Genomic DNA, 57,671 nt, shown 5'->3' on the forward strand with positions numbered 1-57,671 from the left:
GGCCCGGTCGTTTGCAGGTTTCCTGGCGCGGGTGAACCTGATTCTGCTGGTGCACAACCTCATCCGCAGCCGTCTTCTGCTCAGGATGGCGGGGGTGGAAGGGTAGACTGCAGGTAGCACACGAAGGGATTCGTTGAAGACATCGTCCCGCCGCCCGACGACGGAGGAACACCCCCGGGAGTTCTTGAAGACCAGCTTGTTGGGCCCGCCTGGGTCTTCGTATAAGTCGAGATTGGTGTGTTCCTCCCAGTGCGCAATTGCCTGCAGGATGCGCCTGCGCATGGTGATGTTGTCGGCCTCACTGCCCCAGTCGTTGGCGAAGGTATAGGGTATCCGCCCACCGGGCCAGCGGGTACAGCTCCAGCCGAAGTCGCCCCCGAACCCCTCCGAGCAGCCTACGCCTTGGGGCTTGATGCCCGACTCGGCGGCTCGAGCCGCCATCTGCGCCACCTGGGCCTCGGTTCCCAGGATCATATCGCCCTGGTAAATTGCTAGGCCGTCAATCACCTCGTAGGTGAAGGGCTTGCCGCTGATGGTGATGGTTTTCACCTCGCCCTTGCGGCCTGGGTCATAGCCGGGGTGGGAGCCTGCGGTAAAGGTTGGGGTTTCCTCGGGCGGGTTTGTGGTACAGGCCGCTAGCACCAGAAGCGTACTTGCCAGAGCCAACTTCCAAAGATGTTTCATGGTCTTCCTCCATAGTGGGCTTCGGGTTTCCCGAAGTTGCCCGAAGTGTAGAAGAGCCGGGTTGAACACCCCATGAACGGTTGTTATACGCATTTCGGTAGTATCGTTCACTTCGGCAAGCCTAAACGATACTACCGAAATGCTTTTCTACTCCCTTCGGTCGGCTTGAATCCTTCACCTCTGACTGCGTCCTACGGTGAAGGATTCAAGCGGAAACGGTATTACATAGTTCGACTGTAGCAAAACAATGCCATGCGAACTTCCATTTGTAACCAACAGCCCCCGCTTTGCGGGGGCCTTTTTGCTGGCTTACTCTGGGCATGACCAGACTATCCAATTTGCGCTTAAGAAAAGCAGCTTTTGAATCCTAAAGTGAATGGCGAGACTCCCTTGTGACCGCTCCTATGGCAGCTTGTGGAAGAGCGGCAGGCCTGCCGGGGCCGGGTAGAGGGCCAGGCCTCCTGCACTGCCGATGCTGCTGGTGATGATGCGCTCGGGGATGGTGGGGCTGCCCGAGGTGCTGCTGGTGCCAAGCTGGGCAGGGGAGAGCCGGGCGAACTTACCTGCCGAGTAGGTGATCCATAGCCCGCCACCCTCGTCAAAGGCCATGCCCTCCAGCACGGCCCCCACCGGAATGCTCACCTGGATGCCCGGGGTCAGGGTCTTGTTGCCGCTGCCGCCTTGGTCGCTGGGCGTGAGCCGGTAGAGGATGTTGAGCCCAGGATCTATCACCCACAGGTTGCCGCCGGCGTCGAAGGCCAGCAAGGTGGCGCCCAGGGTGTTGACAGGTGAAGGCGTTTTAGACTCGATGGTCAGGTCGGGGCCGCTGGTGGAGGCACTGAGCCGGCTGGCGTTGAACTTGACCACCCGCGCAGCGCCAGCATTGGCAATCCACAGGTTGCCGCTGGCGTCGAAGGCCAGTCCCTCCGGCGCGTCTAGGCCGGTGATCTCCACCGCTGGCGTGACCGTAACCGTGCCCGAGGCGTTGAGCTGGCTGGCCGCCACCCGCACCACCTTGTTGGCGCAGGGGATGCTCACCCACAGGTTGCCGCTGGCGTCGAAGGCCAGCCGGGCGGGCCCAGGGGAGCAACTAAACCCACCAATGTTGATGCTGCGGTCGCGGGTCTTGCTGCCCGAACTGCCCAGCACACCAGCCGGGTAGCGCACCAGGTTGGGGTCTACGGTGGTGCCCCCGATGCCCCAGAGGTTGCCGTCTGAATCGAAGGTGAGGTCGCGCAGGGCGACGGTACCGGCGCTCACGCTGGGGCTTTGGGTGGCGGTGCTGCCCAGGAGTGAGGCCGCAAAGCCCAGCAGGGGCGTGCTTCCGCTGGGCGGGTTGCCGTTGACCATCCAGAGCTTGTTGCTGCTGGGAATTGGGCTGTAGTTGACGTTAACGGTGGTGGCCTGTCCGTTGCGCACACAGGCCGGGCTGCTGTTTACGCTGGCGCTGTAGGCGGTGCGGATCAGGGGGTCGGTGTTGGCTACCTTATCGGCGCTAATGGTGTAGGTGCCGGCGGCGGTGGCGGTGAAGGTCTGGCTGCCGGTGAGGTTCTGACTGAAGCCCGAGGGGCCGTTCACGCTGACCTTGGCGTTCACCCCGCCTGGCAGTCCGCTTACATTTACCACTAAGTCGCCCGTGCCGTTGGGGTCGCAGCCGGTTCCGGCCCCGCCGCCCGGCCCGCAGGCACTCATGAGCAAAGCCGCCGCGCCCAACAGTCCCATCCAGGTTTTTTTCATACTTTTCCCCCTTTTTAGGTAGTGTGCCATACTCGAGCACGCCCGGAGATTAACGAAACACCCCTTAACGCTCCATGAACGGTGTGAGTACCACCTCCAGAAAGGCTGTTTCTGCATTTTCCAAGCAATATGAGACGAACTGCCAGGCCCGAGGAAGGCGCGTCTTTATGGGCCGAAACCACGGGCCCCCAGCGCCTAAAGTTCGGGGTTTCACCCAGCTCTTGTCAGCGCGGGTAAGTTGTTTGAACCGGGTATGCGTTATGCGTTGCCTGGGTTGGGTGCAACAGGGGAAGATGTAATGCGCGTTTATTATGGCTGTACCACGGCCTGGTACCTGGTACTGGGTTTTTTGTGGTACGTGATGGGGTTCTGCATACTTTCCGCCCTTACCTCCATCGCGTAAGAGAGGAGGGGTATGCGAACGTTAATTGCTTTGTTTTTGGCAGGAGTTCTAGCAGCTTGCGGGAGGGGGCCTCAGGAGCCAGCATTTATCGAGCCCAAAATTTCCCCGCAGACCCGGGTGCTGAGCCCCGAGACCCGCGAGAGCCTCGAGGGCCTGGTCATCAACAACCTGAACGAGTGCCTCGAGTACACCAACCCGAGCCGCCCGCTGTGCCAGGCCACCCTAACCTTCAAGGCGGGCAGCCCGCAGTTGGGGGAGCTCGAGGTCGGTCAGATTCTGGCCAGCGAGCCGGGCCCCAACGCACCATATGGCTTTTTGTTCAAGGTAAAGCAAATTACAGCAGGCAGCGAGCAGGTGGTGGTGGAGGCCGAGGAGGCCAGCCTGGCCGAGGCCATCACCGAGGGCGAGGCCAGCTTCCAGAAGAATCTTGGGGCCCAAGACCTAGTCCAGGCCGAGGGCCTTTCTCCAGGGGTTCGGTTTGCCAACGGCCAGACCCGCTACCAGGCCCAGCCAGGTGTGCAGCCCATGAATGTCCTCGACTTTACCTTCAACGAAATCATCTACGACGAAGACGGCAACCTTTCCACCACACTGGATCAGGTGCGGGCCGAGGGCAATGTATTATTTGACCTGCAAAACGGCTTTTCGGCCGGTGTTACCTGGAAAAAGGTGCTGGGCGTTCCGGTTTATCCAAACGGGGTCTACTTCAAGGCGGCTTATGGCATCAAGCACAACGCCAGTGTAAAGATCTTCTCCACCCTGGGCAAGACCATCAAGAAGGAGTACGAGCTTACCAAATACACCTTCAAGCCCATCACCGTGATGGTGGGGCCGGTGCCGGTGGTGTTTGTCCCCAACCTCTACATCACCATCAGCGCCGAGGGTACGGTCTCGGCCAACCTGGTGCTGGGGGCCAGCGAGGAGCTCAACGCGCAGGCCTGCCTGGAGTACAAGGGGGGTTTCAGAGACTGCTCGAGCCTGGGTAAAAAGTTCGAAGCCGGCATCGCCCAGGCCAACAGCACCCTGAAGGTCACCGGCTCCATGAACGGCAAGGTGGATGTGTTGCTGTACGGCCTGGTGGGGCCCTATGCCAAGCTGGGGGCGTACCTCGAGCTGAGCGCCACCGTGCCCGGCAACCCGGTCTGGAAGCTGGACGCCGGGGTCAAGGGCAGCATCGGCATCCATGCCGACCTCTGGCTCTTCCGACTGGATACCGACCTCGAGATCTTCAACGAAAAACTGGGTACCATTGCCCAGGCCCAGCCGGGCCCGCCCTCGGTGGTTTTTGGAGGTGGGAGTTCGGTTAATTTCGAGGGCGGCCCGTTTATCAACCGGCCCTATTACATCTGCGCCACGGCTTTCGATCCGCAGGATGGCCCGCTGCCGGTACAGATAAGCTCGAGTTCGGATGGTTCCCTGGGCACCGCGCCTACCAGCAGCAAGTGCGTCTCCTACACCTTCTCTACCCTGGGCCCCCGCACCCTCACGGCCAGGGCCACCAACTCCCTGAACCTGAGCGCCACCGTCATCACCACCCTGACCGTGCAGGACATCCCCCCGCTGATCCACATCATCCAGCCGCTGCCCAGCCTCAACCCCACACTGCCGCAGGCTAAGGCCGTACCCGCAGGCCGCTACCTGTTCTTACAGGCCGTCTGGGAAGATAAAACGCTGAGCGTGCCCGACTGTACCCGTGGTGAGTGGCGAAGCCGCAACCGCGATACCAACGCCGATATGGGCGACGAAGTACCCAGCCTCGGCTGCGCCACGCGCATGCGCCTGAGTAATCAGCCCGGCTGGCGGCGCATTACCTTCAAATACACCAACCCCCAGGGGGTCGCGGTGGATAAGTATGTGCTGGTGAATGTGGGAGATCCCGACCCACCCCGCACCAACCAACCGCCGCTGGCCAAAATTACCCGTCCGGTACCGACTTTTGCCAAGGATAAAGTTGCCAACCCCACGCTTGGCAGCACCAATATCGTGCTGGAAGGCAGTGTTTTCGATGCCGATACCGATACCCTGGCCTACGCCTGGTACATTGCCGAGGTGGTGGGGGGGTATCCCGGCCCCAAGAAAGCAGTGCCTGGGGGTTCGGGCAGAGTAAACATCACCACCGACAGTTTTGGGCAGCGCCTCAACGCGACCCTGCCCAGTGTTACCATTCCCAACCTGGCCGCGCTGTTCCCCTCGATCAACACCTGTCCGGGTTACAAGCAGCAGTTCGTGGCCTACCTCGAGGTCTCGGACGGGTTTACTTCCAGCGCCTGGCCGCGACCGGTGATCATGTCTCAGCGCTTCGAGCTTCCGGTGTGCATCAAGTGATACCGGCCTGTTGAATCCAAGCTGGGTTCGGCGAATGCCGGGGTAGATAGGGGAATACCTACCCCGGCCTGGCATCACCCAGCCGCCGGGCTGGCGGCCTCCTCGCTTCTGAAGAGCAGGCCGGTGTTGTAGTCGTACTCGAACAGCTCGGCGTAGCGCCCCCAGTCTATGGCTGTGGCCAGCACCTTTTCGGCGTCCTCGGTGGACATGTAGTCTTCCAGCTCGCGCAAAAAGCGCTCCTCAGGGGCCCGCCCGGTGGGGCGGGTGTGCAGCACCCGGTGGATATGCCCGACCAGAGGAACCTGCTGGAGCAGGCGCTCTGCGAGGATGTGCTTGCGCCTCTCCAGGCCGGCCTTTACGAAGCGCTGGCCTTCAGCAGTGAGCTGGATATCGCCGGCCTGCAGCACGGCCAGGCCCAGCAGTTCGGCGGCGTCCAGCAAGGGGAAGAGGTCGTCTACTTCCAGGTGCATCTCCTCGGCCAGGCGGGGCAGATCCTCCTTGCCGTAGTCGGGGCCTTCGGCCACCCGTTCTAAGAGCCCGGTGAGGGCCCCCACCGGGGCCTGGGGCAGGCGGTGGCCCAGCGTGAGGGGCTCGAGCGTGGCCCGCTCAGGGGCCGGGCGGGTGGTCAGGATGCGGTAGATCTCCTCGACCAGCTCCTGGAAGGCGGGGTCTTCGCGTTCCCGCGGATGCCCCAGGGTGACCGCTATCTCGGCCCGGATCTGCCCGGGGTTGCTCGAGAGCACCAGGATGCGGTCGGCCAGCAGCACCGCCTCCTCGATGTTGTGGGTGACGAGCAGGATGCCTTTGAGGGGGAGACGTCCGCTCTGCCAGAGGTGCAAAAGCTCGAGGCGCAGGGTCTCGGCGGTGAGCACATCCAGGGCGCTCATGGGTTCGTCCATAAAGAGCACCTCGGGCTGTGTGACCAGGGCCCGGGCAAAGCCCACCCGCTGGCGCATGCCGCCGGAGAGCTCCTTGGGGAAGGCTTTCTCGAAGCCGTCCAGCCCCACCAGGTCAATGGCCTCCAGGGCCCTTTGGCGGCGCTGGGGGGCAGGGATGCCCATTGCCTCCAGGCCCAGCTCCACGTTTTGCTGCACGGTGAGCCAGGGGAAGAGGGCAAAGCTCTGGAAGACCATGGCCATGCCCGGCATGGGCCCCTGCACCGGCTGGCCCCGGTAGCGCACCTCGCCCGCCGAGGGCCGCAACAGCCCGCTCAGGCAGCGCAAGAGGGTGCTCTTGCCCGAGCCGCTGCGGCCCAGCAGGGCCACAATCTCGCCCTCCTGGAGCTCGAGGTGGATGTCCTCGAGCACGCCAAAGGGCTTGCCCTCGGGGGTGGTGAAGGTTTTGGTCAGGTTGTGGGCCTCTAGCAAGGTTTTGCGGTTGGTTTGCATGGATACCTCCGGGATTAGTCCAGCCGGTAGCGCTCCTCGGCCAGCCGGTAGAGCCGCCGCCAGATCAGCCGGTTGTAGGCCAGTACCCACAGGCCCATCACCAGCATGCCCAGCCCCACGTGGGGGTTGAACTCGCCGGTGCTCCAGTGGGCGATGTAGGCCCCCAGGCCGGTGGCGACCAGGGTGGTATCGCCCCACTGCACCACCTCGGCCACGATGCTGGCGTTCCAGCTACCGCCGGTGGCGGTGATGCCCCCGGTCACGAAAGCGGGGAAAATGGCCGGCAGGATCAGCCGCCGCCAGCGGTTCCACCCCCGCAGGCCGTAGAGACGGGCGGCCTCTTTGAGGTCGTTGGGGATGGCCGCGCTGCCCGCGATGGCGTTGAACAGGATGTACCACTGCCCCCCCAGCACCATCAGGGGTGAGACCCAGATCTCGGGGTTGAGCCGGAAGTGCGCGATGGCCACCACAAAGAGGGGGAAGAGCAGGTTGGCCGGAAAAGCCGCGCCAAACTGGGCCAGGGGCTGCACCCACTGGGTGAGGCGGGGCCGCAGGCCCACGTAGACCCCGATGGGCAGCCAGATCAGCGTGACCAGGAGCACGAAGAAGGTCACCCGCAGGGCGGTGAAGAAGCCCAGCTTGAGCACCTCGAGCACCTCCGGCCAGGCAACCTTGCCCGCTGGATGTACCGCTTCACGCTATTTGTCATACGCGGAATAGCCGGAATAAAGCGGAATAAGCCGTAATAAATGCGTGTCTGAGGGGAATCCAGCGGGCGTTAACTGGAAAAAACTGAACCTGGTACACGGTGCACGCTAAATGTCACCAAGGCGAATTTCGCTCCACGCTAAATGTCACGACGCTCCACGCTAAATGTCATCTTGAGAGCATTCTGAAAAAAATGAGTGGCGATTGATACGATGTAATAATAAATGAGAACCTCTCATTAGTGTATAAAAGAAGCAATTATGCATAAAAAAGCCCCTACCTCGGGGCCTTTTTGGATTGGGGATTATATCGGCGCTCTAACCAGAGTGCTCTACGCGCCTGGTTGCGGAACTCGTCCAGGTCGAGGCTAGCTGGTTGGCAGAGCCAGTGCTCGATAAGCGCAGTGTACTGCTCAAAGGGGCTGAGGGGGTCATCAAAAATCAGCCCCTGATCGGAAAACCCAGCTTTTCCATCACCGACTCAGTGACATCGCTGGCGTAACCTGGCTTTTCTACCAACAATGCCTCCCACTCGGCGCGCTGAGAGGGCTCTACGATCGCCAGGGTGAAGTTGGTGGTGGCCTGGATGGCGCTTTTGCGGGTTTTAGCAACCAATACATCAATTTGAGCAGTGGTCGGTTTACGGAAGGCATAGACCCTACCTTCAGGTGCCTCGAACGTGTGAAATGCGGCGGGTTTATCGGCCATCTTTTACCTCCCAAGGTTACTCGGAAAGGGCGTCCTGGTTATTGGACTGCAATCCCAGGTACTGGAAGCCTAGAGTGACAGTCATTTCGTCTCCATCTTCCTCGATATTATCGAAGTCTCGCTCGACGAAAATACAGTCCTGGAGGACATCGGTTTTAGGATTCCCGTCGCCCTTGTCATAGGAGACGACAATCTCGAAAGGGTCAATACCGTAGAGCCCCTTCTGTTGAATTTCTGAGTCTTCGAGCATGTGATCGTACTCTTCGCGCAGCACCGTGAGCTGTCCATCCTTGCCACTATAGCGGTTCAGGCGATAACCGCGAGGTTTGAGTCCTTTGCCGTACACCTTTTCTGCTCCGCGCTCATCGCCATAGTTGATGGACTTTACATCCACCAGGGTGCGACCCTTTAGGTTGATGGTGATGTGCTCCCAATCGTAGTACCTACCGTTAATCATACATCACCTCCGTCAGGCCGCCAAAAAGGGATTTTCAAAGCCGATATCCAGGGTAATCTCGCGCAGGTAGCCCAGCGGCACGATGCGCACCTGGACACGTAACGACGGGCTGGCCAGGATGTCCTGTCCCGCTGGAATGACCACCCGACCCCGCACAATTTCTCCGCCTGTCTGCATCAAGCGCAGCGGGGTGTTGGCGCGGGCGACCAGGGCGGCCAGGGATGCGTTCAGATCGGTAGGATCTACCCCTTGCTGGACAAAATCCAACAGGGCCTGCCGCACCTGCGTGGTGGCCTTGTTCATCACCCGGCGATTCGGCACAATCTTGTAATCGCTGGTGGGCGCGGCAGCCATGCGATCCTCTACCACAAACCAACCGTCGCGGCCAATAAGCTTGTAGATCGTGGTGAACCCAGCGTTGTCCAGGGCCAGGCTGTGGGCGTTATTGAACAAGGTGGCCTTACCGTACTGGCCGGAATTGAAAGGGGCCGGTACCACCAGGCCGCTGAGTGAACCTTGCTGTACCCACGCTACCTTGATATGTACCGGATTACGACTGGATCGAGCGGCGATCCGGGAGGCCAGGCTTTGTACCTCCAACCGGCCGCTCAATGTATCTACCACCTCTCCCCAGGCCGCCACGATCTGGACGTGTTTAGAAGAGAAGGATGCCTTTTCGGTCAGGCGAGTGTTGACCCAGAGATCGGCATCTGCCCCAGGAGAGACAGTCTCAGCCACAAAATAGATGTAGCGAAAGGCATTCTGGGCTTCAAGCGCGAGGGCATCCAGGGTGGCCCACATTGCCGCATCAGAAGGCTGAGCGAGTTGGATGTATTCATACAGGAGCGCCGAGTTGAGAGCCGCCCGAATGGCGGCCTGGGCGCTGCTTACAGAGGCTCTGGGCGCCGTCGCGGTAAATATATAGACGTTACCCAGCACATAATCGCCTGCGGCAAAGTTCAGGGTGAGACCCGTGCCGGGGAGCGCATAAGTGGCCGCAGTGGAAATCTCCACACTCACACTATCCCCACCGTCCAGACTATAGACAAAAGCCGATGTACCGATTGCTCCTGCCCTGGTAATAGTAACCACCAGTTCATAGCTATCGAGCGGACTACCAGCGGTAGTGACAGCAGGGTTGGAGGGGTTGCCCGCACCCGGCGTCACCGATCCAGCCACGTCCCCAGCGGCCCGTACCGCGTAGACCTGGCCACCCCCATAAGCGAGTTGGTCGGCCACGGCCCGTGCCAGCGGTCCGCTACCCAAAACGGAAGGCACCTGGCCGAGATCGGCCAGGCCGACCAACTGATTGAGGGGACCAGCCGAGGATACGCCTACCACGACGCGCTGCCCATCGCCAGAGGGGGCTACAACCCCCAGTCCACCATCTTGAATGACGGGATATACACCTGGCAGACTCATGCATCACCTCGTTTCCGGGCGGGCAATGGCCCGTCAGTCGGGCTCTTCAAAAACCGCTCCACAGCCTGCGTAAACTCCGTCTCCTTCAACCGAGCTCCAACAGCCCACCCCTCGCGCACCCGCACCCCCGCCAGGGTCCAGGCGGGAATCCCGTATTGCTCGGCCAGGTGCTCAACGGTGGGGAGATCGGCGGCGGACTGCGTTGTGTTGTTATTCGCCACTTGCGCCTCCTTCGATTTCGCGCTCGATTTCAACCGAGATGGGCACCCACGCAGTATCACGGTATACGCCGATCTCGACCGGGATCTCGAGCCAGATCCCGTTTTGGGCGATAAGGACGCCTTCTTCATCCTGATAGGAAAACCTCACCCCGGCAGCGGGAATGGCAAATGCAACGCCCGAGCCGTCCACCAGGGTGTGATCGAAAAGCCAGGCCAAAAACCCTTGAAGGATTTGGCCCAACTCCCGCTCGGTGCGGGCGTACAACTCCACTCGTATGACGGCCTGTCCAAGCCACAACCAGCGCCGGGTTTTATCCCCCACCTCAATAGATAAGCGCTTTCCGGCCCGCTCCAGGCTGCCCTGGAGGGGGTACAGATAGGCGGCTAAGTCGGAGGGATATCCCTCGCCCCTGCTGCGCTGTTCCTGCCGGATATAGCGCTCAATCAGCCCAGTTTGCACCAGGCCCCTGCTTAGGTGGTTGCGTACCAGCTCAACCACCCAACTCCTCCTCGAGGATGCGGCGAATTTCGACCTCGTCAGCGCGAGAGATGCCCAGGTAGGGTCGCGCTGGCACACTGACCTTCTTGCCCCGTCCAGCCTGACCACCCAACTGATGGATGCGCCCATACACCACATTGGTACCCACCATCACCCTGGTGCCCTCCCGCACATAGGAGATACTATTGCGCAATCGTGCAGACCGAATAAGGATTTTTCGACCCTGCAGCCGCTCTTCTACCCCCTTACGCAATCGCCCAGATTTGGTGAAATCGTTGGCCCTGGGAGCTACGGTGGCGGCGGCCAGGGGCGGCCAGGGGCGGCCATCCGGCCCCGCCTGCTCATCAAATCGTTGGATGGTGGAGGAGACCAGCGCCTCCCCCACACTGGACGCCACCCGATCCAGGCGAACCTGGCTAAACCGCCTTACTATACGGTTTAGCCTTTGCAGATCGCCCTTAATTCGCACTCCCACAACTACTTCACCGCGTCCTTGAGCCTCCTGGCGGGCCGGAACACCGGCACATGCCTGGCCGGGATTACGATCGGATCTGCGGTGCCAGGCCGCACACCCAAACGCTCCTTGCGATCTGCCACCTCAAAGGTGCCAAAACCGTTTACCCGCACAACCAGGCCCTCTTCAAGGGCAGCCTGCACGGAGCCGACGAACGCATCTATTACTGCCTGCGCAGAGCGCTTAGACAGACCGGTTTTACCGGCCACCACCCCAATCAAATCTGTTTTACGCATCAGAAACCCCCCAGCTTTTTGCGCGAGAAGACCCGATCATCGGCAGAGATTTCGGCCCCAACCCCACTGGGGGCGGTGGGGCCATCGGAGCCCGCGCCACTGCCGAAGGTAAGGCTGGTTCTGCCAACCGCCAGGTCGCGCAGCCAACGAATAGCATCTTCGTAGTTGGTGCGGATGGTCTCATCGGCTGTACCAGGCCGGATGCCGCGCCGTGAAAAGAGCTTGTACTTGACGATATCCATCGCCTTGTCTCGCAGCACATCTGGGATTTCGGGCAGCGGCAGAGCGTAGCGTTGAGCCACGTAGGAGTTGACCTCAGCCACCCCCTTGCGGATATCTTCGACAATCCGAGCCTCCCCCGCTGGGGTAATCGCCTTTTCGTTCTCGTCGTCTACGAGATAAATCAGCACATCCTCGGCCAGGTTTGCTCGAATATCAGCGATGGAGAACATAACTCTCTCGATTAGGCTCCAGTACTGCCATAGGCGAGCTGCCAGAAGGCGTAGCCCGCATTTTTGCGGTCATCAAACCCGTACACATACTCCTTGCGCTTGAACACATTCTCGTCGGTGGGCCTATCCAGTGCGGTGAAGCGCGGCTCCTTACGTACCTGGAGGATCAGGGGCTTGACGGCGCGACCGGTCTCGAGCAGAAACCAGTACGCAGAGGCTGTACCGGAAAGCTCGGGCACCACCAGTAGGCGGGCCTTCTGGTAATTGGGGTTTTCGCCCCCGCCCGACAAGGTGCGCAGGGCTACGATGCTCTCGGCAGTGGCCCGCAAATCGGGCCCGACCACCAGCAGCGGAGCACGGTTACCGGTACCCATGAACAACCGCATGGGGCGCCCAGATGCGTTGGGCATCTTCTGCATCTGGGACAGGGCGGCCTCGAAGTTTAGAGCAGTCAGGGCCACGTTGCCGCGGTTGGAAAAGGTGGCTTTGCCTACCCTGTGATCGGGGGCAAAGAAGGTCTTGCCGTCGTAGCCCTGCTGGGTGAAGCCGGCCTTTAGCACATCAAAGACGAGTTGATCGCGATGATAAGCCACTTCCTCGCCAAGCATCTGGAACATGGGTGAGTAGACCCCGAGGTTGTCATCCTCGATGTCATTCTCCTTCACCGCCACCGACAGTTCGAAATCACGGTTTTTGATGGTGTAGCTGGACTCGCTGAGGCTTTTGATGTCCCGCTCGTCCACCCACTCCTTCATTCCAGGTACGTCGGCCAGCCAACCATACGTGTTGGAACTCGTGTTACTGGGAGCCATCATAGCGACCTGGCCCCACTGCAGGTCAACCTGGGCCAGGCTCTCGTAGGCCAAGGCGCGGAAGGCGCGGCGCAGACTGGCAAGATTGGCGTCAGTTATAATCACAAGTACACTCCTTTAGCGGGTGTCCACCCACACCCCATCGGGCTCGAGGTCAATGATGCGACCGGCCCGGCTCTTGGTGTTACCACCGTTGGTGCGACAGACGGTCTGGTCATCGGTAATAAAACAATCAGCCCAGAGGTCAGCCTGGGTAATCGCATCGCCCACATCGTTGTCGAACTTGAAAACCCCCCGACGCACCAGCACGCTGATAGCCCCGTTGGCCCCGCCGATGTTGTCGCCGGTCTCATCGGCCCGACCGATGACCCGCAGGTTGAGTGCAGCACGACCTGGAGCGGCATATCCCGCATCGGACACCACCAACGTGCCCTGAAAAACCCTTGTATTGGCTTTAACCGGTACGGCCACCACAGAACCCTCACGCTCGGGAGTGTCACGAGGAGCAGTTGCAGCAGGCATTAATCCTCACCTCCATACGTCCTGAGTGTTTCTTCGGAAACACCAACAATTTTGGCAACAACCAGGTCGCTGTCGTTGAGTCGGGAGCGGGCCTGGTCGTCCTCGAGCCCCACCTTAGGCAGCTTGGTTGGCACCTGCTTGGGCATAGCCTCCAGAGCGGCGCGAGTGCCCTCGTAGTCCAAGGCCGCCAGCCGCAGGAAATTGGCCTTCTGAGACTCGAGAATGCGGCCATCCTCGAGCGCAGCCTCCACCAGCGACGCGATACGGCTGGTGGCGCGTTCGCGGCGGTCGGCCTCGAGTTGCCCGCGCAGGTGCTTGATCTCTTCCAGCACCCCCTCACTCGCGGCCAGGCGGATGATCCGCCCCCGCAGCTCGGGGGTGAGGGTGAAGTCTGCCAGCTCGAGCGCCTGCCCCAGCAGTTCGCCCAGCCCGGCCTTGGCCAACAGAGCCTCCAGAGCAGCCTTGACCTGCTCCGCGGTGGCATCGTGGGCCAATCCCAACAGTTGTTTGAGCCAGTCCATTGTATCCTCCAGGCCGATCCGACGTTGCCACTGCGTGCCGGGCCGGTTGGTTAGTGCGTGGGAGTGGTATCCCACAATGTGCCCATCCTCGGTGTGTAGCAAGACTGGGGAGATATACCCATACGCACCCGACGCAACATCCGCTGCCCCCTCCGCTGTCCACTCCTCGACCAGGCCATATACATATCCGTCCTCGACCACCACATCGCGCACAAAAGCGGCGGCAGGCGCCTTGTCTCGCTTACCCTCTTCGACGTGCAGCGTGGCGTGGTGCCAGTCGAGCACCCAGGGACGGCCCTGGGCGGCAAGCTGCTCCCTTACCGCGGCCAGGCTGGCCTCATCGAAGAGAAACCGCCGTCCATTGCCAAAAAACTCACCGAAGGGGTGGAGTGGAATCCGAAGCGGCAGCCCGCCGGACACCAAGGACATCGGCGAAGTGCTGCCGGAATAGGTCAGGGTGTGCAAATTGAACCTCCTCAGGAAAGGTGTCGAACAGGTCTAGCGGCAAACCGGTCTTCAGACGCCAGTAGGCGCGGTTCTCCAGTCGGATGGTGTTGGGTGAAAGCCATGTATTAGAGCCGTTCGTCTGCAGAGACAGCGGGGGCGCCAGCCTGAGTGCCGCCACCCTTACGAAAGGTGCCGTCGGCGTTAAACCGACTCACCACCCAGTCAATGACCATACCTAGCAGTACGTCGGGGATGAACGCGGGCCAGAAGCCCAGGATGCCTGTCACCACTTCCTTGATGCGGGCAATGGCGGCCTCCCTTTTTTGCGCCCCCGGCAGCCCATCCATGATGTCCTCGATCAGCAAGACGATCAGGCCCACCGTGGCGTAGACCAACTTGGAAATTGCCAAGATTGAAGCAAACCTGTTCAACACCCACCCACCTCCTCATACAAAGACGCCAAACCAAAACCCCCAGGGAAACCCTGGGGGTGACTTGGCTAGGTTAGGACTAATATAACATGCCGCTGTGGGCCGTGACACCTATAAGCCCACCGCTCAGGCTGCAACACAAAATCGGGGCCACGCGGGGGTGTTGGGAGTATCTGATCTAAAGATTACAATCTGTCCTGAGGCCAGACCCCCAACGTAGTACTGAACAACGTATTCCACGCGAACAGTCCCAAAAGTGGCCCGATAGCGACCACTTTTGCGGGTATCCAAACGCCCCATCCACTCAGACAAAGCCCTCGAATCGAACCTGCCCATACACGCAGTGCCGAGCAAACCAAACGCAAAACCCAACGCCTCCAACGCCTCAGGAACATCAGGCTGTCGTACGAAACCCACAGAAATTTGATTAATCCAGCGCCGGCCCTCAGCCGTCTCGGCAAAAACGCCTACTGTGGTTACGCGACTATTACGCACAACATCCACAGAATAGCCATTCGGCAGGTTCTCTTTAACATATTCCAGGTCCGCACGCCGAAAAAGGGCCTCAAGGGTGGTCGCGGGCTGGGCAAACACAACCGCAAAAAACACAATCAGAACAGACAAAACCCGTTCCATCGCTAACCCCCCAAACGTTCTACAGCTCCCTGCACCCAGACCACGCGACCAATAATCTCTTCCACGTCCTCGGCGGGAATGAGGGGTGGGGCCGAGTTGGTATACAAGGGATTTATGGACATCAACCGCCGACCAAAACGTTCTTCCTTGAGAGCCTTACAGACGTAACTACCATCGGTTAACCGCGCTATCACCACTTGCTAGCTCACCCCCTTGTCCTTTCGGTTGGCCACCACGATGTCGCCATCGCATATAGGGCGCTTCCCGCCACACATGGAATCGCCCATAACCTCATAGGCTTCCAATAAACGCCCCTTCGCTACAGTAGAGGGCACATAGACACTCTTGGTGTTAGGGGCCACGAGCTGACCTGGGCCCGCACCAACAACCCCAACCACAGGGACTATAAACCCGCCCTCAATCACCGGCAGATGATCGGCTCCGGGGGCATCAGGCTCCAATCTAAAAATAAAGTCCTGGATAGGCCTGTTTAAGACTGCTGCCAAAGCAAGCAACGTGTCAATAGATGGTTTTACCCAGGTACCTTTGGGGGATACCCTGCCACGAACAAGGTGATATAGCGTACCCCTGGAGATCCCGGAGACCCGTGAGAACTCCTCTAAGGTTTCGATACCCCGAGCCTGCATGCTTTGGTATATCCAGTCGTTGAACGGCCCTTTTAGATCGGCAGGCTTCCGCTTTGTTAGGGCGGTTTGCAAATCCTTGACACTTGTAGGCTATACATGTAGCATTGTAGTAATGCTCCACATGTTGCCAAGAGGTATCTGAACGTGAAGGACAAAATCGAGCTTCTAATGCACGAAAACGGAGATACCCCACGGACGTTGGCCCGCAAGGCCAACCTAGCCGAGGGTACGATAGAGCACATCCTGACCGGGCGCAGGGGAAAACGGACATCGTTTTATGTCATCGAGAAAATTGCGGCTGCGTACGGCGTTAGCCTGGATTTTTTTTCTTCCGAAACGCTACGTACGGAGCCAACAGCCTAGTGGAGGCCTATGCCTAAAGCTGATTTTGTCAACCTGACCGAGGCCGCTGAGCGGCTGGGCAAAAGCATCCGAACCATCGCGTTGTACATCAAAAACCCAGCGGTGGAGTCGCAAATAGTCCAGGTGCCCCGGAAACGTGGGGGCTATATACGCAAGCGCCTGGTCAACCTCGAAAGCCTAATAAGGGCCATTATGCAAGACCGGGGCGGTCAGACCCACTCTGCAATCTTAGACCCAAGTACAACATTGCAGAGTGGGGTTCTCATAAACCCACCCTGCAATGTTGAACCTGAGTATAAAAATCGGCTTTGCAGAGTGGATCGAGAATCGAGTGGCACGCAACAAAACACTACAGCCCCCGCCCACAACCCCACTTCGCAGCTTTGCAGAGTGGGTGAAACACTGCAAATGCTGCAAACGACTCCACTAGAAGCCGATAATCCCCGTGTAACATCTGAGCCCACTCTGCAACCCATAGATGCGCTCTCCAAACCCAAAAACACACTCATAAACAACCCCAATTTCTCACCGAACAGCCTGGCAGGCCGAACACGTCATGAAGGCACTGTGGATGGCGAGTAAAGGGATGAAGTCCTGGCAGAAGGTGTTAGGGGGGCACAACCCGCACCGGGCAAGCTACCTGCCGGTGTTCGTGCCGGAGCTGCCCGCTGCGCACATTGCCGCGCACGAACTGCGCCTCTGGCGGCGCGACCTCGAGTCGTTCCTGGCCGAGCTATCCCCCGTCGAACGCGAGACCCTGAACGCTCACCTGAACACCCCCCGCTGGAACATGCTGTTCAGGTGGCGTGCAGCACGGATGCGCTTTGAGCGCGCGAACGTATCCGAACAAATCTGTCTCCTTGCGCACAGGCTTCGCCGCACATGCAAGGAGGTCAGAAATGCTGAACCACGAACTGTTTGATTCGGCGGTGCACGCTGAGGCCCGCTGTATGCCGGTATACAGAGGCATCTGCCAGCGGGGCCGCCCCATGACCCGTGACGGGCATGTCCTGCGGAATTGGTTCCGTCACCGTGGAGCGTGGGTATGGTGGGCCAAGGTGGGCGACCGTGCCCTGTATATGATCCAACCAGTGGATTGAGTCACGCTAAATGTCACCACTGGGGCACAACGGGGCATCGGCCCGTCAAGCCCAGTAAAATCCGCTATACTGAAAGTAACCTAGCCCCCGCCTATACGGCGGGGGCACTGGTTTGGGGCGGAATGAATGATCTGGAACGCTCACTACTGGAAGACCTGCTGGACGAGCTGGCTATGGCGGCCCCGCACGAGCGAGAGGAGAGCATCCGCAAGATGCGCGAAAAGATGCTGGCCATAAAACTGTTGGAGCGCGTACCCAAAAGCCGGACACCCTGGTGGTGGGCGGGCGACTTCTGGCGAACCGCTCTGATCGTTGCTGGCGTAATCGCCGCGCTGATGGGGGTCAAGATTCCCGCGATACCCAGTCCGTGAGGTGTTATGCCAAGACTTGGAAACCAACGTACTAAAATACTGCGCGGAGAGGTGTTATACGCGCTGTACCTGTTTGCCACTGGCCTGGACGATAAACCGCTTTATCCCGATGCTCCGTGGCGGTTGCCCGAGCGCTCGCTCAAGCTCACGCTCGAAGGCCTTCATCAACTGCCAGGGAATGATGAACTAGAGTCCATCCTACGATACCTAAGCGCGCCAGGGAAGGAATATTTACAGATAGCCTGGCGCAACGACGGGCGCGGCGGCTTTGAATATGCAGAAATTACGGCAAAGGGCATTGATTTATGCAATGGCGACCTACTTGACCCCGGCGTGGTATTCCCCAGGAGGCGCTCGTGAGTCTCGACGAATTGCGACAAATGCGAGAGGAGATTACCGCACTGCGGCTATCAGCACAAGCCAACCAGAACAGAGTCCTGGCTCGGCTAGAAGACCTGGAAAAACTCCTGGTCAAACGCACTGCTAAACCGGGTTGGGGACTGTACGGCCTACTGGCCACCGCCACAGTTTTGGGCTGGATTGTACCCAGGTAGGGGGCTCGGTGGCGATCTATGTGCAATCTACCCGCTGTAAGGTCTGCCAGTCGCCGCTGCGCGATGAGATAGATCAGATGCTGCTGGGCGATATCCGCAGGCCTGACGGCTCGCCGTACCGCATAGAGGACATTGTGAGCTGGGCGGCTGCGCGTGGGGAGCAGCTCAGTGCGGGCGGCCTCTCACGCCACCGCACCACCCACCTGCTGCCTGCGCTGGGCGCGGCCCTGGAGGCCCAGCAGGTTATGGAGGTCATCGGCAGATCCACCGGCAAGCAGCTCAGCCTGCAAACGGCCTTCACAAACGTGCTGATCCACAAACTGCTGCGGTTCCTCGAGACCTTCGACCCCGAGGAGATTGATGCCAGGGCGGTGGGGAAGATACTCGAGACTGGTGTCAAGGCAGTGCAGGCCAGCCTGCAGCTCGAGAAGGCCGAGCGAATCTTCAACAAGGGCCAAGCCGCTATAGTGGCCGACAAGATCGAGCACAAACTAGCCGCTAAAAACCTCGATCCCGAGGTTCTGGCCACCATCCGCCAAGAAATTTACGGCCTGAGTAAATAGTATGCTGCTACCGTATCAAAAGCGCTGGGTGGAAGATCGGAGCCGGTTTAAAATCTGGTTGGCTGCACGCCAGGTTGGCAAATCCTTTGCCTCTACCCTGGAGACCGTGAACGACAGCCTCGAGCGCAAAACCCTGTGGATTCATTTGTCTAGTGGCCAGCGCCAGAGCCTGGAACTGGCCGAGAAGGTTAAGCTCCACCTGGATGCCTATAAAATAGCGGCACAGGCACTGGAAGACTACTTTTTTGATGGCGAGACGCGGGTGACGCAGCTTGAGTATCGGCTCCCCAACGGCTCTCGGCACCTGTTCCTGCCTGCCAACCCCGCAACGGCCAGGGGTTACTCGGGCAACCTCAACCTAGATGAGTTTGCCTTTCACAAAGATCCCAGGGGTATTTGGACGGCAGTTTTCCCTATCATTACACGCAACCCCAACTACAAGGTACGGATTACCAGTACCCCAAACGGACGCGGCAACCAGTTTGCCGAGTTGTGGCTCAACGCCGAGGGTTGGAGCCAGCACAAAACTACGATCTACGACGCAGTAGCCGACGGGCTTGACATCGATCCCGAGGAGCTGAGAATTGCCCTCAACGACCCCCTGGCCTGGCAGCAGGAGTATCTGCTGGAGTTTTTGGATGAGGGCTCCGCGTTCCTACCCTACGACCTGATTCTGGCCGCCGAGGTAGAGGATACGCTATCCGACCAATGGGATCCCGAAAATGCCTATCTGGGCATGGACATCGCTCGCCGCCGCGACCTCACGGTTATCTGGATAGACGAGGTGGTGGGAGACGTGGCCTGGTGTCGCAAAATCATCGAGCTGCACAACACGCCCTTCCACGCCCAGCTCCAGGTGCTGGCCTCTCTACTGCCTCGTGTGCGTCGGGCGTGCATAGATGCGACCGGTATGGGCGAGATGTTGGCTGAAGAGGCTCGCCGCCGGTTTGGTTGGAAGGTCGAGCCCGTACATTTCAACCTCGAGACCAAGGCGGATCTAGCCCAGACGCTGCGCCTAGGTTTCGAGGACAGGAAAGAGCGAATCCCGTACAACGATCAGACCCTGCGCCAGAGCCTGCACGCCATCAAGCGCATCGTCACCAGCGCCGGGAATGTACGCTACGACGCCGAACGAAACGAGGCGGGCCACGCCGACCACTTCTGGGCCAAAGCGCTGGCGGTGCATGCTCGAGGGCGGCGGCGGGGGCCAATCGAATATCACACCATTCAGCGCAGTCGCTTCAGCAACCCTCAGGGCAAGCCGGAAGGTACGCTTTGAAACCCCCCCACGTCCTACCAGAGCCAAAAATAGTTGGGGCTTGGGGCAACCTAGGCCCGGAGACCAGCTCAGCCCCTTCAACCCCGCAAAAGAGTGCAGGGGCTGGTCGGTGGTGACACGTAGCGTGCAACGCCTTCCCAACCCCCAGCAACGGGTTATACTGTTTCTAACCTAGCCCCCGCTCACTGAGCGGGGGCCCTGCTTTGGAGGCCCATGCCCATCCTGGATCAGTTTGGAAATCCCATATCTAGCAAGCCCCCCAACAACGCCCGACCCAGCCCGGTGGTGGGCCTCGAGCAGCGCTACCAGAACTATCCCAGCCGGGGTCTAACGCCCGAGAAACTAGCCCAGATCATTTACGAGGCCGATGACGGCTATCTCGACCAGCAAGCTGAACTATTCAGTGAGATGGAAGAGCGCGACGGCAAGCTGTTCCAGGTTATGCAGGATCGGAAGCTATCGTCCATTGGGATCGAGTGGCGTATCGAGCCCGCCGATAACAGCGCTCAGGCTCGACGCCTGGCAGACGCGTTTCGGGAATGGTGGGATAACTCGAGCCGGGTGGGGTGGATGCTGGATCTGCAAGATGCCCTGGGCCAAGGCGTAAGCCTGGTAGGCATGGCCTGGCAGCGAGACGGCTCCATGTGGATTCCAGGACAACTCGAGCATATAGAGGCCCGCTTCCTGGTCTGGGACTTCGAGCACAAGCGATTCAAAATTCGCTCACTCGAGCACCCCCAGGGCTACATCCCGCCCTATGGTCAGGTCATCGAGCACCGCTACAAGGCCCGCAGCGGTAGCCCCACTCGAGCCGGGTTGATGCGCACCAATGCCTGGTGGTACCTCTTCAAACACTATGCCGTTAAAGACTGGGTGGTGTATGCGGAGGTTTTTGGACAGCCCTATCGGCTGGGCAAGTACGACCCTGCTACCGGCAAGGACGAGATGGCCGCGCTCGAGCGGGCCGTGCGAGCACTGGGCACCGACGCTGCAGGCATCATCAGCAAGGATACCGCGATCGAGATTATCCAGGTGGCCCGCGCCACCGGCGGCCCCGATGTATATCGTGGTATCTATGACATCGCCAACCGCGAAATGACCCTGGCCACCCTGGGGCAAACCCTAACCAGTGGCGAAGGTGAGCACGGCACGCAGGCCCTGGGGCGCGAGCACCGCCGTACCCGCACCGACCTGCTCGAGGTGGATGTACAGTCCCTCGCGGACACCATCCGCCGCGATCTGGCGACGCCCTTTACCGCATTTAACGCAGAACCCGAAAATCTTAAGTTGGCCCCCAGGATTATTGGCATCATCGAAGAGGGCGAAGATCTCGCAGAGAAGGCCAAAACCCTGGATGTCCTGCAACAGATGGGCTACCCCATCTCCCAGCGCTGGATTGCGGAGAAATTCGGCGTGCCAGAGCCCGCCGAGGGCGAACGAACACTCATCAGACTGGGGGGGGCAAACCCACAACAACCAGAGCCTCGGCGAGCCCCTCAGCAGGCCCGCACACCCCTAGCTGCCCTCGAGCGAGAACTGCGCCCCGGCATGATGAATGGGCAGCAGTACATCTTCGAGCTGATTGGCCGGGCCACCGAGGCAGGCCGTGAGGCCTTCGCGCCCACGTTGGCCCGTCTACTCGAGGCCATTCAGTCTGCACACAGTCCGGACCATTTACGTGAGCGGCTGGTGGAGCTGTTCCCGGAACTCGACACGTCGGGGCTGCGCCGCCTGGTCGAGGCGGGCTGGCTGCTGGGCGAGATGGCGGGCATGTTGGCCCAGCGGGAGGACATTTGATGGAGGTCTGCATGCCTCAAGGCCACGCACTGGTGTTAATGCTGGCCTTTGGGCTCCCCTGCTGGCTCTTGGGCACCCTGATGGGCAACCCCCTACCCCCGGAGAAACCATGAGCGTCCCTCCGTACAACCGTATACCCGAAGTGCCCCAGATCGTCATTCGGGGGGAAGCATGGAGATTTAACGGACGTCTGACAGATCGCCAGGGCGCAATCCTGACCTGGGCTGGGTACTCTATGGGCCTGGAGATCTGGCCCGCATTTAGTGGGCCTGGAGCCGACAATCCGTTCTACACCGCCGAGTCCAGCGAGGTGACACTTGAACCCAACGGGACGTTTGAGATCAATATTGCTGGCACAAAAACAGCCGCCAGTGCATCCAACCGAGCAGTGCACTACACGCAGTGCAAGATTTCAGTGAGTTCCACCACCCTAACCCACCTGTGGTTGCGCAACGATCGCAGCGTGCCCGGTGCTGCGAACACGGGCCTGACTGGTGCCCAGGCCAGCCGGTATGCGCGGCAAACGAGCACGGCTAACCTCACTGGCACCCAGACGGTTACCCTGGGTGTGCGCAGCTCGACGACTACTGCGACCCAGACCGCTACACTGGAGAGTTGGCGGATCACGGTGCACCCTTCCAATCCGTAATATGCCCTGGACCGTAGATGCCGACCCCATCAGCCCCGACCGGGCCGTCACGTGGTTCAGGGCCCGGCTGCCGCTTACGGATCCCGCCTACCGAGCCATATCGGATACCGCCCGACAGCGGGCCTTTTTTATCGCAGGCTTGGCCCAGCTCGACTTGGTGCAGGGCGTGATGGACGCGCTGGATGCGGGCCTGGCCGAAGGCGAGACCTTCGAGCAGTTCAAGGCTCGCCTCAGTGACCGGCTCCAGCGATCCTGGGGCGGCCAGAGCGCACACCGGCTGCAAAACATTTTTGACACCAACCTGCAATTGGCCTACGGCGCAGGACGCTGGAAGGCCGCCGACGAACTGCGGGCAGAGCGCCCCTACTGGGGGCTGGCGGTGGTGCTAGATGGGCGAACCTCGAAGATCTGCCTCAACCTGCGGGGGGTCGTCCGCGCTGCCGAAGATCCGTTCTGGGACTCCCATATTCCTCCGCTACACTTCCGCTGTCGTACCGCACTGGTGACATTTAGCGTGCAACAAGCCGAGAACCGTGTAACCCAGACGCTCCCCGACCAGCCCCCCCTCGAGGGCTTTGGTCGCCCCCCAGGACGTGAGGCCTGGAGCCCACGGCCGGAGGACTACCACCCGGCGCTGTGGGCTGCTTACGAACGAAATAGTAGAGACGCGGCGCCTGGAGTGCGCGAGGAGAGAATTCGCAGGGGCGTGCAGTATCAAGAAGGGGTTTCGAGGCTGTCCAAATCCGAAACCGAAGAGGTGTTGCGTGGTTTGAACCAGGCCGGCCTGACCGAATACCTGAAAACGAGACCGCTAACGGAACTGTCGTTTAAGCCCCTACCGCAACCCAGGAAGGGTTTTTTGGCAGGCCAGTACGATGAGATTGAACAACGTCTGACAGTACATAGCAGCCGCCCATCCGACACGTACAGGCAGGACTTCAGGCCGATTAAACTAGCCGCGTTTTCCGAGACCGCAATAGACGCCATACAAGCCATCAAATATTCGATGGTGCATGAGGTAGGACACCACATTCTGGGGGATCTGCGTCTGCGCTCAGGCTGGCTTGGCAGGATCGAGCAAGCGTTCGCCAAGGGCGGCCGGATTAGCCAACGTGCGGCCTACGACTGGGAGGAATATTTTTGTGAGTGCTTTGTTGCGTTTACGTTCAATCCCGGTGCATTAAGGGTATTTGATCCCGACGGACATGCTATGATCAGGGCAGCTAGAGAGGAGCTAAAGCTCTTATGATCGCCAGCAAACCCAACATCGAGCACCTGCGTCGCCTGAAGGCCGAAGCCCGTCAACTGCGGGCAGCGGGACGCCTAGACCTCGAAGCAGCGCGGCGTATTGCCCAGGCATCCAAGCGGGCGGCCGGCGACATGGCTTTCGATAATTGGTTCGAGCCCCTGGCGACGACCTTCCCAACGGCCTATCTGGACGCGATTGTTCCCGAACTGTAACAGCCCCCATTCCAACAATCGGGGGCACAAACATTTTCTCCCTTCTCAAGCCCCCTCTTTCCCAGTAAACTAACGATAACCTAGCCAGCCCTGATTCGCGGGGCTGGCTTCACTTTTGAGGCCAACATGAGCAAAATTGCCCAAACCGCCCTACAAGCCGTCCGGCGCGAGCTGCCCGGTTTTGTTGCCACACCCGGCTGGTGCGTCGCTTTTGTGTTTGAAGTGATAGCGCGGGTCTACGCAACCAATCGCTGGATCCTGTACAGCCGAGTGCTGGATGACACCAAGGCTGATGCAGACAAGTCGCGATGGGCACACGACATTGAGCTGGGGGTGGATCGGCTTGGGTGGGACATCGCCAGGGCAGACTACGATCCGGCCAGCCCAAGCCAGCAGGCTGCGTTGCTAGGGATCATCAAGCCGGGCGATTTGCTGTTCAGTAGCGCCCACCACGACGAACCGCCCAGGAGTGCCCGGGTGGCCCGGGATCGTGAAGGTCACATCGGCATCTATGCCGGAGAAATCGGTGGAATTCCGACGGTTGTCGAGAACACTCGAGCCGACCGAGGCCAGTGGTTTGGTCGCCGCTCGGCCCTGCGGCTGACCCCCCTATCGCGCTGGGACACGGTGACTACTGTGGCCCGGATTCCCTCCAACTGGAGGCCCAGGTAAACAACCCACAGCTAAAGCAGTGGGCTTTCAGGGACAGGATTATGCAGACTAGCACGCACCGCTTCCCCCAAGTATGGCTGGTTTACAGCAGCCCAGCAGGGTTGTCCCTGCTGCGAAATGGTTTGCGTCACGGGCAAATAGCCGTCGCTCCCGATAGGCGGTACGCCGGTGGAGTGCCTTGCAGCCTCAGCAAAAACCACAAATCCACTATAGCAAATCGGCCAACCACCCGGCTTTGTGCGCCAAAACCAGGCGCACGCGGGGCTATCCCAAGAGCTTGCTCCACCACGGCTGAAGACCGTGGGTTTCTCGCCCCGCGCCCCGAGGTTTTATGAGCACCGACATTTCACCGACCCTCGAGCGGGTCGTGCAGCTTCTAGGCCAACGCCTGGCGCAGGAGCTGGTCAACCATGCCATCACCCAGGCCAACCTCGAGGCTACCCTCGAGCGCGAGCGGGTGCTAGAAAAGCGACTGCACGAGCCCGAGGCCAAACGCGGGGAGGGAAGTAGGAATTGAACCGGTTGATGCAGCTGCAGGTGCTGGTGGATTTGGCAGACCGCCTGTCCGGGCCTGCCAACGGTGTCTTGCGCTCGCTGACCGGGATCGAGCGGGCAGCCAACCTAGCTGATACGGCCATTGAACGGTTGCAGGCGGGGGCTTCCATAGCGGCGGTGGGGCTGGCACTGGCTGCCCCGCTGGGGTTGGCAACCGCCAAAGCCATCGAATTTGAGTCGGCCTTTGCGGATGTACGCAAGGTAGTCGAGTTCACCCCCGAGATGGGCCCCAGGGTATTGCAAGACCAGCTTGTACAACTCTCTCGCCAGATCCCGCGCTCGGCCGCCGAGCTAACCCAGATCGCCGCTGCAGGCGGGCAGGCCGGTATCGCACTTGACGAGTTGGCCGGGTTTACCGCCGATACCGCCAAAACGGCGGTAGCCTTTGATATCGCCGCCGCAGACGCGGGGGATACCCTAGCGCAGCTGCGCAACATATTCAGGTTGGCACAGCCCGAAGTGATGCGGTTGGCCGACGCGGTTAACCATCTGTCCAACAACATGGCCTCCAAGGCCCCAGACATCCTGGAAGTTTTGCGCCGGGTGGGCGGTGCAGGCCAGCTGGTCGGACTGACTGGTCAACAAATGGCCGCATTGGGCTCAGCTATGCTCGCTACCGGCACGGCACCACAGGTGGTGTCCACCGGCCTGAGCGCACTCATTAACCGCCTAGCCAATGCGACGGAGGGCAGTAAGGATTTCACCAAGGGCCTGGAGTCTATTGGGTATACCGCCGAGGGCATTGAAAAAGCCATTCGTACCAACGCCCAGGGGACCATTTTAGATTTCCTCCGCACAGTCAACAACTCCAAAGACCCGCTCAAGGTGTTGAGCCAGATGTTCGGTATGGAGTATGCCGACGACATCGCACGGCTGACCAAGGGTTTGCCGCTGGTCGAGCAAGGCTTTCGCCTGGTGGGCGATAGCCAGGTCTATGCCGGGAGTGTGGGGGCCGAGTTCGCCAATCGCTCGGCCACCACCGCCAACCAGCTGCAACTGCTCCGCAACGACCTGGATGCCATCGGGATAACTGTGGGGCAGGTCTTCTTGCCCCCGCTTCGCGCAGTCGTGGCACACCTGCGCACCGGAGCCGACGCGGTGCTTCACTTCGCCCAGCAGTTCCCCGTCACAACCCGGGCGATTGGATTTAGCATAACCCTGCTGGCGCTGCTGATCGTGGCCGCAGGCGGGGCTGTGACGATAATAGGAGCACTGGGGTTTGCCGCCAGCCAGGCCTCGGTCGGGCTATTATCCCTTCGCCAGGCCGTCGAAGCAGCAATCCTCCGGGCCTACGACTTGGCCGGAGCGCTGGATAGGGCCATAGTTCGTATTCGGCTGTTAGGAGGCCCCATCCCGGCAGCCAGGGTCGGCATTCTGGCGCTGGCCGGGGCCTTTCGCGCCCTAACGGTGGCCATGCTTACCAACCCAGTCATTTTGGCGATCACATCTGTACTGGCGCTGGCCGCCGCCTTCGCCTACGCGTGGTCGCGCATAGCTGCCTTCCGTGACCAGGTGCGCCTGGCGCTGGTTCCGCTGGCGGCGGGATGGGACGAGTTTAGAAATGCGGTGGCTGGGTTGGCGCGTCAGTTTGGCCCAATTGGAGAGTTTATCGCTGCTGCGTTGGGCCGCGGCCACGGAGCACTGGACGCTCTGGGCTACGCCTTTGGGTTCGTGCTCGGCTTTTTGCTAACCTTTACAATCAAGGTCTTTGCCCGCATCGGATCAGGCATTTTGCAGGCCCTTACAGGCACCGTGAACGTGGTGCGCGGCCTGCTGGACGTGGTAGTTGGGCTGTTTACCGGCAATTTTGAGCAGGCTCGAGCGGGCGTGGAGCGCATTATGCAAGGGGTGATACGGGCGGTCTCCGCGCCCCTCGCGCTGTTGGGGCAGTCTGCGGTGCAGTGGGGGGAAAAAATTATGCGTGGCCTGGCCCAGGGCATCGAAGCGGGGCTGGTCTGGGTAGGCCGCAAGATTTCCGCGGGTGCCGAGACCATCAAAGGCTGGTTTACTGGTCTATTTCGCATCGAGAGCCCCTCCAAAGTCTTTGCAGGCTATGGGTTGATGTTGTCGTTGGGCCTGGCCCAGGGCATCGAGGCGGGCATGCCCCAGGTGGCTGACGCAATCGCCGGGCTGGACATGCGGCCACAGCTCGAGCTGGCCCAGTCAGCCCCCCTAGCCCCCCAGCCCCAGACACGGCAGCAGGCCCAGCGGTCAGCCCCGCAAATTAGCATCAACATCGAGGCGATTAACGTCGGCCCTGGGCAATCCTCTCGGCAAGTGGCTGAGCAGTTCCAGCCAGCCATCAAGGAGGCCGTCTTGCTGGCTATCGAGGAGCTGGCGATAGAGGAGGGCTATGGCCAAGATTCCTGATCCGTGGCAGCACCCGGAGATCTGGGAGACGCTAATCTTGCTGGGGCCACAGGGTCGCGTGACAATCCCCAATGCCACTGTGGATGTGCGCGGTGGCGACCCGGAGGAAGATTACGCCCCCATCCCTGGAGAGGACGGCGGTGAGCGCTCGTTTTTGGGTTACCGCGATGCGGAGATAGAGGTCGAGGCCGTGGCCGATACCAAAGCCGAGTTTGACAACCTCTGGGCGGCGCTGGCTCTTTACCGCGACCGCCGAGACCAGGCCCCCAGGGTTCTACAAGCTGCCCACCCGAACTTACAACTTCACGGCGTGCGAAATGTATACATCATTGGGGTGGAAAGCCAGGACTTTAGCCGCGACACGGGATTTGTGCTGCGAATTACTCTACGTGAGTGGCAGGCCAAGGATCGGCGCAGGACGAAAAAAACCTCTAAGGTCGGCGATGGGCTGGCTCCAGGCAGCCCGGCGGGCACAGGGCCGGTGGTACAGGCGGCCAGACCAGCCAGACCAGTGCCCAGCGGGCCGCGCAGAATCGGCCCAGCAGCGCCACGGGGATAGCCTCGATTGAGCGAGGGATCTCCAACGGGTCGGCGTCTGCCAACAGGGTTTTGGGACGGTAGACCATGCCAGTGCTCCTCGCCAACAACGCGAAGGTCTCTGAGGGCCACATCAACCTGCCCCTCACGGGGCGGCTGACAGCCACCCTGCGGCTGGCTGCCGATAATGCATCAGCTAGCCGAGGCGAGGCGGTTGTACTGCGCTTCGAGTCTGGCGAGACCTTCGCTACTACCTGTTTGGATGTGGGCCGGGACGGAGGCTTTTGGCGGCTGTATGTGGTTGGAGGCGCGGGCAAGCTGGATATGCGGCTGCGGCCCAAATTTTACGAGGGCGTCCCAGCCCGCACGATACTCCTCGACATGCTCCAGGAGGTTGGCGAGGCGCCAGGCAGCCTAGACGCCCCCGAGACTTTTGCCCGGTACACCCGCTACGGCTACCCCGCATGGCAGGAGCTGCGTCGCGTCCTCCTGCTCCTGCCCGAGCGCAACTGGCGCATCATGCCTGATGGCGGGGTGTGGGTTGGCCGGGAGACCTGGCCCATGTTCGCGGAGGAGCTCCGTGCGTCACGATACGATTTTGTGCAGCGCAGGCACTGGTTCCCGCTAACCCCCGCGCTCCAACCAGGAGTACGGTTGCATGGCGTAGCCGGTGGTTACGAAGCCCAGTTCGGCCCGGTTGAGCGGCTTACACACCACATCGGCCCAGTGCTTCGTACCGAGGTGATTTGTGGAAAGTAAACGCCTCAAATGCGCTCTACGCAAGCTGGTCGAGGATGGACGCATAGATACGCTGGCGCTCTATCCCAGCCGTGTGCTGCGGGATCACGGGGATATGCGTCTGGATCTGGAACCAGACAGGCCGGATTTGCCCAACCTGGTGCGGGTGCCCCTGCGCACCATGCTGCCGGGCGTAGTGGTGCGGGTGCGCCGCGATGCGCGGGTGCTGCTCGGATTCGAGAATGGCGACCCCAGTCGCCCCGTGGCGACCTTATTCGACGGAGGCGCGCTGGAAGCCCTAACCATCCATGCGCAGACCTCCATCACACTCCAGACCCCAGACCTCGATCTCGGGGCCGAGGGCGGAACGGGCGTGCTTCGGCTGGGCCAAGCCATCACCTGGGTCTTCGCTGCACCCGTTACTCCCGGAGTCCCGGTGCAGGCCACCGCGCAGGCGGGCGGCTCCAGCATCGTAAAGGCGGTGGGCTAGTGGTGGATCTGGGCACCGACTACAGCCTGATTGAGCGCCGCCGAAAAAGTGGGTTGGACAACCTGATTGGGGCTATTATACGGCAGCTGCAAACCCCTCTAGGCGGCCTATTTTACGACCCCGGCTACGGCTTTGATGTGCGCGAAACAGTGCAGGCCCCGTGGAATGCCCAGACCAAATATGAGCTGGAAACGTTTGTGCAGGCCGCAGTAGAGCGTGATCCACGGGTGCTCGAGGCCGAGGTGGAAGCAGAGCAGCGAGACCTCGAGCGGATTCACATAACCATTCGAGGCCAGACCGCTGTTGGGCCCTTCGCGCTAGTGATTGCTGTAACAGGCCTATCTGTCGAGGTGCTCCGTGCCAACACTTGATCAAATCCTGCAACCACGCTCCCAGCCGCAAATTCTAGCCGCGTTGCTGGATATACTGCAAAGCAAAGGGTATGTCCCAGACGACTGGATCGCTGGCTCAGAACAACGCACCCTAATCGAGCTATTCGCGGAGGGGTTGGCCGAACTCGAGGCGCTGCGGGTGGCGATCACCCGTGGTGGGTATCTCGAGCTTGCGGAGGGCGCCTTTCTCGACTTACTGGGCCTAAATGTATACGACCTCCTGCGTAAGGAGGCCACCTTCGAGCGGCAACGGTTCACACTGAGTTGCGAAGCGGGATTCGGCCCCTACAACGTGCAGGCCAACCAGCTGTGGGCTGGAACCGGGAATCTACGATTCAACAATCAAGGGGGTGGTACGCTCAATTCAGGTGGTACGCTATCGCTTGAATTTAAGGCCGAGGGCACTGGAACCGCATATCGCATCGCGATGGGCACAGCCACCACATTATTTACACCACTACCCGGTGTAACCATTACCAACGACCAAGTGCTCGAAGCCGCCATCAACCGTGAGACCGATGCGCAATTCCGTGAGCGCTGCCGCCTACGCTGGTCAGAGCTGGGATTCGGCAGCACCGCCGCTGCCTACCAATCATGGGCACTAGCGGCCGATCCTGGTATTACAAAAGTCCGTGTGCTAGACAATAACCCGCGCGGACAAGGCACTGTGGATGTAGTGCTTTGGGGAGAGGGCGGCCTGGGTGGCGCTGCAGTGGCCGCAGCCAACCAGATCATTCAACAGCGCAAGCCGCTGACATCCAACGTGCAGGTCTACGCCGCTACCGAGGTCAACGTCCCGATCTCCGCCACCATCCGCGTGCGCAGTGGATATTTGGCAGTAGCTCAGGTCGAAGCCATAAACAGGCTATCGGCGCTTCAGGCCGCACTACCCATCGCTGCAACCATTTACAGATCTGCGATTGTCGAGGCGCTGTTTGGGGGGCACACCGTGGATGTGGCCCTGAGCGCCCCAGCAGCCGATGTGGGGCTCACCGGCGTGCAGGTTGCCCGGTTCGTTTTTAACCCAATTTGGCTCGAGGTCTAAGAAGATGCCTGCCGAGATTGCTCTATACGAAATCCACCTACTGGAGAACTGGTTGCGAGATCGTTCGCCACCGTGGTTCCAAGGGCCGGAGGTAGGGCGGCAAATCGAGGGGTACGGCAGACTGCTGGATGAGCACGCGGAACTAATCGCGACCGCGATTCGTGCGCGATATGCAGAGCTCGCCCCCGAGGATGCCTTGAACCTGCTCGGAGCCGAACGCGGCTTGACCCGCTATCCAGGGGAGAGCCTCGAGGCCTGGCGCGACCGGGTGCTGGGCGCGTGGGTGTTCTGGCGCTGGAGCGGCACGGAATACGGGCTGGGGGTGGCCCTCGCTCAGCTTGGATACAGCTCGGCCATTGTGCCGGTCTGGACCTACGACCCCCTGCGCTGGAGCGAGTTTGACGTATTCATCTATCCAGCGAACCGCAGCTACGACGGCTCACCAGCTGAGCGGGGTCGCATCCTGGGCGTGATCGGACAGGTCAAGGCCGCCCACACGCGGTTGGCCCAACTCACCTACGTCTCGTTCGGCCCGCTGACCTGGGATCCGCCTGGTCTCACCTGGGATGCCCCCCAGACCTGGGGCGATACCCCCGTACAACTATTCCCGTAGGAGGACTATGCCAAAAACCCTAACCCCCATTAATGTGTTCCCCACCACCATCCCCAACTTCCCCCTGGCGGGCAACAACGAACCGGTGGCCATCGGACCTCTTGAGTCGGCCATCCAGGCGGTGCTCAACCGCACCGAAAATCTGCACCAGAGCCGTCTGGTGGTGGAAGGAGCAGGAATCAAGCGCATCCAACGCGTGGCGACCACTACCGCGCTGCAAAACCTGGCCGGCATGGCCGACCAGGACGTGGTGGCGGTGGACGGCTTTGGGCTGTACCAGCTCTTCAACCCCAGCGGCCTTCCCGCCGACGGCCTGTGGATTCTGAGCGCTACCGGCGGCGGCCGCTGGGTGCACACCAGCTATCTGATGCGCGGCATCAACAACGCCTGGGCCATGCTGGATTCAGGCGGGAGGCTGGCGCAGGACGTGCGCGACGGGAGTATCTTTACGCAGCACCTGGCCAACCTGGCAGTCACCGGCGCCAAAATCGCCAACAACACCATTTCGGGGGGCAAACTGGCGGCGGGCGCCGCCGTGGCCAACATCGGCTACAACCCAGTTAATCGTGCCGGGGATACCATGACGGGCAACCTGGTCAATACCCAGCGGCTGTTTGTGCACCGACAGCTTGGAGCTGGCGGGCCGGGGATATCGCTGGCTATCGGCGACGACGATACAGGCTTCGACTGGGCTTCCGATGGTGCCATCGACGTTCGAGCAAATGGCCAAAGTGTTTTTGGATGGAACCCCGGCGAGGTTACTTTTTATGCTGACAAACGACTCAGGTTCGACCCCGGAGCGCGTATCCAGCTGCGTGGATACTACAGTACAAGTGCAGCGGATATCGGCACTACCAGCGCATTTTTGGGCGACGCATTTAACGCGAATTACGGCTTTATCCGCTGGTACGTGTCGTCGGGCTACCCGAACAGCGTTGTGCCAGGCAGCTTTGAGTTTCCAGGCGCCGCTCTGGGCTCGAGCCACGCGAGCCATATACATGCTCAAAACGGCAGACTGTATTTCTTCACAACAGCGGGCGTAGGTAGCTCCAATCACCTATATTCCGTGGCTGCGATCGAAGCCAACGCCCAGCTACAGATTGCGGACCATAATGTGGTAACCCGCGCCCGGCTGGCCCCCGACGCGGACAATGTAGTCACTTGGCGCCTGGGCGATAGCGGTTTGCGCTGGCACTCCGTCTGGGCCGCCAACGGCACTATCCAGACCTCCGACGCTAGGCTCAAGACCGACGTGGAGGAGTCTCCGCTGGGGCTCGAGTTCCTCCGGCGGTTACGTCCAGTACGCTACCGCTGGATTGAAGGCGGCAAAGAGATTGCCCACACCCCCCCGACCGAGACTCAGATTGCCCGCACCGATGAGGAGGGCAACGAGTATACCGAGACCGTAATGGTGCAGGACGCTGCGCCAACGTACACGTCGGTTCCAGGCCGGCGGCTGCACTACGGTCTGATTGCCCAGGAGGTAAAGGCCGTCCTGGACGATCTGCAAGTAGGCGACTTTGGGGGCTGGGTGCTGGACGATGTATCCAAACCCGACTCCAACCAGAGTCTGCGCTACGACCAGTTTGTGGCCCCGATTATCCGGGCAATCCAGGAGCTGGCCGAGCGGCTGGAGAGGCTCGAGCGGCGAAAAAAAGCCTCATAAATGGCTTACTATTCACACCAATACTTCATGATATACTCATCCAATCAAACCCAAATACGGGCTTTACAGCCCAACATTAAGGTCTGCACTGGTGACATTTAGCGTGGCGTGTTGGTGACATTTAGCGTGGCGCGAGACACCCAACCCCCTGCAGGACGAGTACACCCAGGGCGGGGAGGTGGTGGGGCACGGTACTGCGGCGGCGGTGCTGGCCGCGCACGCGACCTACGGCATCGCCCCAGGGGCCGGCGTCCTGCCCATCAAAAGCTGCGACAAAGATGGGAAGTGCCGGCTCGAGGCGGTCATCCGCGGTATCTGCCACGCGGTGGCTTATGCGGAGAAGAACCCCCAGGAGCGGCTGGTGCTCAACCTGAGCCTGGGCAGCGACACCCCCAGCGAGATCGTCTACATCATCCTCAAGGATGCCCTGATGAAGCGCGGCGTGAACGGGGTTTCGGTGGTGGCCGCAGCCGGCAACGACTGGGCCATCCGCAGCAGCAAGCGCGGGGTGCTGCACCACTTCCCGGCCTCCTTTGGTGGGAACCGGGGGCTCTCCCTGCGGCGGGAGGCGGGCCGCTCCATGACCGTGCTCAAGGGGCTTTTCAGCGCGGGGGCGGTGGGGGATTACTCCGGCACCTTGCGGGTGAGCGGGTTTAGCGGCCAGGGCGATTTTGTGGATTTGGTTGCACCGGGTGAGCGGGTCTTGAGCCTGCGCCCTGCCGGCAGCCTGGGCGAGTATACCGGCACCTCGTTCGCGGCCCCTGTGGTGAGCGGGGCGGTGGCGGTAATTCGGCAGGCCACGGGCCTGGTGCCCCTCACCCCGGAGGCGCTCGAGCTCACCTTCCTGGCCAACTACACCGACCCAGATGCGCTTGGTGAATCCGAAGAGGCTAGGGGCCGGGGCTTGCTGGACATGACCCGCGGCCCCTAGATGAGCACGCTCACCGACTGGTTGGTATGCACCCGCCGGATGGCCTGGGCCAGCAGGGGTGCGGTGGGCAGGATGGTATAGCCCAGGGCCGGATTAAGCGCGATGGTATCGGTAAAAACCACCTCGCGGATGGCGGGGTGGGCCAGGTTTTCGCGGGCGCTGCCCACCAGCACGGCGTGCGAGGCCATCACAATCACCTCCGGGGCCGCTCCCGCGGCAAGCAGGGCCTCCACCCCGCGCCGGATGGTGCCGCCGGTGGAGATGATGTCGTCAATAATCAGGGGGCGCTTGCCCGCCACGTCCCCGATCACATAGCTCACCTGGGTCTCGCGGGGGCCGATACGCCTTTTGGCCAGGATGGCCAGCGGGAGGTTCAGGCGCTCAGAAAGGCGACGGGCTTGTTCGGCCCGCCCTGAGTCGGGCGAGACCACCACGGCGTTTTCGGTGAGCTGCTGGTTTTCTAGGTATTCGGCAAAAAGCCGCACCGCCGAGAGTTCGTCCACCGGCTGATAAAAGAAGCCCTGAATCTGCGGGGCGTGCAGGTCTACGGTAATCACCCGGTGGATGCCCACATGTTCCAAAAGGCCTGCCACCAACCGCGCGGTGATGGGCTCGCGGCCCTGGGTCTGTTTGTCCTGGCGGGCATAGCCAAAATAGGGAATCACCGCATTGATGCGCCCTGCACTGCTGCGGCGCACGGCGTCGGCCAGCACCAGGAGTTCCATCAGGTGGTCGTTGACCGGGGGGGCAGTGGACTGCAGCAGATACACATCGTCGCCGCGGATGCTCTCCAGCAGGCGCACCTGCACCTCACCGTCGGGAAAGCGTTCAACCGTGGCTTCACCTAGCTTGATGCCCAGGGCCTTGGCCACCGCTTCGGCCAGGGGGCGATTGGCATTGCCGCAAAAGAGTTTGACGTGTCCGCCGTTGGTATGTTCCAGATCCTGCACAACCTCTGACCCCAGCCGCTGCTCAGTTACGGATGCGCCCCCCATGCTTCCTCCTCCTCGAGTACCCGCAACACTGCCAACCCAACGAGTTCATGTTGATGTCTCAGTATAACCGTGTACGGTTCCAGGAATCAGGGTGGCCTCAAATTGGGTCTTAATCCAAAGCAAGCCGAGTCCATCAAGTGCTCAACACTTTGCCAATCAACTGGGCTAGGCGCTCGGAAGCACTTTCTAAAAAGGTTTCAAAAGCGATGGGGGCTTCGCTGCCGGCCTGGTCGGTAATGGCCCGCAGCAAGGCCATGGGCATTCCCATGCGTTTGGCCGTCCACAAAGCGGCGGCCCCCTCCATCTCGACGGCATCGGCGGCAAACACCCGGCGTACCTCCTCGGCCTCGCTGCGGTGGGCGAGAAAGCGGTCGGCGCTGGCAATGCGACCCAGGTAAATGGGCAGACCCAGAGCCAGTGCGGTGCGCAGAACCTTGGAGGTGAGCCCGGCGTCAGCGGGGATAAAGCGTTCACCGGTGGCTAGCTCGCCCGGAGCGCGACCAAAAGCCGTGATGTCCACGTCGTACTGTACAGCATCCTGGGCCAACATCAGATCGAGCGTTTTGAGGTCGGGGTTCAAAGCCCCAGCCACCCCCACCCAGAAGGCCTGCGCCGGGTTGAAGCGCACCTTGGCATAGGCTACCGCCGCTGCTGCAGCGGCTTTGCCGACCCCGGTCTCGATGAGGACCACCGGGTAGCGTCCCAGCTCCCCCTGGTGAATGGTCCAGGGGCCATCTACGGCCTCTTGCAAGCTGAGCTGTTTGCGCAGAGCCTGGGCTTCGGCTCCTTCCGCAGCGAATAGGGCGACCGTCGGCATATGGAGCTAGCCTAGCATTGGCGCGAGTGAACATCCAGCGGGGAAACGCCCGAATCACGGGTGGCGTAAACGGAAATACACCCAATGGATAAAACGTTCTACTCGGCAATCTCGAGGGTTTCCTGGATGTGCAGGCCCGTGTTCAGCACCCGCTCGGCCCAGGCCTTGGCGCTTTGAGGGTCGTGGTCGCGGTAGTTGCCGCACTCGAGCTCGCTCACCCCCGGCACCGGCTGGGCGTGGTTGACCACATCCTCCAGCGTGGCCCGGAAAGCCTCCAGCACCTTCTGGGGCCCCGGCTCGCCCAACACCACCAGGTAGAACCCGGTGCGGCAGCCCATGGGCGAGATATCCACCACCCCTTCTAGGTGGCTGCGGATATAGGTGGCCAGGAGGTGCTCGAGGGTGTGGATGGCCCCGGTGCTGAGGGCCTCCTGGTTGGGCTGGGCGAAGCGCAGGTCGTACTTCTCGATCAGGTCGCCTTTGGGGGTTGCTTTCACCCCCGCCAAACGCACGTAGGGGGCCTGGACTTTTTTGTGGTCGAGGCGAAAGGATTCGGGGATCACAAGGGGTTTAGACATACCCCTAGTTTACCGCCTCGCAGCTTCAGCCTTTGAGCTTCTTCCACAGCTCTGGGGTTAGCAGCAAGAAGACCGGGATTAGCTCGATGCGCCCGGCCCACATCTGAACAATCAGGATCAGCTTGGAGAGGGGCTCGAGGCCGGCGTAGCTGCCCATGGGCCCCACCTCGCCCAGCCCCGGCCCGATGTTGCCCACCGCCTGGGCGCTGGCGGTAAAACCCACCACAAAGTTGTTCTCGAGCAAGGAGATCAGCACTGCTCCTGCAGCCACTAAAGCCACATAGAGGGTGATGAAAGCGGCCACCGAGCGCATCACGTCTTCCCCCAGGCTTTTGTTGCCCAGTCGTAGGGTCATGACTGCCTGGGGGTGCAGCGAGCGGATCAGTTCCCGCCGCACGATCGCCCCCACCACCAGCAAGCGAATCACCTTGATGCCGCCCGCCCCCGAGCCCGCACAGCCCCCCACGAACATCGCCGCCACCAGAATGGCCTGGGCCGCCGGAACCCACAGCGCAAAGTCGGCGCTGGCGTAGCCGGTGGTGGTGATGATGGAGGTGACGTTAAAGAAGGCATGGCGGATGGCGTCGCTCCAGCTATAGTTCATGTCCTGGGTGTGGTGGGTTATTAGAAAGATGGCCAGCACCGTGCTGAAAACCAGCACGATGAGGGTATAGACCCGCAACTCCACATCCCTCAGCAGCGGGCGGGGGTCGCGGGTGAAGAAAAGCCGGTACTGCAACACGAACCCCGCACCCCCCAAGAACATAAACAGCGTTCCGAACCACTGGGCCAGCGGGCTGTAGGCCTCGAAGCTGCGCGGGTTGGGGCTAAACCCGGCGGCGGGCAGGGTGGTGAGGGCGTTGCAGAGGGCTTCAAAGGCCGGTACCCCGGCGATCCAGTAGCACAGAGCAGCCGCCAGGGTAAGGGTGGCGTACACCTTGAGAATGCTCAGCGCGGCGGTGCGCAAACGGGGGGTAAAGGGTTCTTTCTGGATGCCGGTGCTCTCGGTGATGAAAAGCTGACGGCCCGCCACGGCCAGATGGGCCAGCAACGCCACCACCAGCACCAGGATCCCCACGCCCCCGAACCACTGCATCAGGCTGCGCCAGAAAAACAGGCTGTAGCCGAACTGCTCAAAGTCGGCCAGCACCGTCGCGCCGGTGGTGGTGAAACCGGACATGGCCTCGAACACCGCATCGAGGTAGTTCATGCCGCCCGCCACCCAGAAGGGAATCGCACCCAGCAGGGGCACCAGCAGCCAGATCAGGGCGATGGAGAGCAGGGCCTCGGCGCGCCCTGGCTCGTGCCTGGGGTCGCCCAGACTACGGAACCACCAGCCCAGCGAAAGCCCCACCCCAGCGCCCAAAAGAAACCCCCAGGGCGACTCGCCCAGCGCTAGCGAGATAACCTCGAGCCCCAGCATGACCGCGCCCAGGGCCAGGTAGACCACGCCCAGAAAATAGTAGGCAAAGCGCAGATTGGTTATTAGCCAGGGTTTCGGTTTTCTTTTCATGGGAATTATGTTTGGTTTCTGGCTTGCGCCCTCAGCCTACGCCACAGTTCGGGTGTAAACAGCGAAAGAACCGCAATCAGTTCGATGCGACCCGCCCACATCTGGAAGATCATTACGCCCTTGGAGATGGGGTGCAGGTCGCCATAATGAGCCATCGGCCCCACTGAGCCCAACCCCGGCCCTACATTGCCGATGGCAGCTGCTGAAGCGGTAAAGGCCACCACGAAGTCTTCTTCCAATATCCCCATTATCAGCGCCCCCGAGGCAAACAATCCTACGTACAACGTAATGAAAGCCGAGACGGCCCTGAGCACATCTTCACCCACGTTTTTGTTGCCCACCCGCAGCGGCAGCACCGCCTGGGGGTGCAGGGCCCGTTGCAACTCCCGCCGCACCAGCGCGCCAATTACCAGCCAGCGGATGATCTTGATGCTGCCCCCCACACTCCCAGCGCTTCCCCCTATAAACATCAACATCACCAGCAGGGTTTGGGCTGGCACCACCCACATTGCGAAATCTGCCGAGGCGAAGCCAGTGCCGGTGATGATGGAGGCGGTCTGAAAGAAGGCGTGGCGAAAGGCGGGCTCGAGGTTATAGTCGTGGCGCAGATACAAGATGGATGCCATCAAAAGCCCGACCGTCAATACAATCAAGGCGTAGGCGCGAAACTCCGGGTCGCGTAGGGGCGCGGCATATTCACGGTCAAAAATGGCCCGGTATTGCAGCAAAAGATTCACTCCCGTCAGGAACATGACCCATGCCGCAATCCACTGGGTCAGGGGGCTGTAGGCTGCGAAGCTCTGCGGGTTGGGGCTGAAGCCTCCGGCGGAGACACTGGAAAAGGTGTTGGCGACAGCCTCGAATACCGGTACGCCGGTAAGCAAATAGGCGGTTAGGGTCAGCAGCGTAAGGAGCAAATACACCCGCAGGATGTTGGTAGCGGTCTGGCGTAGCTTGGGGGTGAGCTGTTGTTTTTGTACCCCTGTTACCTCGGCAAAAAACATCTGCCGTCCGGCCAGGGCCAGGTGCGGCAGCACCACGATGAACAAAAGCAAAATGCCCATTCCGCCAAACCACTGGCTCATCGAGCGCCAGAAAAAGAGCCCGTAGCTGAACTGGTCGAAGTCGGCCAGAATGGTGGCTCCGGTGGTACTGAAACCCGAGGTGGCCTCGAACAGCGCATCAAGATAGCCAAGACCCCCCGAAATCCAGAACGGGATGGCTCCCAGGATGGGAACCAGAATCCAAAGCACTGCCACGGTCAACAGGGCTTCGGCTCGGCGGGGTTCGGCCTGGGGGCTCCCCAGTTGACGTAGCACCAGTCCCAGGCCCAGTCCGATGGCTGCGCCCACGAAAAAACCCAGGGCATCTTCCCCCAAAAGCGAGTCGGCCAGCCCCAGCACCCCCATCACCCCGCCCAGGGCGAAGTAAACGGTTCCGGTCATGTAGGTGGCGACCGGGATGGGATTGGCCCGGGCGGCCTTAGCGAACCTGGGCCAGGACTTCATCGGCCACCTGCCGGTCGGTGAGCACTAGGAGTTTGTCGCCAGCCGTAACGGCCAACATGGGGGAGCGTAGATAGACCTTGGTACCGCGCTCGAGGGCCACCGCAATGGCCCCTTGGGGGAGCTGGAGCTTGTCGAAGGGGGTCTCGCGGAAGTCGGACGGAAGCTCGAATTCCAATAGCTCGACCTGGTCTTCGATCAGGGCCAGGTGGTCTACGTTGTCGGGAGCGATCCAGTCCACCACTTCGCGCACCGCAGCTGCGCGGGGGGTGAGGGGAATGTCAATGCCCACATGTTCGAAAAGGCGGCGGTTTTCCCCCCGGTTGACCCGGGTGATGACCTTGGCCACGCCCACCTGCTTGGCCAGGAGCGAGACCAATAGGTTCTTTTCGTCGTTCTCGGTCACCGCTACCATCACGTCCACATGGTCGAGGCCCTCCGACTCCAACAGCTCCAGGTCGGTGCCGTCGCCCTCGAGCACCAGCGCCCCCGGCAGGTGTTCGGCCAGCCAGGCGCAGCGGTCGGGGTTGTGGTCAATGATGGTGACCTCGAGGCGGTGTTTGAGCAGTTCCCTGGTGACCATGTACCCCACATTGCCGCCCCCTACCACCATCACCCGGCGCACCCGCTCACGGGGGGCAAAGCAGGCCTGGATGGCGTCGAAACCCTGGGGGGTGGTCATGAAGAAAATGCGGTCTTCGGGCTCGAGGGCCAGCTGGCTAAAGTTCGGGTCGGTGGCGGCGTAGAACTTTCCTTCCCGCAAGATGCCAGCCATAAAACTGCCGTTGGGCCAGTCCAGCAGGGCCAGTTCCTTGCCTGCATAGGGGCCGCCCTCCCGTACCTGGTATTCCACAAAGCGCAGCCGTCCTCCTGCCAACACCTCGGTATCCACGGCTCCCGGAACTCGGATCACTTCCACAATTTCTTTTGCTAGGGAGCGTTGGGGCCAGAACACCTGGTCAATGCGGGTGCCCAGAATCTCCACCGTGCGGGGATCGGTGAGGATGTCCACGTAGGACTGCTTGCCCACAAAACACAGGGTTTCTTTGGCCCCCAGCCCCTTGGCCAACATACAGGCGATCAAGTTGACCTCGTCCCAGTTGGTCGTAGCCAGGAAGGTGTCGCAAAGGTCTACTTTGGCCTCACGCAGGGTTTCGGGGTCGGTGACACTGCCGATCACGACCTGTACATCCAGCCCCCCCAGGCGTTCTTTGGCCTCGGGGTTGGTATCCACTACCACAAGGTCATGTTGGGTGTGTAGGGCTTTGGCAATCTGCGAGCCAATCTCGCCGCCGCCCGCAACTACGATATACATGGTAAGCTCCGCTTTGCGTTGCGCAGGGAACCGATCGTGCTCCTCAGCAGTTCCTTGGGTGTACGACGGCTCTGTCCCGAAGGAGATGAGGCTATGCCTTGGTTCACCACCTGGCTCAACCAGGGTGAAGAGTGCTCCAATGTCGGAGGCTGAGTGCATAAACAACTTTCGCTCTGCACCGCATGGACAGAGCGTTTAGGTCTTGCACTTAACCCAGTTCCCAAGCCCAGACTGACTTGTAAAGGTTCCATGGCCAAAAACCTGGTTCAGCTTACACCTGAATTGTTTCTATGACTACATTACCCATCACCGGTACATTGGGTTTCCAGGGCACCGGGCCGACCATCTCGCCATGCAGGTCGTAGGCTTCGGCTTGGATCACCTTGACCTTGATGAGGTCGCCAATTTTGACGGTTCCATCGGTCTCGGCATAGACCAGCCCATCAATGCCCGGAGCATCGTACTGGGAGCGGCCTACTACTTGGCCGGGCAGTTCGCCGTAGTCGTCCACGATGACTTCCAGAATTCGCCCGATCTTAGCGCGGTTTTTCTCGAGGCTCACCCGCTGCTGCAACTCCATAAAGCGGGCCTTGCGTTCTTCCTTAACCTCCTCAGGCACCGCCCCCGGCAGCACGTTGGCATCGGCTTCGGGCACTTCAGAGTAGGTGAAGCAGCCCACCCGGTCGAGCCGGGCCTCGGCAATGAAGTCCAGCAGCAGCTCAAAGTCTTGCTCGGTCTCGCCGGGGAAGCCTACGATGAAGCTCGAGCGAATCGCCAGGTCGGGCGCGATGGAGCGCCATTCCTGGATGGTCTTCAGATGGCTTTCAGCCCCCCCAGGGCGGCGCATGGCCCGTAGAATCTTGGGGCTGGCGTGCTGGAGCGGCACATCCAGGTAGGGCAGCAGCTTGCCCTCGGCCATCAGCGGGATAAGCTGGCGCACGTGCGGGTAGGGATACACATAATGCAGCCGCAACCAAGCGCCCAACTGCGCCAATTCGTCCACCAAGTCCACTAGGTGCGCCCGAACCATTTTGCCCGCATAATCCGACTCGCGGTGGCGGATATCCACGCCGTAGGCCGAGGTGTCCTGCGAGATCACCAGCAGTTCTTTGGTTCCGGTGCCCACCAGCCGGGTGGCTTCAAAGAGGATCTCGGCGGCGTCTCGGCTCTTTTGCAGGCCACGCAGCTTGGGGATGATGCAGAAGCTGCACTTGTGGTTGCAGCCTTCTGCAATCTTAAGGTAGGCGTAGTGGCGGGGGGTGAGTTTGACCTGCGGAGGAATGAGGGCGGTGAAGGGGTTCTTGTCGGCTGGGACAACCTGATGCACTGCCCTGAGCACCTTGTCCACCTCGCCGGGGCCGGTGACTTCCAGCACCTGTGGGTGGGCCTGCTGGATGACCTCGGGGCGGGCACCCAAGCAGCCGGTCACGATGACCTTGCCATTCTCCGACAGGGCCTCGCCGATGGCGGTAAGCGACTCCTCGACTGCAGGGGTGATAAAACCACAGGTGTTGACCACCACCACATCGGCATCCTGATAGGTGGGGGAGGTTTCGTACCCCTCGGCCCGCAACCTCGAAAGAATCTGCTCCGAATCTACCAGGGCTTTGGGACAGCCCAGACTTACAAACCCGACCTTGCCTGCCATTTGCTCTCCTGTACGCCCAGTGGCGCGACAACAGCCCTGAGTATAGCAGGAATCGGGGTGTTGGGCGCTGCGCCTACAAAGGTTCTGCACAGGCGGGTGCTAAAATTCAGGAGGTTTCTAGCAGACTGCATTTGGGGTTAATGGAAACCGGAGGTAATCATGGCAGGACTTATGGATTTGCTGGGCGCAGCCCTCAACGAAAACACCGTCAAGCAGATTGCCGGCCAGTTGGGGGCTTCGGATACCCAGGTGCAGAGTGCCATCGGGATGGCCCTACCTGCGCTTTTGCAGGGCTTGCAGCGCAACGCCGCCGACCCACAGGGAGCCGAATCGTTGGCGAATGCTTTGCAGCGCGATCACGATGGTGGAATATTGGACGATCTGATGGGGTTTTTGGGCAATGCCCAGCAAGGGCCAGGGGCGGGCATCCTGCGGCATGTGTTGGGAGACCAGCGTACTGTGGTACAGCAAGGTATCGGGCAAGCTACCGGCATCAACCCCAACCAGATTGGGGGTTTGTTGGAAATGCTGGCCCCGATGGTGATGGGAGCTTTGGGCAAGACCACCCGCCAACAGGGTACTGGGGTGGGGGGGTTGTTTGATCTCTTGGGGCAAGCCACCGGCCAGATGCAACAGCAACAGCCCCAGGCTTTCAACCTGGTCAACATGCTGCTCGATCAGAATCGCGACGGCAATGTGGTGGACGATGTGGTGCGGATGCTGGGCAACTTTCTCAAGCGGTAGGTAAGGCTGTTGGGCAGAAGCTAAAAAAAATCCTGTAATACTGGATTCAAAAAGATAGTCATCAAAAAAACCTTGAGAGGCTATCCTTTTGAATCCTACAGTTGCTGAGCGTTCGATCGAGCTCACGCCGAGGTCTTGTCGAAGCAGAGCACACCCCTCGCTGCGCTCGGCGAAACCAGCGTATCCCTTCCAAGGGGCGGTATCGCCCTCCGCTACGCGGATAACTTCCAAGGGGCGGTATCGCCCTCCGCTACGCGGATAAAATTGATCGGGGTAGTTCGTCACTGTTCGGGACGAACTAACCGAATCTGGTATAAAACATTAGCAACCCCTACTTATCTTGAGTCAACCACGCGCAAAGTGCGCGATGGATGAATCATTGTCCGTAGCGCAGCGCCACCACCTGCCCAACACTGCCCATGCGGCCTCGGTCTTGCCCGTTTACGATAACCCGCACCGCCCCGGCATTGCCAGCACGCACCACGACCGGTAGGGGGTAGCTGAGCTGGGTTCCGCTGGACACGGTGCCCTCGTAGAGTTGGCGGCCCGTACGTGCGTCGGTGACACGAATCCAACTGGTTCCCTCGAGCCTTAGCACAAGACCAGCGGTAGGTGTGGGGGTGGTGGGATTGGTGGGGGGCGTGGTTCCAGGGGCGGGTGGTTGAGGGAAGCTAGGTGCAGGTGCGGGGGGAACGGGCGTTAGGGCAAAGCTGAGGTTGCGGTCGCTTTGCAGGGTGAGTACCTGTTCGTATTTTTGATAACCGGATGCCTCGATGCGGAGGGTACGTTCTCCGGCTTCGACCCTGGCCTCCAGGGGGGCTTGGCCCAATAAGAAACCGTCCAGGTAGACCCGGGCTCCGGGGGGCTGGGTGGCGATGCGCAGGCTGATCTGCTGAGGAGGTGGGGGCGTCACCGGCGTCGGCGTGGTCTGTACCGGAGTTGGTGTGGAGGGGGGGTTCAGTGCCCGCAGTCCGAGCCAGCCCAAGACCCCCAACAACAAGACCAGCGGAATAAGCCACAGCCACCCTATGCTCGAGGGGGAGGAGGTCTGGGGGCTGGGGGTGGTTGGGGTAGAACCGACAGGCCCTACAGGCTCGGGGGTGCCGATGGGGTAGAGGGCCAGGAGCGGGGCCGGGTCGAGACCCAGCAGTTGGGCATAGCGCTTGAGGTAGCCTCGAGCCAGCGCGGGTTCGGGAAGTTCGTCGAAGCGGCAGTCCTCCAGAGCCTCCAGAATGACCCGCCGCACCTTGAGAACCTCGGCCACCTGGGCTATTTCCAGCCCCTTGGCCTCACGGGATTCTTTCAGCCGCTTCCCCAGCTCACACATTACGCCTTATTCTATGCCACAGATTCAGCCTGCGTATATGTAGAACCGAGGGATTGTGAATCGCAGCAAGCTATGGCTTGACTAGGGCCAGGGCAATCTGCGCAGCCAGACGAGCGTTTTCTTCCAGCAGGCGCAGATTGACCTCATCGGTCTGGCCCCCGCTCAAGTCGGAGATTCGCCGCAGCAGGAAGGGGGTCAGAGCCTTGCCGCCCACCCCGGCCCGCGCGGCTTCCTGGGTGGCCTGTTCGACCCAGCGCTGCACCTGGTCAAAGGCCAGCCCTTGGGAAATGGGGTTGAGTACCAGCGAGGCGCCGGGCAGTCCCAGGTCTCTGGCGGCCCGGAAGGCCCGGGCGGCTTCCTGGGCCGATTCGACGCGGGCCGGCAAGAGGTAGGGGCTGGCCGGGCTGTGAAAGGCGGGCAGGTGGTTGGTTTTATAGCCCAACAGGGCCACCCCCAGCGACTCCAGCCGCTCCAGGGTGGCCGCGAGGTCGAGGATGCTTTTGGGGCCCGCCGATACCACCACGATGGGGGTGCGGGAGAGCTCGAGTAAATCCGCCGATTCGTCGTAGGGGTGGGGGTGCACGCCGCCAATGCCGCCGGTGGCGAACACCTCGATGCCGGCCTTGTGGGCCAGGAAGGTGGTGGAGGCCACGGTGGTGCCGGCGCTTCGGCCTTGGGCCAGCAGGGCCCCCAGGTTCCACAGGCTGGCCTTGTCGGCGGTGTCGTCGGCGGCAACGGCCTCGAGCTCATCTGGAGTAAGCCCTACCACCACTTCGCCCCTCAGGATGGCAATGGTGGCGGGTACGGCCCCCGCCTGGCGCACGGTATCCTCGAGCTTGCGGGCAAGCTCCAGGTTCAGGGGGCGGGGCAGGCCGTGGGTGATAACGGTGGACTCGAGGGCCACCACCGCTTGGCGGGTTTGTAGAGCCTCTTTTACTTCGGGGTGCAGACGCATAAACCGATTCTGCTTGCATCGGCGGCAAAAGGCAATGGGAGAGACCCCCGAGCCCAAAGCTAGCTTTGTGGGAATACCCGGTTCCGCCCCGCCCGCTTGGCGCTGTATAACTGCTCGTCGGCGGCGGCCAGGAGCTTTTCGTGGTTGGGGAGGGTGGGGTCGCAGCTTACCCCGATGCTCACCGTGACCCGGAGATGGGGGTGAATGGCGCTCCAGTCGTGGCTTTCCACACGCTGGCGTATGCGCTCACAGGCGATCAGGGCGCCAACCAGGTCGGTCTGCGGGAAGACTAGGGCAAACTCTTCGCCCCCGTAGCGGGAGGCGAAGTCTACCCCACGGCAACTGGACTCGAGAATCTGCCCTACCAGCCGCAGCACATCGTCGCCAACTTGATGGGAGAAAGCGTCGTTGATCTGCTTGAAGTGGTCAATGTCTACCAGGGCCACGCTGAGGGGGAATTTGTAACGTTTGGAGGAAGCAAACTCGCGCTCGAGGTTTTCTTCCAGGTAGCGGCGGTTGTAGAGCCGGGTGAGGGGGTCTTGGCGGGCCAGCCGCTCGAGCTCGCGCGACTGCTGGCGGAGCTTGTCCAGCAACCGCGACTTTTCGGCGTTGGCCTCCTTGAGGCTTTCTATGGCCAGAGCCAGCTCGCGGTTGGCGCGGGCCAGCTCGGTGTTGCGTAAACGCTCGATTTCGGCTTCCTGACGGGCTTTTTCTACCTGGAACCCGGCCAGCAGGGCCGCCGTTCTTTGGGCTTGCTGCTCCTTGTGCAGCTTGTGCTCAATTTCGATGGCCTGTTTGAGGTGGTGCAAGGCGAGGGCGGGTTTGTGGGTCTGCTCGTAGACCCTAGAGAGTGCTTGGTGGAACTCGAGCAAAGGCTTTTGTGGCCCCAGTTCTTCGGCCAGTTTGAGCCCTTGTTGCAGGGTGAGGGTGGCGGCGTCTGGCTGTTCCAGGCGGGCCAGTACCGAGCCAATCTGCAGCAATACACTCAGTTCCCCCAAGCGGTTTCCGAACTCATGGTAGAGCGCGTTTGCAGTTTGGAACAGCTCCAGGGCTTGTTCTAGGTTGCCCAGCGCAGCATGGGAGAGGCCCAGGTTTTCCAGGCAGGTGGCCCGCACCTGGGGGCTACCCAGCCGCTCGGCAAGCTCGAGGGCCCTCTGGTGGTACTCCAGGGCTTCCTGGGTGCGCCCCAGCCGCTGATACACCACCCCCAGGTTGGAGAGGGTGTTGGCTTCGCCGTGGAGGTCGCCCAGGGCCTGTTTGATGCCCAGGCTTTCGCGGTAGAGCTGCACCGCGCCGGGATGGTCGCCCATCTCGAGGTAGACCAGCCCCAGGTTGTTGAGGGTGCCCGACTCGCTCAGGCGGTCTCCTGCCTCGCGTTTGAGGGCCAGACTGCGCAGGAAGTATTTGGTGGCCTCCTGGTAGTTGCCCAGGGTGTACTGGATGATGCCAACCCCATTGAGGGCGTTGGATTCCAGCAAACGGTGTTCGTATTTGCGGCTTTGTTCCAGCACCTCCAGGAAATACTCGAGGGCCTTGGGAAAATTCCCTTGAAAGTAGTAGAAGTTGCCCAGCGCGTTGAGGGTATCTATCTCGCCCTTAATCTCGCCCTCTTTGCGTAAGATGACCAGGGCTTCTTCTAAGCATCCCTGGGCCGCCGGCAGGTTGCCTTGGCGAAAGTGGTAGTCGCCCAGGTTTTTGAGGGCCAGGCCGCGCCCTGCCGGATAGGCGGGGTTTTGCGACAGGATGAGCATCTCTTCGACGGCCTCTTTGGCCCGGCGCAGGTCGCTCGTTCGGAGGAACTGGTAAAGCTGATCCAGCAGCCCCAGTTTCTCCACAGGGGTCTGGGTCTGGTTGAGTTGGGCCTCGAGGGTCTGGAGGGTCTGGTTCATGGGCAAAATAAGGTTTACCGGATTCTAAAAAGGCAGCCTCTCAGAGCGTGTTCGATGACGGTTTGGCTGAATCCGGTATGCGTGGCCTTGCGACAAAGAATATATTGCAATTCCGCCACCGACGCTATAGGTCTTGCGGAACGAGACATCTAGTACCACCAATGCCGTTGAGCGGCTGCGTAGGAATGGTTCTTGAGACGCCCAACCACCCGCTCTACTGCCCCTGCCCCAGCGAGTACCCCGGCTTTCCGTCAAAGTTGTAGAGATGTTCGGTCTTGATGAAGTCCATGCCCGCAGCGGCAACTTTGCCTAGCAACTCCACAACGTCGTGGTGGTTGGGGGTGCTGTTGTGGGCCATGAAACGCCCGCGCCAGTGGTCGGTGCGGAAGGTTTCGGGGAAGCCCCCCGGCCATACCTTTACGCCCCGGTTGGTGATGAGGGTCAGTTTGAGCTTCTCGGTAGAGAGGGGCTCGAGAAGCCTGGCCAGCTCCTCGGGCTTGGTGCCGCGCCAGTTGAAGAACACGTCAATCCCAACCAATTCTTTTTTAGCCGGCTTGGGGTTGCGAACCATCAGCGGTACCATGGGCTCTTTGCTGGCCTCGCCAAACTTGGCCGGGCGCAGGCGCTCAGGCTGCTGGCCCAGCCGCTCGATCACGGCCTGGGCAAACTCGGCGGTGCCCACCTTTTTCTCGCTGACCCGCTCGTCGTAGATATCGGCGGTGTGGATACCGTCTTCCAGGGTTTTGAGCCAGGCATTTTTGATGCGGGCGGCGGCCTCGGGCTGCCCGATGTGCACCAGCATCAGGATAGCCCCCTGCAACAGGCCGGAGGGGTTGGCGATGCCCTTGCCGGCGATATCGGGTGCGCTCCCATGCACCGCCTCGAACATGGCGCAGTCGTCGCCCACATTGGCGGAGCCGGCCAGCCCCACCGAGCCGGCCACCTCGGCGGCGATGTCCGATAGGATGTCGCCGTACAGGTTGGGCGCCAGAATTACGTCGAAGCGCTCGGGCATCTCGGCCAGGCGGGCTGCGCCAATGTCCACAATCATGTGCTCCTTTTGCAGCTCGGGGTACTCCTGTCCAATCTCGTCGAAGACCCGGTGGAATAGCCCATCGGTGAGCTTCATGATGTTGTCCTTGGTAATGCAGGTGACCTTCTTGCGCCCATTGCGCCGGGCAAACTCGTAGGCATACCGTACGATGCGCTCGGTGCCGGGGCGGGAGATGAGCTTCAAGCACTGCACCACCTCGTCGGTCTGCTGGTGTTCGATGCCGGCGTAGAGGTCTTCCTCGTTTTCTCGCACAATCACTAGGTCGATGGATTTGTGCTTGGTGGTAACGAAAGGCTCGTAGCTTTGTACGGGTCGTACGTTGGCGTAAAGCCCCAGGGTTTTGCGTACCGTCACATTCAGGCTCTTGTAGCCCCCGCCCTGAGGGGTGGTGATGGGGGCTTTGAGAAACACTTTGGTGCGCCGCAGGCTTTCCCAGGCGCTATCCTCGATACCGCTGGTATGTCCGCGCCGGTAGACGCTCTCGCCAATCTCGATGATCTCCGGGGCGAGCTGGGCCCCGCCCACCTCGAGGATTTGCAGCACTGCCTGCATGATCTCAGGGCCGATACCATCGCCATAGGCAACCGTGATGGGGGTTTTGCTCATCTTTTCTCCTTGCGCTCATATGCGCCTAAAACCAATCTAGGTCAACTGACTCCAAGAAAAATCGGGTTGTGTTATGGTCAAATTCTGCTAGACTGCTGTTTATCCTGGGAATTAGCAGCTCAAAAGAGTCTTTGGTCTAGAATCTATGGCCAGGGGGCTGTTGCTGTTTTCTGTCGCCCGTTTTATGGCCTCTGCGACCCAGTGGCTGAAGCACAGTAAACTGCTCATCAATGAACCTTCCTTCCTATCCACTGGTTGGCATCATCATGGGTTCTAAGTCGGACTGGGAAACCCTGCAGCATGCCGCGCAAACCCTGGAGCAGCTTCAGGTGCCCTACGAGGTGCGGGTGGTCTCGGCACACCGTACCCCAGACCTGCTATTCGAATATGCCGAGCAGGCTGAAGCCAGGGGCCTCGAGGTCATCATCGCTGGGGCCGGGGGTGCGGCGCACCTGCCCGGCATGACCGCGGCCAAAACCAGCCTGCCGGTGCTGGGGGTGCCGGTGGAGTCCAGGAGCCTCAAGGGGTTGGACTCCCTGCTGTCCATCGTGCAGATGCCCGCCGGAGTGCCGGTGGGTACCCTGGCAATTGGTCGTGCTGGAGCTGTTAATGCTGCACTGCTGGCAGTAAGCATGTTGGGTAATAAGTATCCTCAGTGTAAGCGGGCTTTAAAGCAGTACCGTGAAATGCAAACCGATTCGGTTCTGCGACAACCGGATCCCCGCCAGGGGGGATAAGTTGCGCCAGGGGTAGATTGGCAAAACCAGCGGAATCGGCAAGGCGTATCTGACGCAATTCTCCACTCATCTTTGGGGATCGGATCTCGCATTTCAACTATGGAGACACTATAGTGGCAGGTAGTTGGCTTTTGGGCACAGCTAGGACGGGTGATGTCTTAGACTAATTAAGGTGAGTGTGGGCAATCGGGCCTACCGGTGGGTGTTGCTGGCGGCTTTGCCGCTGGTGCTGTTAGTAGGTGTGTCCCGGCTGGCCCATCCCTGGGATTTGTTACTGGTGGTCTTGCTTTTTTGTGGCCTGGTAGGGCTTTTATACTGGCGGCTTGTCGCGGTTGAGCGGAAATACCAGCTTTCTGAACGGCAGTTTGAGGCAGTTTTCGAAGATATGGATTTGCTGGTTCTAAAGCTGGACCAGGAGGGTCGTATTATTTTCTGCAACAAATATTTGCTTCAACTCACTGGATGGACATGGCCCCAAGTGGCTGGGCGTAACTGGTTCGACCTGTTCATTCCACTCGAAGAGGGGGTCAAAGAGCGCTTTAAAAAGGCTATCGCCCAAACTGAGGTCGCACCCCAGTACAAAAACAGTATCCTGACCCGACAAGGCGAGCTGCGGCAGATTCTGTGGAACAACACCTTGCTGCGCAATGAACATGGGCAGGTGGTAGGGACGACTTCCATCGGGCAGGACATTACCGCCTACGACCGGGCTGAAAAGGAACGTTTGCAAAGTGAGAAAACCCTCCGGCAGATTGCCGAGACCGTGCAGGATGTAGTGCTGTTGGCCGATGCCAACGCCATCATTCAGTATGTGACCCCTTCGATACACCCGGTGGCAGGCCTGAAGTCAGAGGATTTGATAGGTCGCTCGGCTTACAGTGTGCTGGATTCCGAGCAAGCGCTTATTTTTGAACAGATGGCGCGGGATGCTACCCCTGCCAAGCACTTTGTGCAGGCTGGGTTTGCCTATAACCATCCCGACGGACGAAAACGGGTTCTGGAAGCCTCCATCAACTTCCTCTTTACTCCGGATGCCGGGTTTCAGGGGGCGGTGGTGGGTATCCGAGATGTAACCACCCGCCACCAGGCCGAGCAGGCCGTGCGCCGCAGCGAACAGCGCTTGCGCGAGCTGACCAACTCCATGCGTGATGTGGTGTTGCTGCTGGATTTGCAGGGCCAGATCGAATACGTTACGCCTTCGGTAAAAGAAGCGCTGGGGTTCGATGCCAACGAACTTTTGGGCCGCAGCGTCTTCGACTTCTTTGACCCCGAAGACCGGCAGTGGGTTTTGGAGGCGGTACGGGCCGCACGGGAGGGGAGACGGCCTCTGCGACTGGAGTACCAGCACCGCCATAAGGATGGCTCGAGGGTCTGGCTCGAGACCCAGCTCGACTTTATCTACGACCCTGAGGGAAACCCCCAACGCATGGTGTTGGGTGCCCGCCAGATTCAAGACCGCCGCGAGGCCGAGGAGCAATTGCGCAAGAGCGAACAGATGTTGCGGCAGGTAACTGATGCCATCCAGGATATCGTCTTGCTGACCGACGAAAACGCCATAATTCGCTATATCACCCCATCGGTGCAGAAGGTGGTGGGTATTTCCCCTGAAGCATTGTTGGGACGCTCGGCCTACGGCATTCTGGATGCCAATCAGTCCCAGCGGTTTCAAGCCCTCTCGGCTGCCGCAACGCCAGGGCAGCGCCATGCCCAGTCCAGCTTCACTTTCGCACGGCCTGATGGTCATGAACGCTATATGGAAGCCTCGATCAACTTTTTGTTTGATGCCCAAGGCCGTCACCGGGGCGCGGTGACGGGCATTCGAGATGTGACCGAACGCCATCAAGCAGAGCAAGCGGTGCGCCAAAGCGAACAGATGCTGCGGCAAATTACTGACGCAATGCACGACGTGGTGGCCTTGACCGATCCATCGGGACGTTTGCGCTATGTCACCCCTTCGGTAGAGCGCTTGTTGGGGTACCAGCCAGAGCAGATGCTGGGCCAGTCGGTGTTTGATTATCTAGCCCCTGAAGACCGGGCCAAGGCTATGATCCTGGCCGAGCGCGGCAGGGTGGATGGAGACTCCTATCGTCTCGAGGCCCGTTACAAACATGCGCAGGGTCACTATCTCTGGATTGACACCATTGTCAACTTTATCTTCGATGGGCAAGGGAATCCCATCGGTAGCGTGGTGAGCGGACGGGATGTATCGGAGCGACGCCAGGCCGAAGAGGCACTGCGGGAACGTGAATACCGCTTGCGCCAGATCACCAACACTGTCCAGGATGTGGTGCTGTTGCTCGACCCGAAAGCAGTCGTTCAATACATCACTCCTTCCGTTCAACAGGTATTGGGGTTTGGTGCTGAAGAGTTGACGGGAAAGGGTATTTCAGCCCTGGTTCACCCAGCGGATTGGGGCCGCTTGCGCAAACAGGGCTTGCGGGCAATCCAGCAACGGCGGGCCTATAAGGTGGAGTATGAGTGCCGCCATAAAGAGGGACATTTGGTCTGGATCGAAGGGTTGGTCAATTTCGTTTGGGATGAATCGGAGGTGCTACAAGGAATCGTCATTGGTATGCGCGATATCAGTGAGCGCAAGCGGCAACAAGCCTACGTCGAATACATGGCCTACCACGACGAGCTAACCAAACTTCCCAACCGCAGAGCCTTGCGACGTGTAGCTGAAGAAGCCCTGGTCAAAGCAGCCCAGCTTGAAACCCCAGTAAGCTTGCTTTATCTTGATCTCGACAACTTCAAAAGCGTCAACGACACCCTTGGACATGATGTAGGCGACGAGCTGCTGGTAGAAGTTTCGCAGGTATTGAGTAAACAACTCCGATCCGACGATGTGTTGGCCCGTCTAGGTGGCGATGAGTTTGCCTGTATTCTGGCCAATACCGATGTGGAACAGGCGCAGCAAGTGGCCTTTCGAATGTCCAAGGCCATCCGCACGACCCTGGGCTCGAGCCACGCGTCGCTGAGCTTGCCCAGCCTGGGGGTGAGTGTGGGCATTGCTAGTTTTCCCAAGGACGGTCGCACTTTTGTCGAACTACTGAAGGTAGCGGATATTGCCATGTACCAGGCCAAGGACTCTGGCAGCCGTGTGGTCATCTACGACTCTTCCAAAAGCCCCTACACCGAGGAGCGGATTCAATTCGAAGCAGCCCTGCGCAAAGCCACCAAAGAGCAACAACTGCAAATGCTCTATCAGCCCATCTGGCATCTCAAGGAACGCCGTGTAGAAGGAGCCGAAGCGCTTTTGTGCTGGCCCTATCAGGGAAAAGTATTGAGTGCCTCGGAGTTTGTACCCCTGGCCGAAGAGATTCATCTGGTCGAGCAGATGGATTGTATCGCACTTCGCCAGGGATTGCTGCAACTAAGGCAGTGGCATCAACAGCAGCAGCCGTATCGCTTGTCGCTCAACCTCTCGACCCAGTCGCTCGTGCAGCCCGAGGTGGTACGGGAGCTTTTGCAGCAACTGGCGGATACCGAAGTAGACCCCCGGTGGCTCACCCTGGAAATTACCGAGAGCGTTCTGCTGCGTGACCCAGACGAGGCCCGAAGGGTGCTCAGTGTATTCAAAGCCCTAGGGGTGCGCGTAGCGATTGACGATTTTGGCAGTGGTTATGCTTCTCTGGGTTATCTGCGCCAACTTCCCCTGGATCGTCTCAAGATAGACCGCAGCTTTATTAGCTACCTGGGTAGCAGTGTACGAGACGAAAAGCTGGTGCGGGCTGCAATAGACCTGGGGCACAGCCTCGAGGCCGAGGTGGTAGCCGAGGGGGTTGAGACGTTGCAGCAGCTCGAGTGGCTTCGCGAAAACGGTTGCGACCTGGTGCAGGGCTATCTGGTGGGCCACCCAGTACCCATTGTGGACTGGCCGCCACCGCAACCCATTGAGCGCCTGTTTACCCTGTCGAGCTCGGAAAGCTAGAGCGGTTTTGAGCAAGAGTTCCACCATCCAGACGACCACAGACGCTTTTCAGGCTTGTTTTGTGTCTGGCAGCCAAAGTTTAGGCCGGATGTGTCGAAGCCAACCCCCACACCCGATAAAACCGGAGGTGCTGAGGGCAACAAGTGTGGAGTGTCGCTCGGCACCGCAGGGGGAGACACGAAATCCGAACAAACAGGCTTTTATGGCTTCATACGCATTCCGGCAGTATTGTTCACTTTTGAAAGCCTAAACGATACTGCCGAAATGCTTTTCTACTCCCTTCGGTCGGCTTGAATCCTTCACCTTTGACTACGCATGGCGGTGAAGGATTCAAGCGGAAACGGTATCATGCCTTGCTTTTGGCAGATGACGCCACGGTTGGTTGGCCCTTTTTTCAACCTCGAGTAGGCTATAGGTGTGCAGATAGGGGTTCTGGGCGGTGGACAACTGGGGCGTATGCTGGCCTTAGCGGGGTATCCGCTGGGGCTTGGGTTCAGGTTTTTTGACACGGTGGCAGAGGCCCCGGCAGGCCAACTGGCCGAGCTGGTGGTGGGCGATTATGCCGACGAAGAGGCGCTGGCCCGGTTTGCCGAGGGGCTCTCGCTCCTGACCTACGAGTTTGAGAACGTACCGGTGGCGGCGGCGGCTCGGCTGGCCCAGCACCGGTCGGTGTATCCCCCGCCAAGGGCGCTGGAGGTGGCCCAGGATCGGGTGGCCGAAAAGACCTTTTTCCAGGGGCTGGGCATCGCCACCCCCCTGTTTTACCCGGTGCTGACCCGTAACGATCTGCTGGACGGCCTCGAGCGCACCGGGTGGCCGGCCCTGCTCAAAACCCGGCGGCTGGGCTACGACGGCAAGGGGCAGAAGCTCCTGCGTTCGCCCGCTGACCTCGAGCCGGCCTGGCAGGAGCTGGGTGGGCAGCCTCTGATTCTGGAGGCCTTCGTGCCTTTCGAGCGGGAGCTTTCCATCCTGGCGGTGCGCGGTAGGGGCGGCCAGTTGGCCTTCTACCCACTGGTGCAGAACCACCACGCCGGGGGTATCCTGCGCAAAAGCCGGGCCCCCGCCCCGGCCACCCCGGCCCGCTTGCAGCACGAGGCCGAGCGCATCGCCACACGGGTGATGGAGGCGCTGGACTACGTGGGGGTGCTGGCCATTGAGTTATTCGAAGTGGAGGGCACCCTCTGGGCCAACGAGATGGCCCCGAGGGTACACAACTCGGGCCACTGGACCCTCGAGGGGGCCGAGACCAGCCAGTTCGAGAACCACCTGCGGGCCATTCTGGGTCTACCGCTGGGCTCCACCGCTCCCCGTGGCCAGGTAGTCATGCTGAATCTGATTGGTCTGAAGCCCGACTTTGCGCGGGTGCTGGAAATTCCGGGGGCCCACCTGCACTGGTACGGCAAGGAGGTGCGCCCCGGGCGCAAGGTGGGGCATATCACCCTGCGGGCCGATAGTCTCCAGGCGCTCGAGGCCCACCTGGGCCGGCTCGAGGCGGTGCTGGCGGAAACTAAAGATTGAAATACTTGGCGGCTGGGTGGTGCACCACAATGGCGCTGGTGGACTGCTCGGGGTGAAGCTGGTACTCCTCGCTCAGCTCCACGCCAATCTCCTGCCATTGTAGAAGCTCTTGCAGATACTTCTGGTCTTCCAGGCGGGGGCAGGCCGGATAGCCGAAGCTGTAGCGGCTGCCCTGGTAGCCCTGGCGAAAGAGTTCTTCCAGGCTGGTGGCGTCGTCCTGGGCGATGTCGAGCTGCTGGCGGATGCGCTTGTGCCAGTACTCGGCCAAGGCCTCGGCCATCTCCACCGAGAAGCCGTGCAGGTAGAGATAGTCCTGATAAGCATCGGACTTGAACAGCTCCTGGGCCACCTGCGAGACCTTGCGGCCCATGGTGACCACCTGGGCGGCCAGCACGTCGCGCGCGCCGTTGGCCCAGGCCGCTGGCGGGAACCAGTCTTGCTCGCCCCCGATGGGCTTGGCATAGCGGGGGCGGAAGAAGTCGGCGATGCACAGATGGCGCGAGCCGGCCCCTATCTGGCGGGGGAAGTTGAAACGAAACAGCTCGGCCCCGGAGTCGGGGTCGAAAACAATTAGCTCGTTTTTGTCCGAGGCCACCGGCCAGTAGCCGTAGACCACGGCGGGCTCGAGCCAGTCCTCGCCCATGGCCTGCAAGACCATATCCTCAAACATCGGCTCGGGGAGGCGCTCCAGATAAGCCTCGTACTCGGGCTGGCTCATCTCGCCCTTGCGGAAGCCCCACTGCCCGCGGAACAGGGCGTTTTTGTTGACGTAGCGGGAGATAACCCCAATCTCCAGTTCGCTCCTCTCCACCACCCGGCGGCCCCAGAAGGGCGGCCTGGGGATGCGGGGGGCGGGGGGGGTGTTGGAAGGGATGTACACTGAACCGGCCATCAGCTTCTCCTGCAAGATTTCGTAGGCAGTTTTGTATTTGTGGCCGCTCACCTCGCGGCTGGTGAGGCGGGGTGGGGCATGCCCGGTCAGCTCCTCCATGAGCTGCAGGCCATCGAAGGCATCGGAAGCATAATAAACCGGGCCGGTGGCGTAGGTCTGGCGCAGGTCGTTTTCCACGTAGTGCCGGTTGAGCGCGGCCCCGCCCAGCACCACCGGCAGGCGGACGCCTCGAGCCGCCATGTACTCGAGGTTCTCCTTCATCACCACGGTGCTCTTGACCAGGAGCCCGCTCATACCCACCACGTCGGGCCGGTGCTCCTCTACCGCAGCCAGAATCTCCTCGATGGGCTTTTTGATGCCCAGGTTAATCACCTTGTAGCCGTTGTTGGAGAGGATGATGTCCACCAGGTTCTTGCCGATGTCGTGCACATCGCCCTTGACCGTGGCGATCACCATGGTGCCCTTGTGGACGCCCTCGAGCTTTTCCATCCGGGGCTCGAGGTAGCGCACCGCGGCCTTCATGGTCTCGGCGGCCTGCAGCACGAAGGGTAGTTGCATCTTGCCCGCACCGAACAGATCGCCCACCACCTTCATGCCTTCCAGCAGAATCTGGTTGATGATCTCCACCGGGCTGTACTTTGCCAGGGCCTGTTTCAGGTCGGCCTCGAGGCCCACCTTGCGCCCCTCGATGATGCGCTTCTTGAGGCGCTCTTCGAGCCCGAGGCCGGCCAGGGGGTCGCGGGCCTGGGTCTTGTCCACCTTGTTTTTGGCGAAGTAGTCCACGTAGGCAAAAAGCGGGTCGTGGATTACCTCACCGGCGGTCCCGAACTGCCGCCGGTCGTAGATCAGATCCAGGGCCAGTTGGTACTGCTCCTGGGGAATCTGGTTGATGGGCAGGATTTTACCAGCGTTCAGGATGGCCGCGGTCAGGCCGGCCTGGATGCACTCGTCCAGAAACACCGAGTTCAAGACCACCCGGGCCTGTGGTGAGAGGCCGAACGATACGTTGGAGATGCCCAGAATAAAGCCCACCTCGGGAAGCTGCTGGCGGAGCTGGCGGATGCCCTCGATGGTCCAGAGGGCCAGCTTGCGGGTGTCCTCGTCGCCCTGGGTGATGGGGAAGGTGAGCAGGTCAAACAGAATGGACTCGCCCGCGATGCCGTGCACCTGGGTCAGCCGTTCGTAGATGCGCAAGGCGATCTCCACCTTGCGCTCCACGGTTTTGGCCATGCCGGCTTCCTTGTCCTCGTCAATGGTCAGGGCCACCAGGGCCGTGCCGTGTCGCTTGGCCAGGGATGCCACCCGGTCGAACTTCTCCAGGCCGTCCTCCAGGTTGATGGAGTTTAGAATGGCCCGCCCACCCAGGTGCTTAAGGGCTTCCTCCATCACCTCGGGCTGGGTGGTGTCCACCATGATGGGAATCGGCACACTGGTGGCAAAGCGCTTCAGCACCTCGCGCATATCGCGCACCTCGTCACGCCCGGTCCAGGCCACCGAGACATCCAGCACGTGGGCTCCTTCGGCCACCTGTTCGTTGGCCAGCGCCTCCATGCCGTCAAAGTCGCCTGCAAACAATAGCTCGCGGAATTTCTTGCTGCCCGTGGCGTTGGTGCGCTCCCCCACGATCAGGATGCCGGTATCCTGCCGCAGCGGTACGCTCTGGTAGAGGCTGGCCACCTGGCCCAAGGGGGAAGGGGTCTGGGCTTGCTGGCTGCTGCGCAGCGAGGGGGTG

General features: G+C 60.7%; 57 protein-coding genes (1 of these 57 running past the window's edge). 28 read left to right on the forward strand and 29 right to left on the reverse strand.

The annotated features are described in order from the left end of the window. The coding region (locus WKI89_RS11565; RefSeq protein WP_337869791.1) for a M12 family metallopeptidase at positions 1-684 on the reverse strand (684 nt) is incomplete at its 3' end. A gap of 402 nt (positions 685-1,086) precedes the next feature. Then, complete coding sequence (locus WKI89_RS11570; protein ID WP_337869792.1) at positions 1,087-2,421, reverse strand: hypothetical protein; 1,335 nt, start codon at positions 2,419-2,421, stop codon at positions 1,087-1,089. 415 nt (positions 2,422-2,836) lie between these two features. Here WKI89_RS11570 and WKI89_RS11575 point away from each other — a divergent pair, with 415 nt between their 5' ends. After that, positions 2,837-5,149, forward strand: a complete 2,313-nt coding sequence (locus WKI89_RS11575) for a hypothetical protein (RefSeq protein ID WP_337869793.1) — start codon at positions 2,837-2,839, stop codon at positions 5,147-5,149. A gap of 74 nt (positions 5,150-5,223) precedes the next feature. Here WKI89_RS11575 and WKI89_RS11580 read toward each other — a convergent pair whose 3' ends face one another. The 15 genes from WKI89_RS11580 to WKI89_RS11650 form a co-directional block, all read right to left on the reverse strand. Then, positions 5,224-6,537, reverse strand: coding sequence for a nitrate/sulfonate/bicarbonate ABC transporter ATP-binding protein (locus WKI89_RS11580; protein ID WP_337869795.1), 1,314 nt, complete (start codon positions 6,535-6,537; stop codon positions 5,224-5,226). A gap of 14 nt (positions 6,538-6,551) precedes the next feature. Next, complete coding sequence (locus WKI89_RS11585) at positions 6,552-7,193, reverse strand: ABC transporter permease subunit (protein ID WP_337869797.1); 642 nt, start codon at positions 7,191-7,193, stop codon at positions 6,552-6,554. Between the two features lie 492 nt (positions 7,194-7,685). Next, positions 7,686-7,952, reverse strand: a complete 267-nt coding sequence (locus WKI89_RS11590; protein ID WP_337869799.1) for a hypothetical protein — start codon at positions 7,950-7,952, stop codon at positions 7,686-7,688. Positions 7,953-7,968: 16 nt separating this feature from the next. Next, on the reverse strand, positions 7,969-8,409 hold the full coding sequence (locus WKI89_RS11595; protein WP_337869801.1) for a hypothetical protein: 441 nt from the start codon (positions 8,407-8,409) through the stop codon (positions 7,969-7,971). A gap of 12 nt (positions 8,410-8,421) precedes the next feature. Further along, on the reverse strand, positions 8,422-9,831 hold the full coding sequence (locus WKI89_RS11600) for a DUF2586 family protein (RefSeq protein WP_337869802.1): 1,410 nt from the start codon (positions 9,829-9,831) through the stop codon (positions 8,422-8,424). Then, a complete protein-coding gene (locus WKI89_RS11605; RefSeq protein WP_337869804.1) occupies positions 9,828-10,052 on the reverse strand; it encodes a hypothetical protein in 225 nt (74 codons plus the stop codon). The genes WKI89_RS11600 and WKI89_RS11605 overlap by 4 nt, the downstream gene beginning before the upstream one ends. Further along, positions 10,042-10,551, reverse strand: coding sequence for a hypothetical protein (locus tag WKI89_RS11610; RefSeq protein ID WP_337869806.1), 510 nt, complete (start codon positions 10,549-10,551; stop codon positions 10,042-10,044). Before WKI89_RS11610 ends, WKI89_RS11605 begins: the two co-directional genes overlap by 11 nt. Then, positions 10,544-11,026, reverse strand: a complete 483-nt coding sequence (locus WKI89_RS11615) for a phage virion morphogenesis protein (protein WP_337869807.1) — start codon at positions 11,024-11,026, stop codon at positions 10,544-10,546. Before WKI89_RS11615 ends, WKI89_RS11610 begins: the two co-directional genes overlap by 8 nt. Before the next feature lie 2 nt (positions 11,027-11,028). Then, complete coding sequence (locus WKI89_RS11620; protein WP_337869809.1) at positions 11,029-11,301, reverse strand: HU family DNA-binding protein; 273 nt, start codon at positions 11,299-11,301, stop codon at positions 11,029-11,031. Further along, complete coding sequence (locus WKI89_RS11625) at positions 11,301-11,753, reverse strand: DUF1320 domain-containing protein (protein WP_337869811.1); 453 nt, start codon at positions 11,751-11,753, stop codon at positions 11,301-11,303. The genes WKI89_RS11620 and WKI89_RS11625 overlap by 1 nt, the downstream gene beginning before the upstream one ends. Before the next feature lie 11 nt (positions 11,754-11,764). After that, complete coding sequence (locus WKI89_RS11630; RefSeq protein WP_337869813.1) at positions 11,765-12,670, reverse strand: Mu-like prophage major head subunit gpT family protein; 906 nt, start codon at positions 12,668-12,670, stop codon at positions 11,765-11,767. A 12-nt stretch (positions 12,671-12,682) separates the two neighbouring features. Further along, positions 12,683-13,039 (reverse strand): hypothetical protein, encoded by a 357-nt coding sequence (locus WKI89_RS11635; protein ID WP_337869814.1) that lies wholly within the window; start codon positions 13,037-13,039, stop codon positions 12,683-12,685. Between the two features lie 47 nt (positions 13,040-13,086). After that, a complete protein-coding gene (locus WKI89_RS11640; RefSeq protein WP_337869815.1) occupies positions 13,087-14,073 on the reverse strand; it encodes a phage protease in 987 nt (328 codons plus the stop codon). A gap of 107 nt (positions 14,074-14,180) precedes the next feature. Further along, positions 14,181-14,465, reverse strand: a complete 285-nt coding sequence (locus WKI89_RS11645; protein ID WP_337869817.1) for a hypothetical protein — start codon at positions 14,463-14,465, stop codon at positions 14,181-14,183. A gap of 147 nt (positions 14,466-14,612) precedes the next feature. After that, positions 14,613-15,122 (reverse strand): hypothetical protein, encoded by a 510-nt coding sequence (locus WKI89_RS11650; protein WP_337869818.1) that lies wholly within the window; start codon positions 15,120-15,122, stop codon positions 14,613-14,615. Positions 15,123-15,913: 791 nt separating this feature from the next. Between WKI89_RS11650 and WKI89_RS11655 the strand changes: the two genes are divergently transcribed. The 23 genes from WKI89_RS11655 (at position 15,914) to WKI89_RS11765 (ending at position 33,915) form a co-directional block, all read left to right on the forward strand. After that, positions 15,914-16,132, forward strand: coding sequence for a helix-turn-helix transcriptional regulator (locus WKI89_RS11655; protein ID WP_337869820.1), 219 nt, complete (start codon positions 15,914-15,916; stop codon positions 16,130-16,132). Positions 16,133-16,718: 586 nt separating this feature from the next. Continuing rightward, positions 16,719-17,054, forward strand: a complete 336-nt coding sequence (locus WKI89_RS11660) for a hypothetical protein (RefSeq protein WP_337869822.1) — start codon at positions 16,719-16,721, stop codon at positions 17,052-17,054. After that, positions 17,032-17,232 (forward strand): hypothetical protein, encoded by a 201-nt coding sequence (locus tag WKI89_RS11665; RefSeq protein ID WP_337869824.1) that lies wholly within the window; start codon positions 17,032-17,034, stop codon positions 17,230-17,232. Before WKI89_RS11660 ends, WKI89_RS11665 begins: the two co-directional genes overlap by 23 nt. 122 nt (positions 17,233-17,354) lie before the next feature. After that, a complete protein-coding gene (locus WKI89_RS11670; protein WP_337869826.1) occupies positions 17,355-17,603 on the forward strand; it encodes a hypothetical protein in 249 nt (82 codons plus the stop codon). Positions 17,604-17,609: 6 nt separating this feature from the next. Then, positions 17,610-17,963, forward strand: coding sequence for a hypothetical protein (locus WKI89_RS11675; protein WP_337869828.1), 354 nt, complete (start codon positions 17,610-17,612; stop codon positions 17,961-17,963). Further along, the gene (locus tag WKI89_RS11680; protein ID WP_337869830.1) at positions 17,960-18,157 is read left to right on the forward strand and encodes a hypothetical protein; all 198 of its coding nucleotides are present in this window, start codon (positions 17,960-17,962) and stop codon (positions 18,155-18,157) included. Before WKI89_RS11675 ends, WKI89_RS11680 begins: the two co-directional genes overlap by 4 nt. 8 nt (positions 18,158-18,165) lie before the next feature. Then, positions 18,166-18,720, forward strand: a complete 555-nt coding sequence (locus WKI89_RS11685) for a phage protein Gp27 family protein (RefSeq protein WP_337869831.1) — start codon at positions 18,166-18,168, stop codon at positions 18,718-18,720. Between the two features lies 1 nt (position 18,721). Beyond that, positions 18,722-19,999 carry a terminase family protein gene (locus tag WKI89_RS11690; RefSeq protein WP_337869833.1) on the forward strand — a complete coding sequence of 426 codons (1,278 nt, stop codon included), beginning with the start codon at positions 18,722-18,724 and terminating at the stop codon, positions 19,997-19,999. A gap of 213 nt (positions 20,000-20,212) precedes the next feature. After that, positions 20,213-21,796 carry a DUF935 family protein gene (locus WKI89_RS11695; protein WP_337869835.1) on the forward strand — a complete coding sequence of 528 codons (1,584 nt, stop codon included), beginning with the start codon at positions 20,213-20,215 and terminating at the stop codon, positions 21,794-21,796. Positions 21,797-21,905: 109 nt separating this feature from the next. After that, complete coding sequence (locus tag WKI89_RS11700) at positions 21,906-22,445, forward strand: hypothetical protein (RefSeq protein WP_337869837.1); 540 nt, start codon at positions 21,906-21,908, stop codon at positions 22,443-22,445. A 1-nt stretch (position 22,446) separates the two neighbouring features. Then, positions 22,447-23,694, forward strand: a complete 1,248-nt coding sequence (locus WKI89_RS11705) for a phage minor head protein (RefSeq protein WP_337869838.1) — start codon at positions 22,447-22,449, stop codon at positions 23,692-23,694. After that, positions 23,691-23,906, forward strand: a complete 216-nt coding sequence (locus WKI89_RS11710; RefSeq protein ID WP_337869840.1) for a hypothetical protein — start codon at positions 23,691-23,693, stop codon at positions 23,904-23,906. Before WKI89_RS11705 ends, WKI89_RS11710 begins: the two co-directional genes overlap by 4 nt. A 126-nt stretch (positions 23,907-24,032) precedes the next feature. Further along, the gene (locus tag WKI89_RS11715; RefSeq protein ID WP_337869842.1) at positions 24,033-24,578 is read left to right on the forward strand and encodes a hypothetical protein; all 546 of its coding nucleotides are present in this window, start codon (positions 24,033-24,035) and stop codon (positions 24,576-24,578) included. Between the two features lie 331 nt (positions 24,579-24,909). Next, positions 24,910-25,095, forward strand: coding sequence for a hypothetical protein (locus tag WKI89_RS11720; RefSeq protein WP_337869844.1), 186 nt, complete (start codon positions 24,910-24,912; stop codon positions 25,093-25,095). Positions 25,096-25,103: 8 nt separating this feature from the next. Continuing rightward, positions 25,104-27,503 (forward strand): phage tail tape measure protein, encoded by a 2,400-nt coding sequence (locus WKI89_RS11725; RefSeq protein WP_337869846.1) that lies wholly within the window; start codon positions 25,104-25,106, stop codon positions 27,501-27,503. Beyond that, positions 27,487-28,062 carry a hypothetical protein gene (locus WKI89_RS11730; protein WP_337869848.1) on the forward strand — a complete coding sequence of 192 codons (576 nt, stop codon included), beginning with the start codon at positions 27,487-27,489 and terminating at the stop codon, positions 28,060-28,062. Before WKI89_RS11725 ends, WKI89_RS11730 begins: the two co-directional genes overlap by 17 nt. Before the next feature lie 65 nt (positions 28,063-28,127). Further along, the gene (locus WKI89_RS11735) at positions 28,128-28,799 is read left to right on the forward strand and encodes a hypothetical protein (RefSeq protein WP_337869850.1); all 672 of its coding nucleotides are present in this window, start codon (positions 28,128-28,130) and stop codon (positions 28,797-28,799) included. Continuing rightward, complete coding sequence (locus tag WKI89_RS11740) at positions 28,789-29,268, forward strand: hypothetical protein (protein ID WP_337869852.1); 480 nt, start codon at positions 28,789-28,791, stop codon at positions 29,266-29,268. Before WKI89_RS11735 ends, WKI89_RS11740 begins: the two co-directional genes overlap by 11 nt. After that, positions 29,268-29,639 carry a hypothetical protein gene (locus tag WKI89_RS11745; protein ID WP_337869853.1) on the forward strand — a complete coding sequence of 124 codons (372 nt, stop codon included), beginning with the start codon at positions 29,268-29,270 and terminating at the stop codon, positions 29,637-29,639. Before WKI89_RS11740 ends, WKI89_RS11745 begins: the two co-directional genes overlap by 1 nt. Then, entirely contained in the window at positions 29,626-30,705 is a 1,080-nt protein-coding gene (locus WKI89_RS11750; protein ID WP_337869854.1) for a baseplate J/gp47 family protein, read from the forward strand. The genes WKI89_RS11745 and WKI89_RS11750 overlap by 14 nt, the downstream gene beginning before the upstream one ends. 4 nt (positions 30,706-30,709) lie before the next feature. Continuing rightward, the gene (locus tag WKI89_RS11755) at positions 30,710-31,318 is read left to right on the forward strand and encodes a phage tail protein (protein ID WP_337869855.1); all 609 of its coding nucleotides are present in this window, start codon (positions 30,710-30,712) and stop codon (positions 31,316-31,318) included. Positions 31,319-31,325: 7 nt separating this feature from the next. Next, positions 31,326-32,984, forward strand: coding sequence for a tail fiber domain-containing protein (locus WKI89_RS11760; RefSeq protein ID WP_337869856.1), 1,659 nt, complete (start codon positions 31,326-31,328; stop codon positions 32,982-32,984). 148 nt (positions 32,985-33,132) lie between these two features. Next, positions 33,133-33,915 (forward strand): S8 family serine peptidase, encoded by a 783-nt coding sequence (locus WKI89_RS11765; protein WP_337869903.1) that lies wholly within the window; start codon positions 33,133-33,135, stop codon positions 33,913-33,915. On the opposite strand, the gene WKI89_RS11770 is transcribed toward WKI89_RS11765, so the two are convergent. The 7 genes from WKI89_RS11770 to rimO form a co-directional block, all read right to left on the reverse strand. Further along, positions 33,912-34,910 carry a ribose-phosphate pyrophosphokinase gene (locus WKI89_RS11770; RefSeq protein WP_337869858.1) on the reverse strand — a complete coding sequence of 333 codons (999 nt, stop codon included), beginning with the start codon at positions 34,908-34,910 and terminating at the stop codon, positions 33,912-33,914. The genes WKI89_RS11765 and WKI89_RS11770 overlap by 4 nt on opposite strands. Positions 34,911-35,043: 133 nt before the next feature. Further along, on the reverse strand, positions 35,044-35,727 hold the full coding sequence (mtnN, locus tag WKI89_RS11775; RefSeq protein WP_337869859.1) for a 5'-methylthioadenosine/S-adenosylhomocysteine nucleosidase: 684 nt from the start codon (positions 35,725-35,727) through the stop codon (positions 35,044-35,046). 98 nt (positions 35,728-35,825) lie between these two features. After that, complete coding sequence (locus tag WKI89_RS11780) at positions 35,826-36,305, reverse strand: S-ribosylhomocysteine lyase (RefSeq protein ID WP_337869862.1); 480 nt, start codon at positions 36,303-36,305, stop codon at positions 35,826-35,828. 25 nt (positions 36,306-36,330) lie between these two features. Beyond that, positions 36,331-37,818: a TrkH family potassium uptake protein gene (locus tag WKI89_RS11785; RefSeq protein ID WP_337869864.1), complete on the reverse strand. Its 1,488-nt coding sequence runs from the start codon at positions 37,816-37,818 to the stop codon at positions 36,331-36,333. Positions 37,819-37,823: 5 nt separating this feature from the next. Continuing rightward, positions 37,824-39,326, reverse strand: coding sequence for a TrkH family potassium uptake protein (locus WKI89_RS11790; RefSeq protein ID WP_337869866.1), 1,503 nt, complete (start codon positions 39,324-39,326; stop codon positions 37,824-37,826). After that, positions 39,301-40,638: a Trk system potassium transporter TrkA gene (gene trkA / locus WKI89_RS11795; protein ID WP_337869868.1), complete on the reverse strand. Its 1,338-nt coding sequence runs from the start codon at positions 40,636-40,638 to the stop codon at positions 39,301-39,303. Before trkA ends, WKI89_RS11790 begins: the two co-directional genes overlap by 26 nt. Positions 40,639-40,909: 271 nt before the next feature. Beyond that, a complete protein-coding gene (rimO, locus tag WKI89_RS11800; RefSeq protein WP_337869870.1) occupies positions 40,910-42,286 on the reverse strand; it encodes a 30S ribosomal protein S12 methylthiotransferase RimO in 1,377 nt (458 codons plus the stop codon). A gap of 159 nt (positions 42,287-42,445) precedes the next feature. On the opposite strand from rimO, the gene WKI89_RS11805 reads away from it, so the two are divergent. Continuing rightward, a complete protein-coding gene (locus WKI89_RS11805) occupies positions 42,446-43,030 on the forward strand; it encodes a DUF937 domain-containing protein (RefSeq protein WP_337869872.1) in 585 nt (194 codons plus the stop codon). Between the two features lie 376 nt (positions 43,031-43,406). On the opposite strand, the gene WKI89_RS11810 is transcribed toward WKI89_RS11805, so the two are convergent. From WKI89_RS11810 to WKI89_RS11825, 4 genes are all read right to left on the reverse strand, one after another. Continuing rightward, a complete protein-coding gene (locus WKI89_RS11810) occupies positions 43,407-44,357 on the reverse strand; it encodes a RodZ domain-containing protein (protein ID WP_337869875.1) in 951 nt (316 codons plus the stop codon). 70 nt (positions 44,358-44,427) lie between these two features. Next, entirely contained in the window at positions 44,428-45,312 is an 885-nt protein-coding gene (locus tag WKI89_RS11815; protein ID WP_337869877.1) for a pseudouridine-5'-phosphate glycosidase, read from the reverse strand. Positions 45,313-45,371: 59 nt separating this feature from the next. Continuing rightward, a complete protein-coding gene (locus tag WKI89_RS11820; RefSeq protein WP_337869878.1) occupies positions 45,372-47,201 on the reverse strand; it encodes a tetratricopeptide repeat protein in 1,830 nt (609 codons plus the stop codon). A gap of 214 nt (positions 47,202-47,415) precedes the next feature. Next, positions 47,416-48,861, reverse strand: coding sequence for an NADP-dependent isocitrate dehydrogenase (locus tag WKI89_RS11825; protein ID WP_337869879.1), 1,446 nt, complete (start codon positions 48,859-48,861; stop codon positions 47,416-47,418). A 230-nt stretch (positions 48,862-49,091) separates the two neighbouring features. Between WKI89_RS11825 and purE the strand changes: the two genes are divergently transcribed. From purE to WKI89_RS11840, 3 genes are all read left to right on the forward strand, one after another. Then, on the forward strand, positions 49,092-49,598 hold the full coding sequence (gene purE, locus WKI89_RS11830; protein ID WP_337869880.1) for a 5-(carboxyamino)imidazole ribonucleotide mutase: 507 nt from the start codon (positions 49,092-49,094) through the stop codon (positions 49,596-49,598). A 172-nt stretch (positions 49,599-49,770) separates the two neighbouring features. Then, the gene (locus WKI89_RS11835) at positions 49,771-53,529 is read left to right on the forward strand and encodes a PAS domain S-box protein (protein ID WP_337869882.1); all 3,759 of its coding nucleotides are present in this window, start codon (positions 49,771-49,773) and stop codon (positions 53,527-53,529) included. Between the two features lie 417 nt (positions 53,530-53,946). After that, complete coding sequence (locus WKI89_RS11840; protein WP_337869883.1) at positions 53,947-55,047, forward strand: 5-(carboxyamino)imidazole ribonucleotide synthase; 1,101 nt, start codon at positions 53,947-53,949, stop codon at positions 55,045-55,047. Here the strand turns inward: WKI89_RS11840 and metH are convergent. After that, positions 55,037-57,671 carry the 3' portion of a methionine synthase gene (gene metH / locus WKI89_RS11845; RefSeq protein ID WP_337869904.1) on the reverse strand. 1,007 nt of this gene lie beyond the right edge of the window, so only the last 2,635 of its 3,642 coding nucleotides appear in the window; its start codon lies off the right edge, out of view; the stop codon is at positions 55,037-55,039. The genes WKI89_RS11840 and metH overlap by 11 nt on opposite strands.

This window comes from Meiothermus sp. (assembly GCF_037443965.1).
Classification (GTDB): Bacteria; Deinococcota; Deinococci; order Deinococcales; family Thermaceae; genus Meiothermus.

Coding starts and splice junctions, on each gene's coding strand:
- WKI89_RS11770 (WP_337869858.1), bottom strand. CDS start 34,910: ATGGGGGGCGCATCCGTAACTGAGCAGCGGCTGGGGTCAGAGGTTGTG.
- WKI89_RS11810 (WP_337869875.1), bottom strand. CDS start 44,357: ATGTGTGAGCTGGGGAAGCGGCTGAAAGAATCCCGTGAGGCCAAGGGG.
- WKI89_RS11825 (WP_337869879.1), bottom strand. CDS start 48,861: ATGAGCAAAACCCCCATCACGGTTGCCTATGGCGATGGTATCGGCCCT.
- WKI89_RS11735 (WP_337869850.1), top strand. CDS start 28,128: ATGCCAGTGCTCCTCGCCAACAACGCGAAGGTCTCTGAGGGCCACATC.
- WKI89_RS11670 (WP_337869826.1), top strand. CDS start 17,355: ATGAATGATCTGGAACGCTCACTACTGGAAGACCTGCTGGACGAGCTG.
- WKI89_RS11710 (WP_337869840.1), top strand. CDS start 23,691: ATGATCGCCAGCAAACCCAACATCGAGCACCTGCGTCGCCTGAAGGCC.
- WKI89_RS11760 (WP_337869856.1), top strand. CDS start 31,326: ATGCCAAAAACCCTAACCCCCATTAATGTGTTCCCCACCACCATCCCC.
- WKI89_RS11660 (WP_337869822.1), top strand. CDS start 16,719: ATGAAGTCCTGGCAGAAGGTGTTAGGGGGGCACAACCCGCACCGGGCA.
- WKI89_RS11755 (WP_337869855.1), top strand. CDS start 30,710: ATGCCTGCCGAGATTGCTCTATACGAAATCCACCTACTGGAGAACTGG.
- WKI89_RS11595 (WP_337869801.1), bottom strand. CDS start 8,409: ATGATTAACGGTAGGTACTACGATTGGGAGCACATCACCATCAACCTA.
- WKI89_RS11700 (WP_337869837.1), top strand. CDS start 21,906: ATGAGCGTCCCTCCGTACAACCGTATACCCGAAGTGCCCCAGATCGTC.
- WKI89_RS11690 (WP_337869833.1), top strand. CDS start 18,722: ATGCTGCTACCGTATCAAAAGCGCTGGGTGGAAGATCGGAGCCGGTTT.
- WKI89_RS11720 (WP_337869844.1), top strand. CDS start 24,910: ATGAGCACCGACATTTCACCGACCCTCGAGCGGGTCGTGCAGCTTCTA.
- WKI89_RS11650 (WP_337869818.1), bottom strand. CDS start 15,122: ATGGAACGGGTTTTGTCTGTTCTGATTGTGTTTTTTGCGGTTGTGTTT.
- WKI89_RS11575 (WP_337869793.1), top strand. CDS start 2,837: ATGCGAACGTTAATTGCTTTGTTTTTGGCAGGAGTTCTAGCAGCTTGC.
- purE (WP_337869880.1), top strand. CDS start 49,092: ATGAACCTTCCTTCCTATCCACTGGTTGGCATCATCATGGGTTCTAAG.
- mtnN (WP_337869859.1), bottom strand. CDS start 35,727: ATGCCGACGGTCGCCCTATTCGCTGCGGAAGGAGCCGAAGCCCAGGCT.
- WKI89_RS11725 (WP_337869846.1), top strand. CDS start 25,104: ATGCAGCTGCAGGTGCTGGTGGATTTGGCAGACCGCCTGTCCGGGCCT.
- WKI89_RS11665 (WP_337869824.1), top strand. CDS start 17,032: ATGCTGAACCACGAACTGTTTGATTCGGCGGTGCACGCTGAGGCCCGC.
- trkA (WP_337869868.1), bottom strand. CDS start 40,638: ATGTATATCGTAGTTGCGGGCGGCGGCGAGATTGGCTCGCAGATTGCC.
- WKI89_RS11730 (WP_337869848.1), top strand. CDS start 27,487: ATGGCCAAGATTCCTGATCCGTGGCAGCACCCGGAGATCTGGGAGACG.
- WKI89_RS11695 (WP_337869835.1), top strand. CDS start 20,213: ATGCCCATCCTGGATCAGTTTGGAAATCCCATATCTAGCAAGCCCCCC.
- WKI89_RS11785 (WP_337869864.1), bottom strand. CDS start 37,818: ATGAAAAGAAAACCGAAACCCTGGCTAATAACCAATCTGCGCTTTGCC.
- WKI89_RS11805 (WP_337869872.1), top strand. CDS start 42,446: ATGGCAGGACTTATGGATTTGCTGGGCGCAGCCCTCAACGAAAACACC.
- WKI89_RS11820 (WP_337869878.1), bottom strand. CDS start 47,201: ATGAACCAGACCCTCCAGACCCTCGAGGCCCAACTCAACCAGACCCAG.
- WKI89_RS11590 (WP_337869799.1), bottom strand. CDS start 7,952: ATGGCCGATAAACCCGCCGCATTTCACACGTTCGAGGCACCTGAAGGT.
- WKI89_RS11625 (WP_337869811.1), bottom strand. CDS start 11,753: ATGTTCTCCATCGCTGATATTCGAGCAAACCTGGCCGAGGATGTGCTG.
- WKI89_RS11705 (WP_337869838.1), top strand. CDS start 22,447: ATGCCCTGGACCGTAGATGCCGACCCCATCAGCCCCGACCGGGCCGTC.
- WKI89_RS11715 (WP_337869842.1), top strand. CDS start 24,033: ATGAGCAAAATTGCCCAAACCGCCCTACAAGCCGTCCGGCGCGAGCTG.
- WKI89_RS11580 (WP_337869795.1), bottom strand. CDS start 6,537: ATGCAAACCAACCGCAAAACCTTGCTAGAGGCCCACAACCTGACCAAA.
- WKI89_RS11620 (WP_337869809.1), bottom strand. CDS start 11,301: ATGCGTAAAACAGATTTGATTGGGGTGGTGGCCGGTAAAACCGGTCTG.
- WKI89_RS11815 (WP_337869877.1), bottom strand. CDS start 45,312: ATGCGTCTGCACCCCGAAGTAAAAGAGGCTCTACAAACCCGCCAAGCG.
- WKI89_RS11600 (WP_337869802.1), bottom strand. CDS start 9,831: ATGAGTCTGCCAGGTGTATATCCCGTCATTCAAGATGGTGGACTGGGG.
- rimO (WP_337869870.1), bottom strand. CDS start 42,286: ATGGCAGGCAAGGTCGGGTTTGTAAGTCTGGGCTGTCCCAAAGCCCTG.
- WKI89_RS11570 (WP_337869792.1), bottom strand. CDS start 2,421: ATGAAAAAAACCTGGATGGGACTGTTGGGCGCGGCGGCTTTGCTCATG.
- WKI89_RS11790 (WP_337869866.1), bottom strand. CDS start 39,326: ATGAAGTCCTGGCCCAGGTTCGCTAAGGCCGCCCGGGCCAATCCCATC.
- WKI89_RS11675 (WP_337869828.1), top strand. CDS start 17,610: ATGCCAAGACTTGGAAACCAACGTACTAAAATACTGCGCGGAGAGGTG.
- WKI89_RS11780 (WP_337869862.1), bottom strand. CDS start 36,305: ATGTCTAAACCCCTTGTGATCCCCGAATCCTTTCGCCTCGACCACAAA.